The sequence below is a fragment of the Pseudomonas sp. 58 R 12 genome, assembly GCF_900005865.1.
Taxonomy (GTDB): domain Bacteria; phylum Pseudomonadota; class Gammaproteobacteria; order Pseudomonadales; family Pseudomonadaceae; genus Aquipseudomonas; species Aquipseudomonas tritici.
On record NZ_CVTP01000015.1, the window covers coordinates 1 to 57032 of the forward strand.

A 57032-nucleotide genomic window follows, 5' to 3' on the forward strand; every position below is an offset into this window, starting at 1 on the left:
GGAATTTAATCTTGACGATGACCTACTCTCACATGGGGAAACCCCACACTACCATCGGCGATGCATCGTTTCACTACTGAGTTCGGGATGGGATCAGGTGGTTCCAATGCTCTATGGTCGTCAAGAAATTCGGGTACTGAGTCGTGGCCAGATGGCCTCGCTTCAGCAAATTGGGTATGTGACAGCTTTCGGTGTTTTCGTGAGATCGAACTTTCGGTTCTATCGTCTTCACACACCGCAATCTGATGCTCGTTAGAGTAGTCAAATTGCTTGGGTGTTATATGGTCAAGCCTCACGGGCAATTAGTATTGGTTAGCTCAACGCCTCACAGCGCTTACACACCCAACCTATCAACGTCGTAGTCTTCGACGGCCCTTCAGGGGACTCAAGGTCCCAGTGAGATCTCATCTTGAGGCTAGTTTCCCGCTTAGATGCTTTCAGCGGTTATCTATTCCGAACATAGCTACCCGGCAATGCCACTGGCGTGACAACCGGAACACCAGAGGTTCGTCCACTCCGGTCCTCTCGTACTAGGAGCAGCCCCTCTCAAATCTCAAACGTCCACGGCAGATAGGGACCGAACTGTCTCACGACGTTCTAAACCCAGCTCGCGTACCACTTTAAATGGCGAACAGCCATACCCTTGGGACCGGCTTCAGCCCCAGGATGTGATGAGCCGACATCGAGGTGCCAAACACCGCCGTCGATATGAACTCTTGGGCGGTATCAGCCTGTTATCCCCGGAGTACCTTTTATCCGTTGAGCGATGGCCCTTCCATACAGAACCACCGGATCACTAAGACCTACTTTCGTACCTGCTCGACGTGTCTGTCTCGCAGTCAAGCGCGCTTTTGCCTTTATACTCTACGACCGATTTCCGACCGGTCTGAGCGCACCTTCGTACTCCTCCGTTACTCTTTAGGAGGAGACCGCCCCAGTCAAACTACCCACCATACACTGTCCTCGATCCGGATAACGGACCTGAGTTAGAACCTCAAAGTTGCCAGGGTGGTATTTCAAGGTTGGCTCCACGCAGACTGGCGTCCACGCTTCAAAGCCTCCCACCTATCCTACACAAGCAAATTCAAAGTCCAGTGCAAAGCTATAGTAAAGGTTCACGGGGTCTTTCCGTCTAGCCGCGGATACACTGCATCTTCACAGCGATTTCAATTTCACTGAGTCTCGGGTGGAGACAGCGCCGCCATCGTTACGCCATTCGTGCAGGTCGGAACTTACCCGACAAGGAATTTCGCTACCTTAGGACCGTTATAGTTACGGCCGCCGTTTACCGGGGCTTCGATCAAGAGCTTCGCGTTAGCTAACCCCATCAATTAACCTTCCGGCACCGGGCAGGCGTCACACCCTATACGTCCACTTTCGTGTTTGCAGAGTGCTGTGTTTTTAATAAACAGTCGCAGCGGCCTGGTATCTTCGACCGGCATGAGCTTACGGAGCAAGTCCTTCACCCTCACCGGCGCACCTTCTCCCGAAGTTACGGTGCCATTTTGCCTAGTTCCTTCACCCGAGTTCTCTCAAGCGCCTTGGTATTCTCTACCCAACCACCTGTGTCGGTTTGGGGTACGGTTCCTGGTTACCTGAAGCTTAGAAGCTTTTCTTGGAAGCATGGCATCAACCACTTCGCTAACTAAAAGTTAGCTCGTCATCAGCTCTCGGCCTTAAGATCCCGGATTTACCTAAGATCTCAGCCTACCACCTTAAACTTGGACAACCAACGCCAAGCTGGCCTAGCCTTCTCCGTCCCTCCATCGCAATAACCAGAAGTACAGGAATATTAACCTGTTTTCCATCGACTACGCTTTTCAGCCTCGCCTTAGGGACCGACTAACCCTGCGTCGATTAACGTTGCGCAGGAAACCTTGGTCTTTCGGCGTGGGTGTTTTTCACACCCATTGTCGTTACTCATGTCAGCATTCGCACTTCTGATACCTCCAGCAAGCTTCTCAACTCACCTTCACAGGCTTACAGAACGCTCCTCTACCGCATCACTTACGTGATACCCGTAGCTTCGGTGTATGGTTTGAGCCCCGTTACATCTTCCGCGCAGGCCGACTCGACTAGTGAGCTATTACGCTTTCTTTAAAGGGTGGCTGCTTCTAAGCCAACCTCCTAGCTGTCTAAGCCTTCCCACATCGTTTCCCACTTAACCATAACTTTGGGACCTTAGCTGACGGTCTGGGTTGTTTCCCTTTTCACGACGGACGTTAGCACCCGCCGTGTGTCTCCCATGCTCGGCACTTGTAGGTATTCGGAGTTTGCATCGGTTTGGTAAGTCGGGATGACCCCCTAGCCGAAACAGTGCTCTACCCCCTACAGTGATACATGAGGCGCTACCTAAATAGCTTTCGAGGAGAACCAGCTATCTCCGAGCTTGATTAGCCTTTCACTCCGATCCACAGGTCATCCGCTAACTTTTCAACGGTAGTCGGTTCGGTCCTCCAGTTAGTGTTACCCAACCTTCAACCTGCCCATGGATAGATCGCCCGGTTTCGGGTCTATTCCCAGCGACTAGACGCCCTATTAAGACTCGCTTTCGCTACGCCTCCCCTATTCGGTTAAGCTCGCCACTGAAAATAAGTCGCTGACCCATTATACAAAAGGTACGCAGTCACCCAACAAAGTGGGCTCCCACTGCTTGTACGCATACGGTTTCAGGATCTATTTCACTCCCCTCTCCGGGGTTCTTTTCGCCTTTCCCTCACGGTACTAGTTCACTATCGGTCAGTCAGTAGTATTTAGCCTTGGAGGATGGTCCCCCCATATTCAGACAAAGTTTCTCGTGCTCCGTCCTACTCGATTTCATGACTAAGAGATTTTCGCGTACAGGGCTATCACCCACTATGGCCGCACTTTCCAGAGCGTTCCGCTAATCTCAAAGCCACTTAAGGGCTAGTCCCCGTTCGCTCGCCACTACTAAGGGAATCTCGGTTGATTTCTTTTCCTCAGGGTACTTAGATGTTTCAGTTCCCCTGGTTCGCTCCATACACCTATGTATTCAGTGTAAGGTAACCATCTTATGATGGCTGGGTTCCCCCATTCAGACATCTCCGGATCAAAGTCTGTTTGCCGACTCCCCGAAGCTTTTCGCAGGCTACCACGTCTTTCATCGCCTCTGACTGCCAAGGCATCCACCGTATGCGCTTCTTCACTTGACCATATAACCCCAAGCAATCTGGTTATACTGTGAAGACAACATTCGCCGAAAATTCGATAATACTCAAAACTGAGTAACTCACAAATTTTACCTTAGCCTGATCCGTTACCAGTGAAAGTAACGTTCAGTCTATCTTTCTATCACATACCCAAATTTTTAAAGAACGATCTAATCAAAGACTAGAAATCAACATTCACCATCATAACGATGGAATGCTCATTTCTAAGCTTTCATAACGTAGAAGCAGTAGTGGTGGAGCCAAACGGGATCGAACCGTTGACCTCCTGCGTGCAAGGCAGGCGCTCTCCCAGCTGAGCTATGGCCCCGTATTTCTACAGGCGTTTCCCACACAAAATTGGTGGGTCTGGGCAGATTCGAACTGCCGACCTCACCCTTATCAGGGGTGCGCTCTAACCAACTGAGCTACAGACCCAATTTCGGGCTGCTTCTTATCGTCTTCTTCAATGAATCAAGCAATTCGTGTGGGAACTTATGGAGCAGCTGATGTCGTCGATTAAGGAGGTGATCCAGCCGCAGGTTCCCCTACGGCTACCTTGTTACGACTTCACCCCAGTCATGAATCACACCGTGGTAACCGTCCTCCCGAAGGTTAGACTAGCTACTTCTGGTGCAACCCACTCCCATGGTGTGACGGGCGGTGTGTACAAGGCCCGGGAACGTATTCACCGCGACATTCTGATTCGCGATTACTAGCGATTCCGACTTCACGCAGTCGAGTTGCAGACTGCGATCCGGACTACGATCGGTTTTCTGGGATTAGCTCCACCTCGCGGCTTGGCAACCCTCTGTACCGACCATTGTAGCACGTGTGTAGCCCAGGCCGTAAGGGCCATGATGACTTGACGTCATCCCCACCTTCCTCCGGTTTGTCACCGGCAGTCTCCTTAGAGTGCCCACCATTATGTGCTGGTAACTAAGGACAAGGGTTGCGCTCGTTACGGGACTTAACCCAACATCTCACGACACGAGCTGACGACAGCCATGCAGCACCTGTCTCAATGTTCCCGAAGGCACCAATCTATCTCTAGAAAGTTCATTGGATGTCAAGGCCTGGTAAGGTTCTTCGCGTTGCTTCGAATTAAACCACATGCTCCACCGCTTGTGCGGGCCCCCGTCAATTCATTTGAGTTTTAACCTTGCGGCCGTACTCCCCAGGCGGTCAACTTAATGCGTTAGCTGCGCCACTAAAAGCTCAAGGCTTCCAACGGCTAGTTGACATCGTTTACGGCGTGGACTACCAGGGTATCTAATCCTGTTTGCTCCCCACGCTTTCGCACCTCAGTGTCAGTATTAGTCCAGGTGGTCGCCTTCGCCACTGGTGTTCCTTCCTATATCTACGCATTTCACCGCTACACAGGAAATTCCACCACCCTCTACCATACTCTAGTCAGTCAGTTTTGAATGCAGTTCCCAGGTTGAGCCCGGGGATTTCACATCCAACTTAACAAACCACCTACGCGCGCTTTACGCCCAGTAATTCCGATTAACGCTTGCACCCTCTGTATTACCGCGGCTGCTGGCACAGAGTTAGCCGGTGCTTATTCTGTCGGTAACGTCAAAACAATCACGTATTAGGTAACTGCCCTTCCTCCCAACTTAAAGTGCTTTACAATCCGAAGACCTTCTTCACACACGCGGCATGGCTGGATCAGGCTTTCGCCCATTGTCCAATATTCCCCACTGCTGCCTCCCGTAGGAGTCTGGACCGTGTCTCAGTTCCAGTGTGACTGATCATCCTCTCAGACCAGTTACGGATCGTCGCCTTGGTGAGCCATTACCTCACCAACTAGCTAATCCGACCTAGGCTCATCTGATAGCGCAAGGCCCGAAGGTCCCCTGCTTTCTCCCGTAGGACGTATGCGGTATTAGCGTCCGTTTCCGAACGTTATCCCCCACTACCAGGCAGATTCCTAGGCATTACTCACCCGTCCGCCGCTCTCAAGAGAAGCAAGCTTCTCTCTACCGCTCGACTTGCATGTGTTAGGCCTGCCGCCAGCGTTCAATCTGAGCCATGATCAAACTCTTCAGTTCAAACATCTTTGGGTTTTTAAGAAACCCTAAACTTGGCTCAGCAATCGTTGGTTACATCTTTGATTTCTCGCGGAGTAACTTGTGATGCTGATAATCTTGTTGACTATCAGTCTGACTCCACAAGCACCCACACGAATTGCTTGATTCAGTTGTTAAAGAGCGGTTGGTTAAGATCTTTCGTCTCAACCGAGGCGCGCATTCTACAGCAGCCTCATTTGCTGTCAAGTGATTATTTTCAGAAGTTTTCGAAGAATTCTTCAACAACTTCAACCACTTGCGCTTCCGATCTCTCGTTAGCGGGAGGCGAATTCTACAGCGTTAAACGCTGCTGTCAACACCTCTTTTTCTCCGCTTTCGACCGAGAGGATCGAAACGTTAATAGAGCCAAACAACGCTGCTCTACCAACTCCTTCTGGGCTTCGATCAACTGAAGCAACTCGCTGTCGAATCTCGCATAACTCTTTGTTTACCAAGGAGTTTTCCGTTTCGACTGCGCCGGAAGTGGGGCGAATTATAGACTTCCAGAATCTGCCGTCAACCCTTAATTTGGTTTTTCTATCAAAGTGGCTGAAAACCTCAAAACTCGCACTCTGTAAGTTGCCTACTAGGATAATTGAGCAATATATTGCTCAACCCCCGACAGTTAAGCATCATAGCGCCGACGCTTCTCTTAATATGACCTCGGACGTACACCCAATGAATACCTCCCCGCGCAGCCTGGGCTCGACATTGTTCCCTGTCGGCCTGTTGCTGATCGCCATGGCTTCCATCCAATCCGGCGCCTCGCTGGCCAAGAGCATGTTCCCTCTCATCGGCGCACAAGGCACTACGACCCTGCGTCTGATTTTCGCCAGTGTGATCATGCTGCTTCTATTGCGTCCTTGGCGCGCCAAACTGACAGCCAAATCCCTGCGCACGGTGATCGTCTATGGAATGGCACTCGGCGGCATGAACTTCCTCTTCTATATGTCCTTGCGCAGCGTGCCCCTGGGTATTGCCGTTGCCCTGGAATTCACCGGGCCGCTTGCCGTGGCGATCTACGCCTCGCGTCGAGCGGTAGACTTTCTGTGGATAGCCCTCGCGATCACCGGCCTGCTCCTGTTAATCCCAATGGGTGAGGCCAGCAGCGGCATCGACTTGGTAGGCGCAGGCTACGCCCTGGGCGCTGGGGTCTGCTGGGCGCTCTACATTCTGTATGGCCAGAAAGCCGGCAATGACAACGGCGTACAAACCGCCGCCCTCGGCGTGATGATTGCCGCATTGTTTGTCGCGCCGATCGGCATCGTCCATGCAGGCAGCGCGTTACTGACTCCCGCGCTGATCCCGGTCGCCATCGGTGTCGCTATCCTGTCCACCGCCCTGCCCTACACCTTGGAAATGGTCGCACTGACGCGCCTCCCCGCCCGCACCTTCGGCACCCTCATGAGCATCGAACCGGCGTTTGGCGCGCTCTCTGGCCTGTTCTTCCTGCACGAGCACCTGTCCTTGGCGCAGTGGCTGGCAATTACTTGCATCATTCTGGCCTCCGTAGGTGCCACGGTAACGATGCGCAGCGAGTCAAAGCCGTTGGTTCCAGCGGATTGAAATCTGTTTGAATGTAGCTCTGGCATTTGGCGCGCATTTAGGCCATGTTTAAGCCGTAAACGAATGTCTTTCATGGAGAATTTCGACAAGGACAGCGCGAACGCGACACCCGAGAGCGAGTAGAGCAAGCTTCACTCTTTGCGAGGCGGCTATTAAGGATAGGAATGAAGCGAATTTTGATACTGTTAATGGTCATAGCCATTGCTGGCTGCGCCGCGACCACCAAGACAGAAGTAAAACGTGGCAAAAAAGGGCTGCATATCAACTGTTCCGGCCTGTCTTCTTCCTGGGACCAGTGCTACACCAGTGCTACCAACGCCTGCGGCGCCAAGGGCTACCGGGTAATCGCAAAGTCCGGTGACAATTCCGAGGAGCCAGGGGACTACCCCTTCGGCCTCAACCCTGCCGGCTACACCAGCCGCAGCATGATCGTCATCTGTAAGTAATCGCTTGAGCAGTCACCTCCTGGCTGCTCACATCTAGTTTCCGACACAAACCCGGCCCTTTGCACATCTGCGACTAGACTCCTGCTCGACATTCGAGCCAAGGGAGTTCCCATGACGCACAATAAGAAAATCGTCTTGGTAGTAGGCGCCGGTGATGCAACCGGCGGCGCCATTGCCAAACGCTTCGCCCGCGAAGGCTACGTCGCCTGCGTGACCCGCCGCAGCGCCGACAAACTACAGCCGTTAGTTGACAGCATCCAATTGACGGGCGGCGAAGCCCATGGCTTTGCCTGCGATGCGCGCAAAGAAGAAGACGTCATCGCGCTGATCGAACACATCGAAACCGAAGTGGGCCCTATAGAGGCCTTCGTGTTCAACATCGGCGCCAACGTGCCCTGCAGCATCCTGGAAGAAACCGCGCGCAAGTATTTCAAAATCTGGGAGATGGCTTGCTTCTCCGGTTTCCTGAATGCCCGCGAAGTGGCCAAGCGCATGGTCACACGCAATCGAGGCACCATTCTGTTCACGGGTGCCACCGCTGGACTGCGCGGTGCGGCGGGTTTTGCCGCATTCGCCGGCGCCAAGCACGGCATCCGGGCGCTGGCGCAGAGCATGGCGCGGGAATTGGGGCCCAGGAACATCCACGTTGCTCATATCGTGGTCGATGGCGCCATCGACACCGACTTCATTCGCGACAATTTCCCGCAGAAGTACGCGCTCAAGGACCAGGACGGCATCCTCAACCCCGAGCATATCGCAGAGAACTATTGGTACCTGCACAGCCAGCCACGTGACGCCTGGACATTTGAACTGGACCTGCGCCCCTGGAATGAACCCTGGTAAGCATGCCCCATAACAATAAGCAGCGAGCATCGACCATGAGTAAAACCCTGGAATTCTTCTTTGATCTCGGTAGCCCTGCCACCTACCTGGCCTACACCCAGCTACCGGCGTTGTGCGCGGCAACCGGCACGCAGTTGGTTTATCAGCCCATGCTCCTGGGCGGTGTTTTCAAGGCTACCGGCAACGCCTCTCCAATCACCGTTCCCGCAAAAGGTCGCTATATGTTTGATGACCTGGCGCGCTATGCACGTCGCTACAACGTACCGCTCAAGTTCAACCCGCACTTCCCCATCAACACGCTGATGTTGATGCGTGCAGTCACCGGCATCCAATTGCACCAACCTGAACGATTCGACGACTTTGTGGATTGCCTGTTCCGTGCCCTGTGGGTAGAGGGCCGTCACCTGGGAGACCCCGAGGTCGTGGCTGCCGTGCTTGCCGAGCACGGTTTCGATCCAGAAAAGGTCCTGGCCCTTGCCAATGACGACGCTGTAAAGGCGGCCCTCAAGGACAACACCGAACAGGCCGTTAAGCGCGGCGTGTTCGGTGCACCCAGCATGTTTGTAGGCAGCCAGCTGTTCTTCGGTCAGGACCGTTTGGAGTTTGTGCGCGAAGCCCTGAGTTAGCTGTCGACACTATAGCCGGCGCCCTGATCAAGGCGCCGGAACGGCAAGCGATCAGATAGCCGCCGTACGCACCCGCAGCCATTCAAGCGCCGCGCCACTGAGCAATGGGCTTAGGCGCTCACGCACTTGGGCGTGGTAAGCATTGAACCACTCTCGCTCGTCCGCCGTCAGCAGCGACGGTTCCAGACAGCGCGTGTCGATCGGGCACAAGGTCAGGGTTTCAAACTTGAGGAATTCACCGAACTCGGTCTTGCCCGCTTCGCGGTTCAACACTAGGTTCTCGATACGCACGCCCCAACGTCCCGGACGGTAAGTGCCCGGCTCAATGGAGGTGATCATCCCCGGCTGCATCGCCGTTTGCGGGGCAGTGGCAGCCTGGTAGGCAATCACTTGCGGACCTTCATGCACGTTGAGGAAATAGCCTACACCGTGCCCGGTACCGTGGCCGTAGTCCACGCCTTCGGCCCAGATCGGCGCGCGGGCAATCGCGTCCAGCAGCGGTGACAAGATGCCTTTTGGGAAATGCGCACGGGACAACGCAATCACACCTTTGAGCACACGGGTGCAGTCACGTTTCTGCTCTTCGCTCGGCGTACCGATAGGCACCATCCGGGTGATATCCGTGGTGCCACCCAGGTACTGGCCACCCGAATCAATCAGCAACAAGCCATCGCCTTCGATCAGCGCGTGCTCCTCTTCAGTGGCGTGGTAATGCGGCATCGCACCGTTGGCATTGTACGCGGCAATGGTGTTGAAACTCAGCGACACATAACCCGGGCGACGGGTGCGCGCAGCGGTCAGGTGTTCGTCGATGGTCAGTTCGGTAATGCGCTCACGACCCAGCGCACTGTCCAGCCAGGCGAAAAACTCGCACAAGGCCGCGCCGTCCTGCTCCATGGCTTGGCGGATGTGCTCCGCGTCGGCCAGGCTCTTGCGGGATTTGGCCAATGTGGTCGGGTTGAGTCCTTCGACCAGCTTGACACCGGCATCAAGGTTTTCCAGCAAGCCGGCGGTGACGCGCGCTGGGTCGACCTGCAAACTGGCGCCCGCCGGCACCGCGCGCAACGCCTCTGCCACTTCGCTGTAATCGCGCAGTGTCACGCCATCCAGCTCCAGCACTGCCCGCAACTCGGCATCGACTTTGCTCAATGCCACAAACAGCGTGGCCTGCTGTTGATTGATCAACGCAAAGGACACAAACACCGGATTGAACGAAACATCACCGCCGCGCAAATTGAACAGCCAAGCAATGTCATCCAGGGTGGCGATGAAGTGCCAGTCGGCGCCCTTCTCTTTTAAGCTGGCGCGCAGTGCCGCGAGTTTTTCGCCACGGCTGACGGTGGCTTGCGGTGGCAGGTGTTGATAGATCGGTTGGTCCGGCAGCGCCGGGCGGTCTTTCCAGACCTCACTCAGCAGGTCGATATCAGTACGCAGCTGTGCACCGCGCTCCGCCAATTTTCCGCCCAGGGTACGTGCCGAGGCCACAGCCATCACCGCACCATCCACCGCCACCACACCACCTTCCGGCGTTTGCTCGGCCAACCACTCCAGCGGGCCAGGTTGGCCCGGTTGCAGCTTCACCAATTCGATGCCGCTGCCCTTGAGTTCCTTGGTGGCCTGCTCCCAGTAACGGCTGTCGGCCCACACACCGGCGAAATCCGCGGTGACAATCAGCGTTCCCACCGAGCCATGAAACCCCGACAACCATTGCCGCCCCTGCCAGTAACCCGGCAGGTACTCGGACAAGTGTGGGTCGGCCGACGGCACCAGCAAGGCATGAATGCCCTCGCGGCTCATCAGTTCACGGGTATGCGCCAGGCGCTGGGTAACCGTTCCATGGGTCAAAGGCTGCGTACTCATTGTGTCTCCTGCTAACCACGAATAATTATTATGTGTTGCGATAGATGAATCAGACCGCCCAGAACGCCGGCGCACTGGCCAGGGAAGCCTTGATCAATTGCACCGCCTGGTCGATATCCTGCTCGGTGGTAAACCGGCCCAGGCTCAAGCGAATGGTACGGCCAGCACTGCGAGCATCATGGCCCAGCGCCAGCAACACATGGGACGGTGCATTGCTCGCCGAATTGCAGGCCGAGGTCGCGGAAAACGCGATCCCCGCACTCAGCGCAGCGGAGTTGAATTCGCCTTCACTGAACGTGAGGCTCAGGGTGTGGGGAATACGTTGTGTAGCGCTACCATTCAGGCGCACGCCCGCCACCGATGCCAACTGATCCAGCAGGCGCTGGCGCAAGGCGACGATCACTGCTTTTTCCTCAGCAAAAGACGCCGCCGCCAGGGCGAACGCAGTGCCCATGCCGGCGATCTGGTGGGTTGCCAGGGTGCCGGAGCGCAGGCCGCCTTCGTGCCCACCGCCGTGAATCTGCGCCAAGACTTTCTGCTGCGCCCGCGGCCCAACATATAAAGCGCCGATACCTTTGGGGCCATACAGCTTGTGGGCGGAAAACGACATCAGGTCCACCGGCCACTGCGCAAGGTCGATCGCCACCTTACCCGCGCCTTGCGCCGCATCCACATGCAACAGCGCGCCATGCTCACGCACGCGAGCGCCGATGGCCGGGATATCGTTGAGGGTGCCCAGTTCGTTATTCACCAGCATCAGCGACACGAGGAAGGTGTCTTCGCGCAACGCTTCGCTGACCGCGTCGACACTGATCAACCCATCCGCGTCCGGCACCAGATAGGTCACCGCCACGCCGGCTTCCTGCAGCTGCCGTGCGGTATCCAGCGTAGCCTTGTGTTCGATCTGGCTGGTGATGATATGCCCACCCGCCACACCCCGCGCCTGGGCCACGCCCTTGATCGCCAGGTTGTTGGACTCAGTGGCGCCAGAGGTCCAGACGATTTGCTCGGGATTGGCACCGACCAGTTCGGCCACTTGGCGACGCGCCTGCTCAACCGTTTGCCGGGCCGCTTGGCCGAACGCATGGGAACTGGACGCAGGGTTACCGAAGTTGGCATTGAAGCCCAGGCACTCGACCATCACCTGGATAACCCGCTCATCTACCGGGGTAGTGGCGGCGTAGTCGAAATACAACGGACGTTTATTCATGACGTTAAAAACTCGCAGAGCAGGTTCCCGAGAGCAGCGTCTCAGGGGCACCGACCGGAACAGAGGTCGTCAGGTTTAACCGATCGGATGCCATTAAAGAAGGACCACTTTATGAAAATGTGCGTAGGAACGCTCCTGAAACTCAGCTTAACAGGCTGAAGTCGCGCCATGGCAAACAAAAAGCCCGAGGTTCCTTAAAGGAAGCCTCGGGCTTTTTGCCGCTGAGCGCAGGCTCAACTGGGACGACCATGCAGGGTCACGCTGCGTTCGGCGTTCATTTCACCCTGGCGATCAAAACCGAAAGGTTTCTGTGGTTGGCCGGTCAGTGCCGCGCGCTGTTGTTGATACTCATCAAACGACAACCCACGACGGCTTAACGCTTCCAGGGACAACTGTCTGGTTTCTTCCGCTGTGTAAGGGCGCAATTCAGGCGAAGGATGGGTCGCACATCCGGCAAGGACAGAGCTGACAATCAATAAGGAAACAGCGAAGAATCGGTTCATGGCGGTAGCCCTGCAGAAGAGGTTTCGAGTCAATGAACACAGGCTACTCCCGCCCTCGCACGGTGAAAAATCACCTCCCGTGATAGTTGCTATCAACCGCCAAGGCACCTCCGATAGCGGCGCCTTCATATTTCTTTATGATCTATAAATATGGAAATACGTTCATTTACGGAATAAACCTAACCCTCTATAAATGTTGCTACGCCCCAACGGCACTGTTGCCCACGCAACTGTTGCCCTGGCAACAGCCGTTCAACAAATCACCAGTCAGACAACAGCAGCATTTTTCAGCAGTGAGCCTGCAACCCCCGCCAATCAAGGCCTGCACCCGTTGGTACAGCTCTTGCTCAACCGGTTGTACTCCACCTGCGACGAACCACTGTTGAAAAAGGAACTGTTCATGACCCGTCCCCTGAATGTCGTTGCCCTCTCCGGCGGAACCTGGCGCCCGTCTCGTACCCTCGTGCTGACCCAAGCCATACTGGCTGAACTGACCACCTTGCTGCCGATCCAGACCACCCTGATCGAACTGGGCGACATTGCGCGTCCGTTGGGCGGTGCGCTGTCACGTGATGAACTGCCGGCTGAGGTCGAATCCCAATTGCTGACCATCGAACAAGCCGACCTGTTGATTGTCGCCGCGCCGGTCTATCGCGGTTCGTACCCAGGCTTGCTCAAGCACCTGTTTGATCTGGTCGGCCTTAACGCATTGATCGACACACCCGTATTGCTGGCTGCCACGGGCGGTAGCGAACGCCATGCGCTGGTACTCGATCACCAACTGCGCCCGCTGTTCAGCTTCTTCCAGGCACTGACCCTGCCGATTGGCGTGTACGCCACCGAAGCCGACTTCACCGACTATCAAATCACCAGTGAATTATTAAAAGCCCGTATTCAACTGGCGGCAGAACGCGCTGCGCCTTTGTTCGCTGCGCATTCCTCCTCTCTGCTGAAAATCGCTTAAGGATTTGTCATGGATGTTTTCTGGTTCCTGCCCACCCACGGCGACGGTCATTACCTGGGCACTACCCAAGGTGCGCGGCCCGTCACCCTCAATTACCTGAAACAAGTCGCCCAGGCGGCTGACAGCCTCGGCTACCACGGCGTGCTGATTCCTACCGGACGCTCGTGCGAAGACTCCTGGGTCATCGCCTCGGCGCTGGTGCCGCTGACCGAACGCCTGCGCTACCTGGTGGCGATTCGTCCGGGGATTATCTCGCCGACCGTTTCGGCGCGCATGGCAGCGACCCTTGATCGTCTGTCCAACGGCCGCTTGCTGATCAACGTGGTGACCGGCGGCGACCCTGACGAAAACCGTGGCGACGGCAGTTTCCTCGATCACAGCGAACGTTACGAAGTCTCCGACGAATTCCTACAGATCTGGCGCCGCGTATTGCAGGGCGAGTCGGTAGATTTTGAAGGCAAACACCTGCGGGTCCAGAACGCCAAAGCGCTTTACCCTCCCGTGCAGAAGCCTTATCCGCCGCTGTATTTCGGTGGTTCTTCCGACGCCGCCCACGATCTCGCCGCCAAGCAGGTCGATGTGTACCTGACCTGGGGCGAACCGCCTGCCGCCGTCGCCGAAAAACTCGCGGATGTGCGTGAACGTGCCGCGCGCCACGGGCGCGCTGTGAAGTTCGGCATACGCCTGCATGTGATCGTGCGCGAGACCGAAGAGGACGCCTGGAAAGCCGCCGACAAGTTGATCGAGCACATCAGCGACGAAACCATCGCCACCGCGCAAAAGTCCTTCGCACGCTTTGACTCCGAGGGCCAGCGCCGCATGGCCGCCCTGCACGACGGGCGCCGCGACAATCTGGAAATCGCCCCCAACCTGTGGGCAGGCGTCGGCCTGGTGCGCGGCGGTGCCGGTACCGCGCTGGTCGGCAACCCGCAACAAGTGGCCGAGCGCATCAAGGAATACGCGGATTTGGGCATCGAGAGCTTCATATTCTCCGGCTACCCGCATCTGGAAGAAGCCTATCGCTTTGCTGAACGGGTGTTTCCATTGCTGCCGGAACCCTATGCCAGCCTGGCCGGACGTGGCATCACCAACCTCACTGGCCCGTTCGGCGAAATGATTGCCAACGATGTATTGCCAACGACTAACAAGACCTGAGGACGTTTACATCTGCTGAAGGTAGAGCCTGGTTTTCTGTGGGAGCCGGGCTTGCCCGCGATACAGGCGACGCGATCTGCCAGTAGGACCGCAGTGATGCAATCGCAGGCAAGCCAGCTCCCACATTTGACGTTCATCACCCATCAGATAGCGCTTGGCCTTTGACCTAATTGAGGAACACCGCGTGACAGCCAAACCCCACAGCGTCCTGCCCTCACCGCTGCAGACCGCCAAACTGCTGGCCGCCGAGTTCGCTCTCACCGCCGTCGAACGTGACGAGCGTGCTGGCACACCCAAGGCCGAACGCGACGCCTTGCGCCAGAGCGGCCTGCTGGCCCTGAGCATTCCCACCCAATACGGCGGCCTCGGCGCACGCTGGAGCGACACCCTTGGAATCGTCCGCGAGTTCGCCAAGGTCGACAGCTCCATCGCCCATGTCTTTGGCTTTCACCACCTGATGCTCGCCACGGTGCGGCTGTTTTCGCGCCCGGAGCAATGGCAACCCTGGTTCGAACAGACCGCACGCAAAAACTGGTTCTGGGGCAACGCCCTCAACCCGCTGGACACGCGCACGGTGGTCAAGGACTTTGGCGGCTGGCGCGAGTTCTCCGGCAAAAAGAGCTTCTGCTCCGGCGCCAGCGACTCGGAAATGCTGATTGCCTCAGCGGTGGATGAGACCGCCGGCGGCACGCTGTTGATCGCTGCCATTCCCAGTGGTCGCAGCGGCATCACGTTGCACAACGACTGGAACAATATCGGCCAGCGCCAGACCGACAGCGGCAGCGCCAGCTTCGAACGGGTGCGCGTCGAGGAATCGGAACTGCTGCTCGATCCCGGCCCATTGAGTACGCCCTTCGCCTGCCTGCGCCCGTTGATCGCCCAACTGACGTTCACGCACATGTTTCTCGGCATTGCCGAGGGCGCCTTTGAAGAGGCGCGCAACTACACGCTTACCGAAACCCGTTCGTGGCATAAATCCAGCGCCGAAGATGTTCGCCAAGACCCTTACGTGCTGCATCACTACGGCGAGTTCTGGGTGGCGCTGGAAGGCGTGCGTCTTCTAGTCGAACGCGCCGCCGACTTGCTCGATCGAGCCTGGGCCAAGGGGCCGAACCTCAGCGAACACGAGCGCGGCCAATTGGCGATTGCCATCGCCACCGCCAAAGTGGCCGCGACCCGCCAGGGCCTGGAGCTATGCAGCCGCCTGTTCGAAGTCACCGGCGCGCGCTCCACCCATGCTTCGCTGCGCCTGGACCGTCACTGGCGCAACTTGCGCACGCAGACCCTGCACGACCCGGTGGACTACAAGCTCCATGAACTGGGGGATTGGGCGTTGAACCAATCCCTGCCAATTCCGACGTTCTATTCCTAAGAGAGGTGCCCATGCAGCTTTTGACCTTACCGCCCTCGCCCGCCCTTGCGACGTCGATCCGCGCCACGGCACAGGTCTTCGAAGACCCGAAATCCCAGGCGCTGCTCGACCATATCCAGCAAGTGGCGCCCAGCGAAGCCAGCGTGCTGATCATCGGCGAGACCGGCACCGGTAAAGAGCTGGTGGCGCGCCATATCCATAACCTCAGTGCGCGGCGTAACCGGCCGTTCGTGGCGGTGAACTGCGGGGCGTTCTCCGAATCTTTGGTGGAAGCCGAACTGTTCGGCCATGAAAAAGGCGCCTTTACCGGCGCCCTCAGTGCCAAGGCCGGCTGGTTTGAAGAGGCCGACGGCGGCACCTTGTTCCTCGATGAGATCGGCGATTTGCCGATGGCGATCCAGGTCAAGCTGCTGCGCGTCCTACAAGAGCGCGAGGTGGTTCGCCTGGGTTCGCGCAAGAGCATTCCGATTGATGTGCGGGTGCTTGCCGCGACCAACGTGCAACTGGAAAAAGCCATCAACGCCGGGCATTTCCGCGAAGACCTCTACTACCGTCTCGATGTGGTCAGCCTGGAACTCAGCCCGCTGCGCGACCGCCCTGGCGATATCCTGCCGCTGACCCGGCACTTCATCGAAGCCTACAGCCAACGCCTTGGCTATGGCCCGATCACCATCAGCCGCGAAGCCGAGCACAAACTCAAAAGCTACAGCTGGCCGGGCAATATCCGCGAGCTGGAAAACGTGATTCACCACACCCTGTTGATCTGCCGCAACGGTCTGATTGAACGCGACGATTTGCGCCTGTCGAACATGCGCATCGAGCGCCAGGACGACAGCCAACACGGCACCGACAACAGCGCCGAAGCGTTGCTGGCGCGCGCCTTCCAGAAACTGTTCGAGGAACAGGCCGGGGCCCTGCATGAAAAGGTTGAAGACGCCCTGCTCCGCGCCGCTTACCGCTTCAGCCATTACAACCAGGTGCACACCGCCAATCTGTTGGGCCTGAGCCGCAACGTTACGCGCACCCGCTTGATCAAGATCGGCGAGCTGGCGGTCAACAAGCGCCGCCCTGGCGAGAACGTGCAGGGCGAGCGCATGCTGCACTTATCCATTTAGGCGGCAGTGCAACGCGTTGTCATGGCTGCGCTCAATACTGCGCAGCACCTGGAACGAACCAAAGGTCACGGCGGTCGCCTGGTGGGCGCGAATCAGCGTCCAGAAATCTTCCTCACCGTGCTCAAAGCACTTAAAGGCCGCCTCGCCGTCTTCGCGCGTGCGCCATTGCAGGTAATTCAACACCCGCCGCCCGTCATCGCTGACCTGCACACTTGCGTTGATAAAACCGCCATGGCCCTGCGCCAGACGCTCACTCTGGGTGCTCAAGGCCGCCACCAGGGCGAGTTGTTGCTGGGGCTCGATCTGAAACTCGATCACCTGAGTGAAACTGCGATTCTTCTCTGTTACCTGCATGAACACTCCCCTTCCTCTGTAGGCAGAATCTTGTGATTCGATGCCACGCAGGGTAAAACCTCTAGTTAAGTCAAGGTCAAGCGCTGTTTGGGGGTTTTTGCATGATTACAAAAGAACTCACTGTCGGCCAATTGGCAGCACGCAGCGGTGTGGCCGTCACGGCCCTGCACTTCTACGAGGCCAAGGGGCTGATCAAGAGCAATCGCAACGCGGGCAACCAACGCCGTTATCCACGGGATGTATTACGCCGCGTGGTGGTGATCAAGATCGCCCAGCGCCTGGGGATTCCGCTGGCAACCATTGGTGACGCGTTGCAAACGTTGCCGGATGGACGCACGCCCAACGCTCAGGATTGGGAGCGGTTGTCGGCGCTGTGGCGGGAGGACCTGGACGAGCGCATCAATAAGCTGATGCTGCTGCGGGACAAGCTCAGTGGTTGTATTGGCTGTGGGTGCCTGTCGATGGAAGCGTGTCCGTTGCGTAATCAGGATGATCAGTTGGGTGAGCGTGGGCCTGGAGCTCAATTACTTGAGCCAACACCCGAAACCTGACCTGCCCCCCCAATCACTGTGGGTGCAGGTGTTCGAACGCGCTGAATGTGAACCTGAAACATTTTCTTTCATATCTGGGTTAGGGATTTCTCATTCTCATCCGTCTTAACTTAGATACAGCCTGTCGCGTCAGCAAAAGCTACGACTGGCCTTTTCTGGGCCTTCACTGCCCCCCTCCGATCAAGACCCTCATTCACATGTCGAAGAAGTCACGCTCCAAACTCTGGTTTCTCGTGCATAGCTGGCTGGCGTTGCCCATCTGGTTCTTTGTACTGATCGTCTGCGTCACCGGCACCCTGGCGGTGGTCAGCCAGGAGATCGTCTGGCTGGCCAACCCGGACATCCGTGCGAGCAAGCCGTCCGACGAGGCCGAGCCACTGAGTTACAACCAGGTGATCGCCGCGATCAAGCGCGATGAACCTCAGGTATTCGTCCAGTCGATCAGCCGCCCTGATGAATCGCATTTCGCCCTCAGCGTCGACCTCAGCTACCCCGACGGGCGTTCCGTGGAGGTTTACGTCAACCCGTACACCGGAGCGATCCAGGGCATCAGCCCGTCCTTCAACTTCCAGCAATTCACACGGGCCCTGCACGGCTGGTGGCTGGTGCCGTTTACCAATGGCTACAGCTGGGGCTGGTATTTGGTGTCGGCGCTCGGCATCCCGCTGCTGGCGTCGCTGGTCACCGGACTGGTGGTGTACAAGAAGTTCTGGAAGGGTTTCCTGCGCCCGACCCTGCGTGTACGCCATGGCGCTCGGATCTTCTGGGGTGATTTCCACCGCTTGAGCGGTATCTGGTCAATCTGGTTTATCGCAGTGATTTCTATCACCGGCATCTGGTTCTTGATCCGGGCGATCCTGGGCGACAACCAGATTTCGATTTCCACCGAACCCGTCATCCCAGTGATTGCCCGGGAGAAAGTGCCGATGTCGGCACCCGGCGTGCCAGCGCCGATGATCCCGGTAGACGAGGCGATCAAGATCGCCACCCAGCGTATTCCTGGCCTGGAGCCGAGTTTCATCAGCCTGCCGCTCAATGCCTACAGCCACCTGCAGATTGGCGGGCGAGGCTGGTACCCACTGATGTTCCAGACCGCGCAAATCAACCCGTATGACGGCGAAGTCGCTGCGGCGCACTTGCTGTCCGACCGTTCAAAGCTGGAGTTCGTGACCGAATCCATGCGCCCGCTGCACACCGGCGACTTTGGCGGGCTGTGGATCAAACTGATCTGGGCATTCTTCGGCCTGGTCATGAGCATGATGGTGTTGAGCGGCCTGCTGATCTGGACCAAGCGCACCGCTTTGGCCACCCTCAATGCGCTCAAGCGCGAAGCCAAGACCCAGCGCAAGCCTGTTTCCATTCCGGCCAGGCAGGCTGAAACCTCGGAGGCTCGATCATGAGCAAGGTCGCTACCGCAAAGCCTTCGCCGCTGCGGGCCTTCTGGCTGAAATGGCGCTTCCACATCAATGTGCTGTTGTTGCTTGTGCCGCTGGGCTTCATGCCCAAGTACTTCGCCGATGCAGCGCTGTTTCGCGGCGACACTGGCATCGGCGAGCGTGTGGCCGGTGAAGTGCAGGTCGGGCCCTGGAGCCTGACCCTCGCCGAATTCCGTAATGAAGGACCGCGCCCAGACCCGGCCGGCCCGATGAAGTTTTTCAACGCTGCCCTGTGCGCCACCTGCGCCGACCAGGTGAAGGCCACCTACCTGCGTATCGGTAAGCCACGCAGCCTGCGGGCCGCTGGGGTGATCTTCTTCGGTACGCCGTACCGCATGGGCGCTGCCCTGCCGATCCCGGAACGCACACCAGCCGACGCCGAGCTGTGGGTCACCATGGAAGGCTGGGACGGCGCTATGCACCAAGGTTCCATCCCGTTGAGCCAGGCCTCGCCTGCCACCATTGCCTGGCTGAACAAGCAAGGAGTTAAACCATGACTTTGATGCGCCTGACCCGCGCCTGTGCCGTCCTGTTGGCTTGCGCCGGTTTCAGTACCGTCGCCCTGGCCCACAACCCAATGTGCGAGTGCAAGGAAATTCCCGGCGAACAGATCCAGTGCAAAGGCGGTTTCTCTGACGGTAGCGGCGCGCCCGGCGTGACCCTGGACGTGATCGGCTATGACGAAACCATCCTGGTGCCCGGCAAGCTTGGCGAAGACTCGACCCTGACCTTCAAGAAGCCGTCCGCCGAGTTCTATGTGCTGTTTGATGCAGGCCCGGGCCACGTGGTGGAAATCGACCAAGCGGATATCCAGCCGCAATGAGTACCACACAGGTTGTACGCCCCGCCGGGGCCGGTCACGAAACCCTCTACGTGCTGCTGTTGTGCCTGATCATCCTTGCGGTGGCCGGCACGGTGGTGGCCTTGCACGGTGAAACCCAGGAAGTCGCGGCCGTGCCCAGCCACCAGTTGGACGCCCGTCGCGACCTGAGCGCCGCCGAGCAAGGCATCTACGCCGACCTGCGGGTGACCCTGGATGAGATCCAGCTGTTGCAGCAGGAGCAAAGTGCACTGCCCACCCCGGCGCAACTGGCCGAAGAGGGCTTCGCGCCGTTTGCCCAGGACGCCAGCTCGGTCAGCCGTGGCGATCATCGCTGGCAGTTGCTGGAACCCTCGGCCTACCTGGGCTTGAGCCAAGTGCCCGGCACCAGCGGCTCGCTGCTCATGCGCGTGCACGGTGCCGAACCGGATATCTGGCTCAATCGCCAAGCCAACCTCGCCGCCCCTTCCGACCTCACTGACCAGGCGCTGATCGCAGCCGGCTGGCAGCAGGTGGTCGCGCAATTCGATGCCGGCGTCACCCGCCAGCACCGTCACTGAACGAGAAGACCGATTGCCCATGTCTATTTCATCTCCCCTGTTGCGTCTGTTGCTGGTTGGTCTGCTCAGCCTGATGCTCGCTCCCCTGGCCAATGCACTCTCCAACCCAGAGCCGGCTAAACGCCTGCGTATCGGCATCACGCTTCACCCTTATTACAGCTACGTGGCCAATATCGTCGGCGACAAGGCCGAGGTGGTGCCGCTGATTCCGGCCGGCTTCAACCCGCATGCCTACGAGCCCCGCGCCGAGGACATCAAGCGCATCGGCACCCTGGACGTGATCGTGCTCAACGGCGTCGGCCATGATGATTTCGCCGATCGCATGATCGCCACCAGCGAGCGCCCGGACATTCCGGTGATCGAAGCCAACGCCAATGTGCCGCTGCTGGCCGCCACCGGCAATGCCGCGCGCGGTGCGGGCAAGGTGGTCAACCCGCACACCTTCCTGTCGATCAGCGCATCGATTGCCCAGGTCAACAACATTGCCCGCGAACTGGGCAAGCTCGACCCGGACAACGCCAAGACCTACACCCAGAACGCCCGCGCCTACGGCAAGCGCCTGCGCCAGATGCGCGCCGATGCCCTGGCCAAGTTGACCAGCGCGCCCAACCCGGACCTGCGCGTGGCCACCGTGCACGCGGCCTACGACTACCTGCTGCGCGAATTCGGCCTGGAAGTCACCGCCGTGGTCGAACCGGCCCACGGCATTGAGCCAAGCCCCAGCCAGTTGAAGAAAACCATTGATGAACTACGCGCACTGGACGTGAAGGTAATCTTCTCGGAGATGGACTTCCCGTCCACCTACGTCGACACCATCCAGCGTGAGTCCGGGGTCAAGCTGTACCCGCTGTCGCACATTTCCTACGGCGAATACAGCGCTGAAAAGTACGAAGTGGAAATGACCGGCAACCTCAACACCGTGGTCCGCGCAATTCAGGAGTCCGGGTCATGACCGCGGCGCAGCAACTGAATGCGCTTAGCGTCGGCCCGACGCTGGCGTTCGACAAGGTGTCGCTGACCCTGGGTCGTACCGTGATCCTTGATGACGTGAGCTTCCAGGTACAACCGGGCAGCATCCACGCGCTGGTCGGCCCCAACGGCGGTGGCAAAAGCTCGCTGATCAAGACCTTGCTGGGGCAAACGCCGCATCAGGGGCGGTTGAGCCTGCACTGGCCGACCACTCCCGGCACCATCGGATATGTGCCCCAGGCCCTGGAGTTCGACCGCGGATTGCCGATGACCGTTGATGATTTCATGGCCGCCATGTGCCAGCGGCGCCCTGCGTTTCTTGGCCTGTCCAAACATTACGCCGGCGCGATAGGTGATGCGCTCGAGCGCGTTGGCATGCAGGACAAACGCAAGCGGCGCATGGGCGCCCTGTCCGGCGGTGAACGCCAGCGCGTGTTGTTGGCACAGGGATTGATCCCGGCGCCGCAACTGCTGGTGCTGGATGAACCGATGTCGGCGCTCGACGAAGCCGGAATCCAGGTGTTCGAACGCCTGCTGAGTGACTGGCGCCTGGCAGGGATCACCGTGCTATGGATCGAGCATGACCTGGAAGCCGTGGGCCGCCTGGCCGACCGCGTCACAGGCCTGAACCGCCGCGTGCTGTTCGACGTCACGCCGAAAGAGGCGCTGACCCCGGATCGCCTGCTGACCCTGTTCTCCACCCACCCTCGGAGCCCGGCGCAATGAGTTATGAAGCCTTTCGCTTGATGGTCCAGGGCTGGGCCTCTTCCGGTTATCTGCCGGAGGCGCTGGCCTATGGGTTTGTGGTCAACGCGCTGCTCGCCGGTCTGCTGATCGGCCCGGTGCTGGGTGGTTTGGGCACGCTGGTGGTGGTCAAGCGCTTTGCGTTTTTCTCCGAAGCGGTCGGCCATGCCGCGCTGACCGGCGTGGCCGTGGGTATTCTGCTGGGCGAACCCTACACCGGGCCCTATGGCAGCCTGTTCGGCTACTGCCTGCTGTTCGGCATCCTGCTCAACTACCTGCGCAACCGCACCGGCCTGGCGCCGGATACCTTGATCGGTGTGTTCCTGTCGGTGTCACTGGCATTGGGCGCGAGCCTGTTGCTGATCCTCGCCGGCAAGATCAACGTGCATATTCTGGAGAACGTGCTGTTTGGCTCGGTGCTGACGGTCAATGGCAATGACCTGCTGGTGCTGGCGATTGTCGGCTCGTTGGTGATGGCCCTGGCCTTGCCGCTGTACAACCGCATCATGCTGGCCAGCTTTAACCCGCAACTGGCGGCAGTGCGCGGGGTGGCGGTGAAGACCCTGGATTACTTGTTTGTGATTCTGGTGACACTGATCACCGTCGCGGCGGTCAAGGTCATCGGCGCGATCCTGGTAGGCGCGCTGTTGGTGATTCCGGCCGCAGCGGCGCGCCTGTTGAGCCAGTCGCTCAAGGGGTTCTTCTGGGTCTCGGTGGTGATTGCCACCGTCAGCACACTGTGCGGGATCCTGCTGCCGATCATCTTCGACCTGCCGATCCCATCCGGCGCCGCGATCATTCTGGTTGCCGGTATCGCCTTCGCCCTGGCCGCCATCGCGCGCGGTACAGTGCCCAGCCTCAAAGGGAATCTTGGATAATGCGCCCTGTCTTTCGTCCATTGGCCCTGGCCATCGCTTGTTTGATCAGCACTTCGGCACTGGCTGTCGATGGTGCAGAACCCAAGACCCTCAAAATCCATCCCGGCCTGGGTCACGCCGCACTGAGCAAGGCCAAGTCTGTAAAACCGGTGAAGGTCCTGGCCTCGCTGCCGATCACCTACGGCCTGGCCGAGGTGTTGCTCAAAGGCACCGATGTGCAGTTGGAGCGCGCCGCCCCGGCCAACCTGCCCGGTTCGCGGCAGGTGTCCTACTTCACCGGTCGTGGCGCGCCGGCATTGAGCGCGTTGGCGCTGGACGCCGACGCCACTATTGGCCTGCGCTCGCTGTGGGCCGACGACCCGCTGTACCCGGTGGCGCGACGCAGCAATATCCGCATCGTCGAAGTCGACGCCGCACGCCCGGTGGACGGCGGCTTGCCGGGCATCGCCGTGCAGCCGGGCGTCACCGATGGCTTGAACAGCCAGCCATGGCAGTCGAGTAACAATATGGGACGCATGGCCGATGTATTGGCCGCGGACCTGAGCCGCCTGAGCCCCGACGCCAAGCCGAAGATCGACGCCAACCTTGCCGCCCTCAAGCAGCGCCTGCTCAAACTGAGCGCCGCCAGCGAAGCGCGGCTGGCCAAGGCGGATAATCTCAGCGTGGTCAGCCTGAGCGACCACTTCGCGTATCTGGTCAGCAGTTTGAACCTGGAAGTGCTCAGCACCGATGCACGGCCTGACGCGGATTGGACGCCTGAGGCGTTGCAGAAACTCAGCGCAGAGTTGAAGGACAACGATGTGGCGGTGGTGCTGCATCATCGTCAGCCGAGTGAAGCGGTGAAGGCCGCTGTGACGGCGGGGGAAGCGAAATTGTTGGTACTGAATGTCGACGGTGCGGAGCCGGTGACGGAGTTGGAGACCAATGTGGATCAGGTGATCAAGGCACTCACGCCATAGGTGAGCGATCCATCATGTCGAGCTTGGTTCAAATGTGGGAGCTGGCTTGCCTGCGATGCAGGCGCCTCGGTACACCAGACAGGTCAAGTTGATGCTATCGCAGCTCCCACACTTAGATCGCTGTGCGTCAGTTGAATCAGTCCCCGCCTGAATGTCACACCACATCCACGCCGACATGGATGGCATCATGCCGCCAGAACTCCAGGTCGCAATCGATCAGCCTCTGGTGCTGGTCATAATTGACCCGGGCTATCCGCAAGCCCGGGCTGCCCACCGACACACGCAACGCAGCGGCAGCCTCTACCGGCAATGACGTCGGCACAATCTCGAAACGCACCCGCCCATAGTGCAAGTCGTACTTGCGCGCATACAGCTCGGTCATCGACTGGTTCAGGTCGCAGTCCAGAATGCCCGGAAAATACTGCGGGTTCAGGTAGTGCTCCACATACAACACCAAACGCCCATCAATCCGCCGGCCCCGGCAGATCTGGATCACGCGGGACAACGCCGGCAACTGCAACCACGCACACACCGCCGCCGACGCCGGTTGCAGCCGTGCAGAGATCACTTCAGTGGAAGCCACCCGCCCCTGGTCACCGACCATGGCGTGAAAGTGGCTGCGCTGCATCAGGTTGTAGGCCAGCCGTGGCGGCGAGACAAACCAGCCGCGACGTTCCTCGCGATAGATCTGCCCTTGGGCCTCCAGTTGTAACAAGGCTTCCCGCACGGTAATCCGAGTGGTACCAAACAACTCGCTGAGCTTGCGTTCGGCGGGCAGTTTGCTTGCAGGCGGCAGCAGGCCGTGGTCGATCTGCTCTTGCAGCGCCAGGCCGATGGATGTCACCGCCTTGATTGCCTCATCACGCATCAACGTTACCTATCTGGACTAGACCAGCACCGATCAGGTGCACAAACCGCTCCGTAATTGGGCTTGCGCTGCTGCGTGCCAGCCTAGGCATTACAGATGACCGACAGATGACAGTCCGCGTCGATCCCGCACAGCACACCCTGCAATACATCGGCCAAGTCCAACCGCAGCGGGCACTTGGGCATGGTCTACGCTAAGCCTGCGCGCTGCGACATCGGCGCTTTGAAAACGACATCGACATGAAACTGTCATCCATCGCGTCTAGATTGGCTCAGGTATTGCTCTGACCTAGACCAACAACACCGTAGAAAAAACCGCCGCGTTGAAAACGCCCAAAGGAGCTTCGGATGAAACAGCTTTTCCTGGCATCACTGTTAGGCTCGACCATTGCCATGTGCACCGCCGCCATGGCCGCTGATACCGATCTAAAAACTCTGGAAGCCGCCGCGAAAGCGGAAGGCGCCGTCAACAGCGTCGGCATGCCCGATGACTGGGCCAACTGGAAAGGCACCTGGGAAGACCTGGCCAAGACCTACGGCCTCAAGCACATCGACACCGACATGAGCTCGGCCCAGGAAATCGCCAAGTTCAAAGCCGAAAAAGACAACGCCAGTGCCGATATCGGCGACGTGGGCGCAGCCTTCGGCCCGATTGCGGTGAAGCAGGAAGTCACCCAGCCGTACAAACCGTCGACCTGGGCCCAGATTCCGGATTGGGCGAAAGATAAAGACGGTCACTGGGCATTGGCCTACACCGGCACCATCGCGTTTATCGTCAACAAAAAGCTGCTGCACGGTTCCGAGGTGCCTACCAGCTGGGCTGACCTGCAGACCGGCAAATACAAGGTCTCCGTCGGTGACGTGAGCACCGCGGCCCAAGCCTCCAACGCCGTACTCGCCGCCGCCATTGCCAACAAAGGCGACGAGAAGAACATCGCGCCAGGCCTGCAATTCTTCACCAAGATTGCCCAGCAAGGTCGTCTCGGCCTCTCTAACCCGACCATTGCCACCATGGAAAAAGGCGAAGTCGAAGTGGGTATCGTCTGGGACTTCAACGGCCTGAGCTATAAGGCCAAGATGGCCAACCCGGATGACTATGTAGTGCTGATCCCATCGGACGGTTCGGTTAAATCCGGCTACACCACCATCATCAACAAATACGCCAAGCACCCGAACGCCGCCAAGCTGACTCGCGAATACATCTTCAGCGATGCCGGCCAGCTCAACCTGGCGAAAGGCAACGCACGTCCGATCCGCGCTGAAACCGACCTGAAACTGCCGGCCGATATCGCCAAGAACCTGATCCCGGGCGAGCAGTACACCAAGGCCAACCCGCAGCCGATCAAGGATGCCGATGCCTGGGAGGCGACTTCCAAGAAGCTGCCTCAGTTGTGGAACGAGCAGGTCATCGTAGAGATGAAGTAATCAGGCTCCCGGCCTGAAATGCAGTCAGTGTGGGAGCTGGCTTGCCTGCGATAGCGGTCTGACATTCAACCTCTGTGTCGACTCATGCACCGCCATCGCAGGCAAGCCAGCTCCCACAATTTGACCCGGTTGTGTCAGAGAAATTGAGTCAAGCCTACTGTTGCGGAGCGCCAGCCCCCATGAAGCACAATGTCATCCTTGTGGTGCTCGACGGCCTGAACTTCGAGGTTGCCCGGCACGCCATGGGGCACTTGCAGGCCTATGTCGGCGCAGGACGCGCAGCCCTCTACAAGCTGGAATGTGAACTGCCCGCCCTGTCCCGCCCGCTGTATGAATGCATCCTCACCGGCGTGCCTCCGATCCAGAGCGGTATCGTCCACAACAACGTCTCGCGCCTGTCCAACCAGCGCAGCATTTTTCATTACGCCACCGACGCAGGCCTTACCACTGCGGCGGCGGCCTACCACTGGGTCAGCGAGTTATATAACCGCACGCCCTTTATCGCCGCCCGCGACCGTCATACCGACGACAAGGCGCTGGCGATACAACACGGGCATTTCTACTGGAATGACCACTACCCGGATTCCCACTTGTTCGCCGACGCCGAAAGCCTGCGCCTCAAACACACGCCGAATTTTTTGGTGGTTCATCCGATGAACATCGACGACGCCGGCCACAAGCACGGCCTCGACACCGCGCAATACCGCAACAGCGCACGCTCGGCCGACATCATCCTGGCTGATTACCTGCAAGCCTGGCTCGACGCTGGCTACCAGGTCCTGGTGACCGCCGACCACGGCATGAACAACGACCGCTCCCATAACGGCCTGTTGCCCGAAGAACGCGAAGTACCACTGTTTGTGCTCGGCGATGCGTTCAGCCTGGACACCACTGCCACGCCGAAACAAACAGACCTCTGCGGCACCGTCTGCGAACTGCTCGGCGTGCCCCACGACAAACCTGTATGCCGGGAGCTGTTGAAATGACCCGTGGCAAATGGCTGGCACTGCTGTGCCTGGTGCCTTTCGCACTGTTCTTTATCGTGTTCGAGATTGCCCCGCTCGTCTGGGTACTGATCAACAGCCTGCAGACTGAAGAAGCCGGCTGGGGCCTGGAAAACTTCGTACGCATCTTCAGCTCGAAGTTCTACCTGCAAGCCATTCAGTTCAGCCTGGAGATCAGCGTCTACTCCAGCATCTTCGGCATCATCATCGCCACGCTGGGCAGCTACTCGTTGCGCCGGGTGGATTCGCCGCTGCGCAATTTCGTCACCGCCTTCGCCAACATGACCAGCAACTTCGCCGGCGTGCCACTGGCGTTCGCGTTCATCATCCTGCTGGGCTTCAACGGCAGCATCACCATCATGCTCAAGCAGGCGGGGATCATTCAGGACTTCAACCTGTATTCCAAAACCGGGTTGATCATCCTCTATACCTACTTCCAGATTCCGCTCGGCGTGTTGCTGCTGTACCCGGCCTTCGACGCGCTGCGCGAAGACTGGCGTGAGTCGGCCGCCTTGCTCGGCGCGAATGGCTGGCAGTTCTGGCGGCATATCGGCCTGCCGGTGCTCACCCCTGCCCTGCTCGGTACGTTCGTGATTCTGCTGGCGAATGCCTTGGGCGCCTACGCCACGGTTTACGCATTGACTACCGGCAACTTCAACGTGCTGCCGATCCGCATCGCGGGTCTGGTGTCCGGCGATGTGTCCCTCGACCCGAACATGGCCAGCGCCCTGGCCGTGGTGCTGGTGGCGCTGATGACCGTGGTCACCGTGGTCCATCAACTGCTGCTCAAGAGGAGCTACCATGTCTCGCGCTGAAGCCGGCCCGGCCTCCCTCTACCATCGGGTAGTGGTGTGGTTGTTATTTGCGATCCTGGTGTTGCCGCTGGTGGGCACCTTTGTCTACTCCATTGCCAGCAGTTGGTCGGCAACCATTCTGCCCGCCGGTTTTACCGTGAAATGGTACGTGCAGCTGTGGAGCGACCCGCGCTTCTTGATGGCCTTCGGGCAATCGCTGCTGGTGTGCGTGGGGGCGCTGATCCTGTCGGTGGTGTTGATTCTGCCGCTGCTGTTCGTGGTGCATTACCACTTCCCCAAGCTGGATGCGCTGATGAACATCCTCATCCTGCTGCCCTTTGCGGTGCCGCCGGTGGTGTCGTCGGTGGGCTTGCTGCAACTTTATGGCTCCGGGCCACTGGCCATGGTCGGTACGCCGTGGATCCTGATCGGCTGCTACTTCACCGTAGCCCTGCCGTTCATGTACCGGGCGATCACCAACAACTTGCAAGCCATCAACCTGCGCGACCTGATGGACGCTTCACAATTACTCGGCGCCAGCACCTGGCAGGCCGCGATCTTTGTGGTGCTGCCGAATTTGCGCAAAGGCCTGATGGTCGCGCTGTTGCTGTCGTTTTCGTTCCTGTTCGGTGAGTTCGTGTTTGCCAACATCCTGGTGGGCACCCGCTACGAAACCCTGCAGGTGTACCTGAACAATATGCGCAACAGCAGCGGCCACTTCACCAGTGCCGTTGTGATTTCCTATTTCTTCTTTGTGCTGGTGCTGACCTGGGCCGCCAACATCTTGAACAAGGACAAAAGCCAATGAGCTTCGTCAGCGTCCAACACCTGCAAAAAAGCTACGCCGGCACCCCGGTGTTCAGTGATATCAACTGCGAGATCGCCAAGGGTGAGTTCGTCACCCTGCTCGGCCCGTCCGGTTGCGGCAAGTCCACCCTACTGCGCTGCATCGCCGGGCTGACCTCTGTGGACAGTGGGAAAATTCTGCTGGATGGGCAGGACATCGTCCCGCTGAGCCCGCAGAAACGAAACATCGGCATGGTGTTCCAGAGCTATGCGTTGTTCCCCAACATGACCGTGGAACAAAACGTCGCCTTCGGCCTGCGCATGCAAAAGGTCAACGCCGACGACAGCCACAAGCGCGTGCAGGAAGTGCTGCAACTGGTGGAACTCAAGGACCTCGCCGGCCGCTATCCGCACCAGATGTCCGGCGGCCAGTGCCAGCGCGTGGCGCTCGCGCGTTCCCTGGTTACCCGCCCGCGCCTGCTGCTGCTGGATGAGCCGCTGTCGGCGCTGGACGCACGGATTCGCAAGCACCTGCGCGAACAGATCCGCCAGATCCAGCGCGAGCTGGGGTTGACCACCATCTTCGTGACCCATGACCAGGAAGAAGCCCTGACCATGTCCGACCGCATCTTCCTGATGAACCAGGGCAAGATCGTGCAGAGCGGCGATGCCGAAACCCTCTACACAGCCCCCGTCGACGTGTTCGCCGCAGGTTTCATCGGCAACTACAACCTGCTGGACGCCGACAAGGCCGCGCAACTGCTGCAACGCCCTTTCAATAGCCGCATCGCGATTCGCCCGGAGGCCATCGAACTCAGCCGCACCGGCGAGCTGGATGCCCTGGTGCGCAGCCATAGCCTGCTGGGCAACGTGATTCGCTACCGCATCGAAGCACGAGGTGTGGAATTGGTGGTGGACGTACTCAACCGCTCGGCCGACGATCTGCACCCTGACGGGCAACGCCTGGCACTTACCATCGACCCAAGCGCCCTGTGTGAAGTAGCCTGATGCAACGTTTTATTGAGAGAGCATGACCGATGGCATTGGTAATTTTTGATCTGGACGACACGTTGATCCATGGCGACTGCGCCACCCTGTGGAGCGAACAGATGGGCCGCCTGGGCTGGGTCGACCCTGAGTCGTTCATGCGCAAGAACAATGAACTGATGGACGCCTACAGCCAGGGCAAGTTGTTGATGGAAGACTTCATGGACTTCAGCCTGGAGCCGATGATCGGCCGCACGCCGGAGGAAATCGAGCATCTGGTCGAGCCATGGGTCGAGGACGTGATCGAACCGTTGATCTACAGCGACGCCACCAAGACCATCGCCCGCCACCGTGCGAACGGCGACCGGATTCTGGTGATCTCCGCATCGGGCACGCATCTGGTCACGCCGATTGCGGCGCGGATCGGCATTGATCAAGTGCTGGGCATCAACCTTGAAGTCAGCCATGGCGTGTACAGCGGGCGGACGATGGGTGTGCTGACGTATCGCGAAGGCAAGATCACGCGGTTGATGGAGTGGCTTGAGCAGGAAGGCGAATCGCTGGAAGGCGCGTACTTCTATTCGGACTCGCGCAATGATTTGCCGTTGCTGCTGAAGGTGGATCATCCGCAGGTGGTGAATCCGGATCCGGTGTTGCGCGAGCATGCCGAAAGGGCTGGCTGGCCGATCCATCACTGGGTCTGAAACCGACTTCAATGCGATCAAATGTGGGAGCGGGCTTGCTCGCGAATGCGGTGTCTCTGTAAAGAATGTTTCATCTGACACACCGCATTCGCGAGCAAGCCCGCTCCCACAGTTTGAATTTGATTCCAATTCGAGATTGAAATCAGGCCAGGCTCTCGTCAATCACCACCACCAACTTCCCGGAAATCTGATTGGTCGCCAACTCGGCAAACGCCGCCTCGGCATCCCCGATCGGGAAGGTCTTGGCCAGTTGCGGGCTCAGCCGCCCTTCAACAAACAACGGCCAAACATGCTGGCTCAAATCACTGAGCAGGTCCGCCTTGAACTGATCACTGCGGCTTCGCAGGGTCGAGCCCAACAGTTGAATACGCTTGCCGAGCACCTGCGCCAAGTCCAACTGCGCGTCGCGCCCGCCCATCAAACCGATCAACACCCAGCGCCCATCCAGGGCCAGCAGCTTGAGGTCCAGCGCCGCATAGTTGCCGCCCACCGGGTCGAGAATCACATCGAACGGCCCGAAATCCCGTAGCCCTTCGATCCCGTCGGTCCGCACCACGCCGCCCTGGGCGCCGAGTTCCTCACAATAGGCCAGGCGCTCCGCCGAGCCGACACTGACCCAGCACGGGCTGCCAAATGCCTTGCACAACTGGATCGCCGCGGAACCCACGCCGCTGGCGCCTGCGTGCAACAGCACTTTTTCACCGGGTTTGAGGCTCGCCAGTTGGAACAGATTGAGCCACGCCGTGCTGTACACCTCAGGCAACGCGGCCGCTTCGATCAGCGACAGGCCTTCCGGTACCGGCAATACGTGGCGTGCATCCACCACCACTTCTTCGGCCATGCCGCCACCGGCGAGCAACGCGCAGACGCGGTCGCCGACTTGCCAGGATGAACCCGCCCCCACTTCGCTGATCACCCCGGAACACTCCAGGCCCAGCACGTGGCTGGCGCCCGGCGGGGATGGATAAAGCCCCGCACGCTGTAATAAATCGGCGCGATTGAGGCCCGCTGCCGCCACACGAATGCGAACTTGCCCTACATCGCAGGTAGGACTGGGTTCTTCCAACCACTCCACATGACCGTCAACGCCTTGCAATGCTTTCACAGTGCCTCCATAGTGAGTCTGGACTGAGCCCGTAGCTGTATCGCCGGGCTTTTTGCATTATGCGACCGGACCATATGGAACCGGCTCCCTCAAAGACGGCCTAATATGCGTTATCAATTGCCCCCGCGTCGAATCAGCATGAAGCATTTGTTCCCCAGCACCGCCCTCGCTCTTTTCATTGGTCTCGGCTTCGCGTCGATGTCGACCAATACGTTCGCAGCCAACAGCTGGGACAACCTTCAGCCGGATCGCGATGAGGTGATTGCCAGCCTTAACGTCGTCGAGTTGCTCAAGCGTCATCACTACAGCAAGCCGCCTCTGGACGACGCTCGCTCGGTGATCATCTATGACAGCTACCTCAAGCTGCTGGATCCGTCGCGCAGCTACTTCCTGGCCAGCGATATCGCTGAGTTCGACAAGTGGAAGACGCAGTTCGACGACCTCCTCAAGAGCGGCGACCTGCAGCCTGGCTTCACCATCTATAAGCGTTACCTGGACCGCGTCAAAGCGCGTCTGGACTTCGCCCTGGGTGAGTTGAACAAAGGCGTCGACAAGCTCGACTTCACCCAGAAGGAAACCCTTCTGGTGGACCGCAAGGACGCCCCTTGGCTGACCAGCACCGCTGCGCTTGACGACCTCTGGCGCAAACGCGTCAAGGACGAAGTGCTGCGTTTGAAGATCGCTGGCAAAGAACCCAAGGCGATTCAAGAGCTGTTGACCAAGCGCTACAAGAATCAATTGGCGCGTCTGGACCAGACCCGTGCCGAAGATATCTTCCAGGCCTACATCAACACCTTCGCGATGTCCTACGACCCGCACACCAATTATCTGTCGCCAGATAACGCGGAAAATTTCGATATCAACATGAGTCTGTCGCTGGAAGGCATCGGTGCCGTCCTGCAAAGCGACAATGACCAGGTGAAGATCGTGCGTCTGGTGCCGGCAGGTCCGGCAGACAAGACCAAGCAGGTCGCTCCGGCTGACAAGATCATCGGTGTAGCCCAGGCCGACAAAGAGATGGTCGATGTGGTCGGCTGGCGCCTCGACGAAGTGGTCAAGCTGATCCGTGGGCCAAAAGGCAGCGTGGTGCGCCTGGAAGTGATTCCGCACACCAATGCGCCGAACGACCAGACCAGCAAGATCGTGTCGATCACCCGTGAAGCGGTGAAGCTCGAAGACCAGGCCGTGCAGAAGAAAGTCCTCAACCTCAAGCAGGATGGCAAGGACTACAAGCTGGGCGTAATTGAAATCCCGGCCTTCTACCTGGACTTCAAGGCCTTCCGTGCTGGCGATCCGGACTACAAGTCCACCACCCGCGACGTTAAGAAAATCCTGACAGAGCTGCAGAAGGAAAAAGTCGACGGCGTGGTCATCGACCTGCGCAACAACGGCGGCGGCTCCCTGCAGGAAGCCACCGAGCTGACCAGCCTGTTTATCGACAAGGGCCCGACCGTGTTGGTACGCAACGCTGACGGCCGCGTCGACGTGCTCGAAGACGAGAACCCAGGCGCGTTCTACAAAGGCCCGATGGCGCTGCTGGTCAACCGCCTCTCGGCGTCGGCCTCGGAGATTTTCGCCGGCGCCATGCAGGACTACCACCGCGCCTTGATCATCGGCGGCCAGACCTTCGGCAAAGGCACCGTGCAGACCATCCAGCCGCTGAACCATGGCGAACTGAAGCTGACGCTGGCCAAGTTCTACCGGGTTTCCGGGCAGAGCACCCAGCACCAGGGCGTACTGCCGGACATCGATTTCCCGTCGATCATCGACACCAAGGAAATCGGCGAAAGCGCCCTGCCGGAAGCCATGCCGTGGGACACCATCCGCCCTGCGATCAAGCCGGCGTCGGATCCGTTCAAGCCATTCCTGACGCAGTTGAAGGCTGATCACGACACCCGCTCCGCCAAGGATGCCGAGTTCGTGTTTATCCGCGACAAGCTGGCCCTGGCCAAGAAGCTGATGGAAGAAAAAACCGTCAGCCTGAACGAAGTGGACCGTCGCGCGCAGCACTCCGACATCGAGAACAAGCAGCTTGTACTGGAAAATATCCGCCGCAAGGCCAAGGGTGAAGATCCACTCAAGGAGCTGAAGAAAGAAGACGAAGATGCGCTCCCGACCGAAGCTGATAAAACCAAGCCGGAAGATGACGCCTACCTGGCCGAGACTGGCAGGATCCTGCTGGACTACCTGAAGATCACCAAGCAGGTGGCCAAGCAGTAAACGATGGCAATTTAATGTGATCGCTCCTCGGAGTGTCATCATATAGACATCATTCTGTCGTGAAATGAAGGACCGCAGGTTTCCAGCCTGCGGTCCTTTTTTTTCGATTGAGATCGCCATGACCATGACCGAACAGCTGAATGCACTGGGCTCTATCCTGGCTCAAGGCAGTGTGCACAGCCTGTTCCAACCGATCATCAGCCTGTCCGAACGGCGCATCCTCGGCTACGAAGCCCTCAGTCGCGGCCCGTCCAACAGCCCGCTGCACTCCCCCGTCGCCCTCTTCTCGATCGCCAGCCAGGCCGGGCGCCTCAGCGAACTGGAGATCGCCTGCCGCGAAAGTGCGTGCCGGCGCTTCAGCGAGCAGAAGTTACCGGGCAAGCTGTTCCTCAACGTCTCGCCACAATCGCTGATGGAAACCGCGCACCAACCGGGACGCACCTTGCAACTGCTGCATGACTTCGGCATCCCACCGAGCCAAGTGGTGATCGAACTCACAGAGCAAACCCCCACCAACGATATCGACCTGTTGCAAACCGCCTTGCACCACTACCGCAACATGGGTTTCTCGATTGCCCTGGATGACTTGGGCGCTGGGTATTCCAGCCTGCGGCTGTGGTCGGAGTTGCGCCCGGATTACGTGAAGATCGACCGGCACTTCATCGACGGCATTCATCAGGATGCGCTCAAGCGTGAGTTTGTCGGTTCCATCCTGCAAATCGCCAGGGCTTCGCGCGCCCAGGTGATCGCCGAAGGCATCGAGCTGCCCGAGGAGCTGGCGGTGTTGACGGAGATGGGCGTCGACTTGGTCCAAGGCTACCTGCTCTGCCGCCCGCAGGAACAACCGCCGCAGGAAGCGCGGCTGATGCTACCCAAGCCCGACAGTGCCAACGTGGCACTGAACGATGAAGCCAGTGACCTCAGCGCCTTGCTCAGTGAACAGCCCGCGGTAGACCAAGACACCGCCACCGCCCAAGTGCTCGAAGCGTTTCGCCGTCAGGCCAACCTCAATTCCCTGGCCGTACTGGATGGGCGCGGGCACCCGATCGGCATCGTCCACCGGCATTCGCTGTCGGATGCGTTGCTCAAGCCGTTCGCCACCGACCTGTTTGCGCGCAAGCCCATCAGCCGCTTGATGAGTACCGACTTTCTGGCGGTGGAGCTGAGCCAGTCCCTGCAACAGGTCAGTCGCTTGCTCACCAGCCGCGCACGGCAACGCATCGAAGAAGATTTCATTATTACGCTCAATGGCGACTACCTGGGCTTGGGCCGAGTGATCGATGTACTCAAGCTGATCACCGAGCTGAAAATCCAGCAAGCGCGCTACGCCAACCCACTCACCCTATTACCGGGCAACGTGCCGATCCAGCAATGCCTCACGCGGTTGCTGCAACAACAGCGCGAGTCGGTGATCTGCTACGTGGATATCGACAGCTTCAAGCCGTTCAACGATATCTACGGCTACGGGCGCGGGGATGAGGTGTTGTTGTGCCTGGCGCAGTGCTTGAACGACCGCGTAGACCCTAGCCGCGACTTTGTCGGGCACATCGGTGGCGATGACTTTTTGTTGGTGCTGGGCCCGCAGGACTGGCGCAAGCGGCTTAATCAACTGCTGGATGACTTCCACACCCAATGCCGGCGCTTCTACCGCGCCGAACACCTCGACGCCGGCTGTTTCGTGGCACTGAACCGCCAGGGCGTGCGTCAGGAATTTGCGCTGCTGTCGCTGTCCATCGGTGTCGTGCATTTATATCCACAGGCCTGTGGACAACTCGATGCCAGTCAGTTGGCGGAGCTGGCGTCGCAAGCCAAGCATCACGCCAAGAATGTCGCCGGCTACAGCATCCATGTGATCGACAGCATGGACACCTTGTCCCCCGCGCTCTAGGCCTCGGCAGACTCCGGGTACTCGTATTCGAATACCCGCACCACTTCCGAGGCGTGCCAGGAAGCCGCAGCCACACCGTCGGATGGGCCGCTGAATCGCCCCAGGCGCTCCACACATTCAAAGAAACCTGTACGCGGCAGGCGGCTGGCGCCCTGGCTGATCACCAATGAGCTGCGCAACGGCTGCTCGGCCTTGGCGTCCAGCGCGGCCAGGTGTTCCAGGGCAGCGGCCAGGGTTTGCATGGCCGGCGTGGGGAACTGTAAACGCTCCAGCAACGCGCGGTAAGTCAGCAGATGGCGCTGGCGGCGCGCCTGGTCCAGTTCATTGAGTAACCCATCCCAGTGTTGACGACTGATACGTAGGCTCACGATTCATCCCTCCAACCTGCAACGCCCAATTCCCAGGCCAGGCTGCGACGGATCGCGGCATCCGGCTGGCGCTCACCACTTTCGATCAATCCAAGATACGAGGGGCTGATACCCACGGTGCGGGCCAGGGTCTCGATCGCCAGGCCCTTGGCTTCGCGCAGGCCACGCAGGTCTGCGAGCAGGCGCAGATCCTGCTCGGGAGCAGCTTGGGCAGTAGAAGAAGGAGGTGGCGAAGGTTGTTGCTGACCGGCAGCTTTTAGCAGCGCCTGGTACTGATCCCATGGCAACACCGCGTATTCGGGTTCGCCATTCCGTGAAATTATCTGAATATCCATGACTGCCCCGTAGGATAACAACACTTACTGAGTAAGCACTTTCCTTAGGAGTGTAATCCTAACAGCCACAAAGGTCGCAGGGGGATATGCCGCGTCATCCGTTTTTTTGCGGGTTTTCCTTGGCCAACAGGGCTGGCGTCGCGGGCAGACGCTCAACCACGGCGAGCTTTTCCGGACGCTGAGCGTCACGCCAGGCGCGAAAAGCGCTCAGTTCGCCGTCCAGGGTCTTCATGACCCATGCCAGCACGGCGATGTCGTCGAGCATGCCGAACATGGGAATAAAGTCCGGGATCGCGTCAATCGGGCTCAGGAAATACATCAGCCCTGCCACAACTGAAATCAGCGCCTTGGGACTGATTGCGCGGTACTCGCCACGCCAGTAGGCCAGGCACAGGGACTGTAGCAACTTGAAGTCATCCTTAAGCTTACCCAGGCGATTGCCCTGGCTGGAGCCTTTAGCGGCGACAGCGAACAGCAGCGTCGGTAAACGCCCACGCCCCAGCAGGCGTGCGGCCATGGGCAGGAAACGGGTGAAATTGAAGGGTGGTTTCATCTGTCACTCCAGTTCCAGGCAACATAAAAGGTTATCCACACAAATTGTGGATAACCTTGTGAACAGAGCCTTTTTTATCGGCTGAAAGCCACGATATACAAGGCTTTCAGTCAGATCGGGCGTTTTTTGCGCACATTAAAAAAACCCAAGATTTCATTGACTTGGTGTTGCTGTGCGGCTAGCCATACTCGGGTTTTATATCAGACTGTTGCCAGGTGTGGACGTTCGTTTGGATTTGCACAGCCTGTGGACATCGGCCCGTAGCTTGCCCCGCGCTGGGTGGCGAAGCCGCCCAAACCCCAGGCACCTCAGTTTAGACTGGAGAACTCAGTGCCTGATACGGGGCGGCTTCGCCACCCAGCGCGGGGCAAGCCCGCTCACTACAAGATCATGTAGATGCTGCGCCCGGAAACAACAACGCCCCGTCGAGACGGGGCGTTGTGTGTTCAGGCGCCTATTACTTCTTGGCGGCTGGTGCAGCAGGGGCTTCAGCCTTGGCTGGGTCCTTGATGGCCAGCAGTTCCAGGTCGAATACCAGCACGGAGTTGGCTGGAATCGCCGGGCTCGGGCTCTGGGCGCCGTAAGCCAGGTCGGACGGGATGTACAGCTCGACCTTCTCGCCAACGTGCATCAGTTGCAGGCCTTCGACCCAACCTGGGATCACGCCGCTGACCGGCAGGTCAATCGGGCTACCGCGATCCACGGAGCTGTCAAAGGTGGTGCCGTTGGTGAGCTTGCCGGTGTAGTGCACAGTCACCACGTCAGTCGGCTTAGGCTGGGCGCCATCGGCTTTCTTGATGATCTTGTACTGCAGACCGGAAGCGGTGGTGACGACGCCATCTTTCTTGGCGTTGTCTTCGAGGAATTTCTTGCCGGCGGTTGCCGACTCTTCGCTCATCTTGGTCATGCGTTCTTCAGCACGCTTTTGCAGTGCTGCAAACGCTTCAACCAGTTCGTCGTCCTTGAGCTTCTGCTCTTTTTTGCCGACGGCATCTTCGATGCCTTGGGCTACTGCTTTGGAATCCAGGTCATCCATGCCTTCCTGGGCAAGGCTCTTGCCCATGTTCAGGCCGATGCCGTAGGAAGCTTTCTGCGCCGGGGTTTTCAGCTCTACGCTGGTCTGCGAATCACAACCCGCAAGTACCAGGCTAACCAGGGCCACCGCCGCCGCCAACCGATGCTGTTTCATGCTATTTCCTTGTTCATGCGCCAAAAGGGCATTCGAATAAAGTCGCGAGCTTATCAGGCGGCCACGACCAATGGCTACCGGCATGTGAGCAGGAAACTTCTGATAAGTTCACGTGTTTAAAAGCATTTTCATTCATGATGGGGCCCCGCGAAGGATCGTGGGACCGCCTACTACCAAGCTCATGGCCACTTGCCGCACTTGTGGCGTAGTGGCATAACAACACGACTCTTCGACAAGACCGAGACAAGGATAGCCATCTTGCGCATTTTTTCCCGTGTATTACTGCTGATATTCACCCTTCTGGTCCTATTACTGGCCGTGGTGCTCTATTACACCGTCAACCCCAAGCTGCCGGAATACGTGCCCGTGGAGCAGGTGCACTATCAGGACCAATGGAGTGCCGCCGACCGCCAGACTTATTACTTCACGCCCCAGGGCACTCAAGTAAAAGGCCTGCACTACGACTGGTTCACCGCCCTGGAACTGCCGTTTTCCGAGCGACGTTTTGCCACGCCGGATTACCTGGCGCGCTTCGGTTTCCTGGTCGATCCCAAACAGGTGCCCACCGCGCAAAACCCCGGCAATCTGCCGGTAGGTTTCGCCCGACACAAGAACGCCGGCAGCAACGTCGAGTACCTGGATATCACCTGTGCCGCCTGCCACACCGGCGAGTTGCACTTCAAAAACCAGGCGCTGCGTGTCGACGGCGGTTCCGCCCAGCACGTGTTGCCTTCCAGCGTGCCAACCTTGCGCGGCGGCAGTTTCGGTCAGGCCCTGGTCGCCAGCCTTGCGGCTACCTACTACAACCCATGGAAGTTCGAGCGCTTCGCCCGCCAAGTGCTGGGAGATCGCTATGACGCTGAGCACAAACAACTGCGCGAGGACTTCAAGCAGTCCCTGAACAAGTTTCTCAAAGTGGCCTGGAACGACACTCACCGTGGTCTCTACCCCACCGAAGAAGGCCCCGGCCGCACGGACGCCTTTGGCCGTATCGCCAACGCCAGCTTTGGCGACGCGATTTCCCCGGACAATTATCGCGTTGCCAACGCCCCGGTGGACTACCCGCAATTGTGGGATATCTGGACCTTCGACTGGGTGCAATGGAACGGCTCGGCCCAGCAACCCATGGCGCGCAATATCGGTGAAGCCCTGGGCGTAGGCGCGACGCTGGGCTTTTTCGACGCCGCCGGCCAGCCGCTCCAGGGCGATGCGCGCTACCCGTCCAGCGTCCGCGTGCGCGACCTCAACCTGATCGAAGAAACCCTGCAACGCCTCAAGCCACCGACCTGGCCCGAGGACCTGTTCGGCGCCGTCGACAAACCCCTCGCTGCTCAAGGCCGCACACTGTTCGCCGAGAACTGCGCCGGCTGCCATGTGCCCAGCGTCACCCAGGAAAACGGGCGCCCGGTGCAGCAGCTTAAAATGCTGCCCGTGGACTACATCGGTACCGACCCCGGCACCGCCAGCAACATTGCCGACCAACGCTACGACCTCAGCGCCCTGCAGTGGGACCCCGCGGAACTGGCCACGCTCAACGTCGAACTGCACCCCACGCCGACCGAGCCACTGGACCTGAAAAAAATGTCCGTGGCCAAGGGGCTGGCTTACGTCACTGCCTTCGTCGAAGAGCATGCTTACCGCGCCGCCGGCGTGACCCCGGCCGAGCGCCCGCGCCTGGACGGTTACGGCCTGCCCATCGGCGTACGCGAGTTGCGCGCCTACAAGGCGCGGCCACTGGCTGGCGTCTGGGCGACGCCGCCGTTCCTGCATAACGGTTCGGTGCCGACGATCTACCAGTTGCTCTCGCCCCAGGACGAGCGCAGCACCACATTCTATAAAGGCACTTTCGACTACGACCCGCGCCATCTCGGCTTTGAAACCGGTGCGTTCAAGAATGCCTTTGTGTTCGATACCAAAATCACCGGCAACCACAACAGCGGCCACGAGTTTCGTGCCGGCAGTCGTGGCAATGGCGTGATCGGCCGTGGCCTGCTACCGCAGGAACGCTGGGCGCTGCTGGAATACCTCAAAGTGCTGGGCGGCCCGCTGGAGCAACAACTGCCATGATGATTCGATCCCCCTACGACCGACCTTCCCTGCTCGGCCGCCTCTGGCTGCGCATCGGCGCATTTCTCGGCAAAACCTTGCTGTGGCTGGTGGGCCTCGGCCTGCTCGGTTGGCTGGCGGCGACTGCCTGGTACGCCTGGCAACACAGCGGCCCGATGTCACCGGATGAGCAAATCCCAGCGGGCGAAGCGGCGATGACCCAAGGCATCATCCAGACGGCGGTGCGCATCGTCGACCAGCACCGCGAGGGCACGCGCTACCTGCGTGATGCTCACGCCAAGGCCCACGGTTGCGTGAAAGCCGAAGTCAGTGTGCTCGCCGATCTCGACCCGGCGTTGCGACAGGGCGTGTTCGCCGAACCGGGCAAGACCTGGCAGGCGATGATGCGGTTGTCCAATGGCAACGCTTACCCGCAGTTCGACAGCATCCGTGATGCCCGCGGCATGGCGCTCAAGTTACTGGATGTGCCGGGCAAGCAGCTGCTGGCCGACCAGCAGACCCGCACGGAACAAGACTTCGTGATGTTCAGCCACCCGAACTTCTTTGTCAGCGATGTGGCGGAGTACGCGCAGAACATCGGCGCGCAGGCGGACGGCAAGAAGGTGCTGGCGTTCTTCCCCAAGGCCGACCCGCGCAGCTGGCAAGTGCGTCACTTGTTCATCGCCCTGGCGACCCTCGCACCCGCACCGGCCAGCCCGACGCAGACTACGTACTTTTCAGTTTCACCCTACAAGTTCGGCACGGCCAACGCCAAATTCCGCGTCGCGCCCGACCCGCAAAACTGCCCGGAATATCAACTGCCGAAACAAAACCAGGACCTGCCGAATTTCCTGCGCGGCGCCTTGAGCCAGCAGTTGTCCACCGACCGCGTGCCTGCGTGTTTCGTGCTGCAGATCCAGCGCCAGAACCCGCAGAAATTCATGCCGATCGAAGACACCAGCATCGAATGGAAAGAAAGCGACGCGCCGTATGAAACCGTGGCGAAGGTGCATATCCCGGCGCAGGATTTCGACACGCCCGAGCAGAACCTGGCGTGCGACAACCAATCCTTCAACCCCTGGTTTGGCGTAGCGGAGCACCGCCCCATCGGCGGTATCAACCGTTTGCGCAAAGCCGTGTATGAAGCGGTCAGCGATTACCGCCACAGCCGCAACGCGCCATAAAGAATGCGTAACAATGGACCCGACGGCGTAAGGATTGCGTCGGGTCTATTGAGCCATTTCCACCCCGCCTCTACCGTGAGTACCTACCCCATCACCCGTAGGAAATCACCGTGGAAGGCTCAACCCTCGGCATGATCGTACTCACCCTGATCGCCGTGTTCGGCACCGCGTCTTTTTGCTTCGAACACCTGGCGACGCGCCAGATCAAAAAGAAAAAAACCGGTCAGCACTGACCTTCAGCCAGCGAGCCCAGCCTCTTCGGTACGGGCCCGCAACCACTGACGAAAACTGCGCACCGCCGCGGGTGGATTGCGATGATGCGGCTGCATCAGGTGCAAGCGGCCGCGACTGTGCATGCTGTGGGGCAAGGCCGTTTGCAGGCGCCCGGAGTCGAGGTCGCTTTCCAGCAAGCGCTTCCACCCCAGGGCGACGCCGTGGCCCATCACCGCCGATTGCATCAACAGTTGATAGCTGTTGGTGCGCAAGGCATGGCGCGGCGAGTAGTAATCGGCACCCGCATCCGCAAACCAGTCGGCCCACGTCAGCCAGTCGTGGTGATGGTCTTCCACGATCAGCAAGGTGTGCGCGTGCAACAGATGATGCAGGTCGCGAATCGGGCCGTGGCGCTCAAGGTAACCGGGGCTGCACACGGTGATGACCTGTTCGCTGTCGAACACCGGCGACAGCTCAAGGCCGTGGGGCGCGGCCATTTCATCCAAGTGATAGAACAAACCCAGGTCATATTCGCTGACATCCAGATGGCTGGGGCTTTCGCTGCACAGGACGCGGATATCCAGGTCCGGATGGTCTCGCTGGAACTGCGGCAACAGACCGGCCAGCCAGATAGAGCTGATGGTGGGCGTACTGGCCAGGGTCAACTGGCGATCGGCACCGCGCCTGCGCAACTCGGCGGACTCGCGGTCAAGCTCGCGCAACAGGCGTTGGACAGTACGAAAATAACGCACCCCGGCGGGTGTCAGGCTCAAGCCCTGGGCCAGCCGATAAAACAGCGGGCGGGCCAGGTCTTCTTCGAGGCGTTTGACCTGGCGGCTGACCGCGCTCTGGGTCAAGTTCAATTCATGGGCCGCCTGGGTAAAGCTCAAATGGCGGGCCGCCGCTTCGAAGGTCTGCAAGCAATTGAGGGGAGGAAGATCGACGTTTCGGCGCGACATGAGCAAGTCCATTGGCAATGACGGGCCCAGGTTACCCCAGGCCCGCAGAGATCACGTTGGCAAGCATCCTGCCAGTTGCCTGCTCAGAGTGCGACCCTGGCCACGCGTTTACTCCATTGCCGACGGTGTTCCAACTGGCCGTTTTCCCAGGCGGTCTGCTCCGCTTCGATGTAGAACCACTCGGCGTCGGCGTGCACGCTCAATTGGCTTTCCACCTCCACGGCCCACTGGTCGCGGCCGACTCGGTAGTGCCATTCGATATCGGCCCGCGTCGACAGCGGATCCCAGGGCAAAGTGCGGTATTGCTCGGTGCAACGCTGGTCCACCGACAGGCCGTGGTCGGTAAAACGCACCGAACCCAAGTCATCTTCGATTTTCACGCAGACTTCGCCACTGCCCACGTCTTCGATCAAGGTGCGTTTCGGCGCAGCGGCGCGTAGGACTTCCATCGCCACCGGCGTAGCCGACTGCGGCGCTTCGAACGGGCAGTCCACCGCCTCGCCTTTGAATATCGGCAGTTGCAGGCTTTGCAGGCTCGGCAGCAACGTCAGAGTGGTCAACTCACGGCTCGGCCACAGTAACGGGAAACTCGCGGTACTCAGGGCAAGACGCAAACGGTAGCCGACGGGCAGGCGCATGCCGATGTGGTCGAGGGTTAACTGCACGTCCATGGGTTCACCGGGGACTACAGGTGTTACCTGGGAAAAATCCTCACGCAGTGTGAGATTGAGTACACCGTAACTGATCTGCGTGACTTGCCCGTCCGGCGCTATCGCATTCAGCCGGGCGACCAATTGACCACAGGCGGTGTCACTTGCCAGGCGCAACTTAAGACGTGCATCGCCGAGCAACGCCAGCGGCTCGGTCAGCAGCGGGGAGTCGAAGCACAGCGAGTTGGCGTCATCACGACGTTGATCCGTCGGTCCATCGGGGCCAAACCAAATGGCGCAGTATTCGCCTTGGTGCAGGCCGGTGGTCAGCGGCGAGCAGATGCTGCGCGGCGCCGCCAACGGCAGTGAGCCTGCACTCAGGCCCTGTTCGCCGAGGCTGAAATCCGCCCATTGCACCTGCGGATCCGGCCAGCCGGAGGTCTGCACCCAGATCCCCGGCCGCTCGGCATAACTGCCCTTCGGCGGCAGAATATCCTGTAGGTAAAAAGTGCAAGATGCGTCATCCATCACCCCGTTTTTGATGCCCTTGAGCCAATGATCCCACCAGCGCTTGGCCTCTTGCAGGAAGCCGATGGCCGGGTTGGGCACGGCGAAATGCGGGTACTTGTGTATCCAAGGACCGATCATGGCTTTCTTCGGGCCCGGTAGGTTTTGCATCAGGCGCGAAACGGTGTTGCGGTAGGCATCGCCCCAGCCCCCCACTGCATACACGGCCGCCTTGATCTTCGAATAGTCCTCGCACACCGAGCCATGGCGCCAATAGTCATCGCGGGTCTGGTGTTGCAGCCAGGTTTCCGCCAGCAACGGCATGGCGTCCAGGCGTTGGTGCCAGAGGTGTTTCCAGTCGTCGCCCACCAGCAAAGGATCCGGCACCGCCGCGCTGAAGTTGAGCATGGTGGCGGCCCAGCCGAAGTTCTCCATCAACAGATTGCCACCCTTGTAATGGATGTCGTCGGCAAAGCGATCATCGGTGGAGCACAGGGTAATGATCGCCTTCAACGCCTCGGGCTGGCGCGCCGCGACTTGCAGCCCGTTGAAGCCGCCCCAGGAGATGCCCATCATGCCGACATTACCGTCGCACCAGGGTTGCTGGCACAGCCAGTCGATCACTTCGAGGGCGTCTTCCTGTTCCTGCAGCAGGTATTCATCGGCCATCAAACCTTGGGATTCACCGTTGCCCCGCATGTCCACCCGCACACACACATAGCCCTGCCCCGCCATCCACGGGTGGGTCAGCGCATCGCGTACGGCGGTGCCGTCGCGTTTGCGGTACGGCAGGTATTCCAGGATCGCCGGGAAGGTTTGCAGGCCGGCGACTTCCGGCAACCAGAGGCGGGCGGCCAGTTGGGTACCGTCCTTCAAGGGGATCAGGCAGTGCTCGATTTCGCGCACGGTGTAAGCAAATTCAGTGACGATTTCCATCAGTAACTCCTACAGCGGTTCAATCGATCAGCGGGCGAAATCCGGCACCGGGCTGGCGCCACGCGATTGCGTTTCGGGGGTCCGCTGAAGGCGTTTCACATCCAGCAACGCGGGATTTTTCAGCCAGAAAATCAGCGAGGTACTGGCCAATAACACCAGGATCATCCCGGGCAAACCGCCGAGATTGGAGAGCATCTTCACCCCGTCGATGCCCACAAACGCGACCATGACCCACGACACCGTGCCGATAATCAGGCCCCAGACGATCTTCAGCAGCGGGTTGCCGTCGAGATCGGAATCCGCGGTCACGCCCTTGCTGCACAGGTTGGCGATCACATCGGTGCTGGAGTCCGCCGCCGTGACAAACGAGATGAACGCTACGAACAGCAGGAACGCGATCATCAGGCCGCTGGCCGGCAATTGCTGGAACATCTGGTACAGCACGTGCTCCACGCCCTGCTCGTTCAGCACACGGTTGAGGCTGCCGTCACCGAGGGCATCGAAGTACAGGCTGGTGCCGGAGAAAATGCAGATCCATATCGCCGTGAACAACGCCGGGTAGAGCATGTTGATATGGATGAATTCGCGCACGGTATAGCCACGGCCAATCTTGCCAAGGAACAGCGCGCTCACCGGCGCCCAGGCAAACCACACCGACCAGTAGAACACCGTCCAGCTGTGCGGCCAGGTGTCGCCACTCGCGGCGCCAGTGAACAGGCTGCGGCTGAAGAAGGTGTCGAGGTACACGCCGAGGGACTCGACGCCGAGGCTGAACATGTACAAGGTCGGCCCACACAGCAGCACAAACAATCCCAGCGCCAGCATGATCCAGGTGTTGAACGAGGACAGCATCACAATGCCTTTCTGCAGGCCGCTAGCGGCCGAGGCGACAAAGGTGATGACGATGATCGCAATGATGATGGCTAGGCGGAACGGCGTGGTTTCACCGCCGATATATTGGGCCAGGCCACCGGCCAGGGTCAGCGCGCCAGTGCCCAGGGATGAGGCCATGCCCGCCACCAGGGCGAACATCGCCAGGGTGTCGATCAGCCCGGCGTAGCGCTTGACCCGCGCTGCGCCCAGCAGCGGCTCGAGCATGGCGCCAATGGAGAAGTTGCTGCGACGGTTATAGAACACCAGCGCAAACACCAGCGAGGGCACCAGGTAAATGGCGTAGGGGGTGATGGTCCAGTGCAGGAACATCGTCGACATGGCAAAGCTCTTCGCCGCCGAACTGCCCGCCTCGATCGGCAGGCTGGTGGGTGGGCCATACAGGTGGTAGAGCGGTTCGGCGGTGGTCCAGAACAGCACGCCCACGGCCAGCGTGGTGCACAGCGCCACCATGAACCAGCGCCATTTGCTCAGCAATGGCTGGGCGTCTTCGCCGCCGATACGCACCTTGCCCAACGCGGAGAAGTAGACGATCGCCGTCAGCACCACCATGGCAAACGAGCCGGCACTGAACAGCCATGAGAAGTTTTTCAGGATTAGGTTATTGAGCTGTTTGCTGATCGCCAGGAAGGCATTCAGGTCGACGTAGCTGGCGATCACCGCCGCCAGCAGGATCAGGAACGTTGGCCAGAACACCAACGGACGCAGTGGATATTTCATAGAGAGCCATTCCCCTTGCAGACTATTTTTATCTTAGAGAGCGGGCACTGCAGCATCCTGCTGCCGTGACTCGCCTGGAAGTCTTCGCGTGGCTATAGATAACCGTTTAAGCGGTCAGGGACGCAATCAACCAATGTGCATGGGGGTATTCCCCCACGTCATGTCGCACCAGCACAGTTCAGGGCGAACATGCAGTGCACAATGGCAAGGCGCATTGAGGATAAATCGCAGACGAAAAAAAGCCCGCTCAATGAGCGGGCTTCTTGTGGTGACCTGGCGTTCAGCGTTCCAGGTAACCGAATATGGCGCAGCGGACGGGACTCGAACCCGCGACCCCCGGCGTGACAGGCCGGTATTCTAACCGACTGAACTACCGCTGCGCGTAACACTTGAAGCGAATGGTGGGTGATGACGGGATCGAACCGCCGACATTCTGCTTGTAAGGCAGACGCTCTCCCAGCTGAGCTAATCACCCTTCACTTTCGGTGTGGGCGGCATCATACACCAAAAATTCGCAATGTCTTGATTTGAATGCACTTTATTTTGGATTTTTTCCAGAGCCCGGCAAAACCCCGTAAAAACGGGCTTCTGCTCGCGCAAATGCGAGTCTATTGCGTTTACCGGGTGCTTAGCCGCACAATTAAAAACTATTCTCAATAACGCCTGAGCCACGCTTATGTCTGTGGGTGAACCGCCATTCCAAAGGGAAATTACCCAGCTCTACAGCGAGCATCATGGCTGGCTGCTCACCTGGCTGCGGCGCAAGCTCGGCTGCCACCAGAATGCCGCTGACCTGGCGCAGGACACGTTTGCACGCATCCTGAACGCGCGCGAATCCGTAGCCGGCATTCGCGAACCCCGGGCCTACTTGAGCACGACGGCCAGACGCCTGATCATCGACCAGGCACGGCGCAGGCAGATTGAACAGGCTTACCTGCAGGAATTGGCCCTCACCGTGGACGCGCTCGAAGGGTTTCAATCGCCCGAGCAAATCCACACCACGCTTGAAGCCCTCGAACAGATCGCCTTTATCCTGGAGGGCATGCACGTCTATTCGCGCCAGGCATTTGTGCTGTATTACCTTGAGGAAATGACCCAACAACAGATCGCCCGACAGCTCAAGTTGTCGGAACGCACCGTGCGCAAGTACCTGATCCAGGCGCTCATGCACTGCGGCCACAGCATGGATACCTGATTGAGCATGTCGGACCAACAGATCGAAGAACAAGCCGCCGAATGGCTGCTGCGCCTGCATGAGGGCGAACTGAGCGAAGCCCAGCGCCTGGCATTTGAAGGTTGGAAACAGCAAGGTCCGCACTACGCCGAGGCCGCGGCCCGCATGGAAGCCGTCATCGCCCGCATGCAGGCCTTGCGGGGTAAAAAAGCACCGGCGCGGGCAGCGTTGAACGCAGCCTTTACCCAGCCAAAAAGCCGCAGCCGCAAGAACGCCCTGCGTGCGCTGGCAGTGGCGTGCAGCCTGGCGATTCCGGCGGCAGCATTACTGGTGAGCCCTTATCCCCAGCAGTGGATGGCCGACGTGCGCAACGGGCCCGGCCAATGGCAAACCCTGCAACTGGCGGATGGCTCCACGCTGACCCTCAACGGCATCAGCGCGGCAAACCTGCATTTCGATGGCAAGCAGCGTCGCATCGAACTGCTGCAAGGCGAAATCCTCGTGGAAGTCGCTCACGACCGCGCGCGGCCGTTTGTCGTACAGACGCCACAAGGCACACTGCGTGCACTGGGCACGCGGTTTGTGGTCAAGCGCGAGGGCGATGTCACCCTACTCAGCATGCTCGAATCCCGTGTGGCCGCACAAAGCGCCAACGGCCAGCAGACGCTGGAAGTCGACGCCGGTTCGCAGGCCCTGATGCAATCGAATACCGTACGCCTGGCCGGCACCATCGACCCGTCGAGCATCAACGAAGCCTGGCGTCGACACCAATTGGTGGTGGAGAACCGGCCTTTGCCGGAGGTGCTGGATGAAATCGCTCGGCATCGCGCCGGTCGCGTGCAATTTGATCGCGACGCCCTGCAAAGCCTTCGAGTGTCTGCCGTGATCCCGCTGGATGACAGCGACCACGCCTTGCAATTACTCGCGCAAACCCTGCCGATCGAGGTGCAGACTTTTACGCCATGGCTGATCGTGGTAAGCCCGCAAACACCACCCAATAAATAATTATTCGCATTTGCTTCCGGTTTTTTCGAGGCTGCCCGTCAAGGAAGGTAATTCGACACATAAAGGACTGCCTTCACCATGCACACCCCTTCCTACCCGCGCGGACGCTTTCGGCTACTGAAAAGCGCGCCGTTGTCCCTGGCCCTGCTCACTGCCTGCGCGCTGAACATCAGCCTGGCCCAGGCCGATGCCACCAGCGTCGCCGCCCAGACTTACGAGATTCCGGCCGGGCCCTTGGGCAGTTCGCTCAACCGCTTTGCCCAGCAAGCGGGTGTGGCCATCGTGTTCCAGTCCAGCGAACTGGAAGGCCTCAAAAGCCCAGGTTTGAAAGGCAGCTACGGCATACAGGATGGGTTCGACAGCTTGCTGCAGGGCAGCGGCTACCGCGCGGTAAAGGGTGATCAGGTCTACGCACTCCAGCCCTCCCCCCTCGCCGGCAACGGCACCATGGAGCTGAGCCCGACCGCCGTCACCGCCAACCAGTTAGGCAACGTCACCGAAGGCACTGGTTCCTACACGCCCGGCACGATCGCGACCTCCACTCGCCTGGTGTTGACTCCCAAGGAAACCCCGCAGTCAGTGAGCGTGGTCACCCGCCAGCACATGGACGATTTCGGCCTGAACAGCGTCGACGACGTGATGCGCCACACCCCAGGCATTACCGTTTCGGCCTTCGACACCGAGCGTACCAACTACTACGCCCGCGGCTTTTCGATCAATAACTTCCAGTACGACGGTATTCCCTCGACGGCGCGTAACGTCGCCTATTCGGCGGGCAACACCCTGAGCGACATGGCGATCTACGACCGCGTCGAAGTGCTCAAGGGCGCCACCGGCCTGCTCACCGGCGCGGGCTCACTGGGCGCGACGATCAACCTGGTGCGCAAGAAACCTACAGCGGACTTCCAGGGCCACGCGACCCTCGGTGCCGGTTCCTGGGACAATTACCGCAGCGAGCTGGACGTGAGTGGCCCGATGACCGAAAGCGGCAACGTGCGTGGCAGGGCCGTCGCGGCCTACCAGGACAAGCATTCGTTCATGGATCACTACTCGCGCCAGAGCCCGACCTACTACGGCATCATGGAGTTCGACCTGTCACCCGATACCCTGCTGACCGTCGGCGGCGATTACCAGGACACTCTGCCAAAAGGCTCCTCATGGTCGGGGAGCTTTCCGCTGATCAACTCCAACGGCGACCGCAACAGCGTCAAGCGCTCGTTCAACAACGCTGCCGATTGGAGCAGTTGGGAGCAATACACCCGCACCGTATTTGCCATGCTCGAACACGACCTGGGCAATGGATGGGTAAGCAAGCTGCAACTGGACCACAAGATCAACGGCTATCACGCCTTGATGGGCTCGATCCAGGGCGACCAGCCGCAGCCGGACGGCACCGCGCAACTCACCTCGGGCAAATACACCGGGGAAACCGTCAGCGATTCCGCCGACCTGTACGTGAGCGGCCCCTTCAGCCTGGGCGGGCGCGAACATGAACTGGTGCTCGGCGGTTCTATCAGCGCCTCGGAATGGAAAGGCAAAGGCTACTGGAACCTCTCCCCAAATATCGTCGACTTCAATAACTGGCGCGGCCACGCCACGATACCGGACTGGGGCAAGGCGCAATCACTGACCGATGACACCGTGCGCCAGACGGGCGCCTATGTGACCACGCGGCTGAACCTCGCCGACGACCTCAAGCTGCTGCTGGGCGGGCGCGTGGTCAACTACCAGGTCACGGGCTATAACCCCAACTACCGCGAGTCCGGACGATTCGTGCCGTACATCGGCGCCGTGTACGACCTCAACGACACGTACGCGGTCTACGCCAGCTACACCGATATCTTCATGCCGCAAGAGAATTACAACCGCGATCGCGACAACAAACTGCTTGAGCCGGATGAAGGCCAGAACTGGGAACTGGGCGTAAAAGCCGACTTCCTTGAAGGTCGCGTGAACGCCAGCGCGGCCTACTTTGAAATCCATGAATCCAACCGCGCGCTCTCGGATGACGAGTACAACAACCAGACGCCGATCCCGAACAACTACGCCTACAAAAGCAGCAAGGCCGTCACCAAAGGTTATGAGCTGGAGATGTCCGGCGAGATTGCCCCCGGCTGGCAACTCCAGGCCGGCTACACCCACAAGGTCGTGCGCGACGACAAGGACGTGAAGATCTCCACCTTCGAGCCCGAAGATCAGGTCAAGCTGTTCACCACCTACAAGCTCAAGGGCAACCTCGACAAGTTGACGGTAGGCGGTGGCGTGCGCTGGCAAAGCGTGGGCTGGCAGGACATCTATAACTCTCCCCATGGCGGCTATGAAGCGTTCTCCCAGGACGCCTATTGGCTGGTCGACCTGATGACCAAATATCAGGTCAGCAAAAACCTGTCGGCGACGCTGAACGTCAACAACCTCTTCGACAAGTCTTACTACACCAACATCGGCTTCTATAACTCCGCCGCTTATGGTGAGCCACGCAATTTCATGGTGACCACACGCTGGGATTTCTGATCCCCCAATAAAAAACGCCGCCGATCATCGGAAATGATCGGCGGCGTTTTTTTGTTTTTGCAAAGCCCAGACAGCAAAAAGCCCGCTCAATGAGCGGGCTTCCTGTGGTACCTGGCGTTCAGCGTTCCAGATAACCGAATATGGCGCAGCGGACGGGACTCGAACCCGCGACCCCCGGCGTGACAGGCCGGTATTCTAACCGACTGAACTACCGCTGCGCGTAACACTTGAAGCGAATGGTGGGTGATGACGGGATCGAACCGCCGACATTCTGCTTGTAAGGCAGACGCTCTCCCAGCTGAGCTAATCACCCTTCGTTTCGGTGTGGCGCGCATTCTACGGAGCGGCCCCAGGTCTGGCAAGCACTTTCTTAAATCTTTTTTTTGATAGCTTCCAATGGCTTAGGCAGGGTTGGCCTGGGACGTTATCAAGAGAATAATGCCCCCCTTTGTATAAAGGAGAGACTCGCCCCATGTGGTTCAAGAACCTGCTTATCTATCGCCTGACCCAAGATCTGCCTGTTGATGCCGAGGCGTTGGAAGCGGCCATGGCCACCAAACTGGCGCGCCCTTGTGCCAGCCAGGAGTTGACCACTTACGGTTTCGTCGCGCCTTTTGGTAAAGGTGAAGAGGCTCCCCTGGTTCACGTCAGCGGTGATTTCCTGCTGATCGCCGCGCGCAAGGAAGAACGCATCCTGCCGGGCAGCGTGGTGCGGGATGCACTCAAGGAGAAAGTCGAAGAGATCGAGGCCGAGCAAATGCGCAAGGTCTACAAAAAGGAACGCGACCAGATCAAGGATGAAATCATCCAGGCCTTCCTGCCGCGTGCCTTTATTCGGCGTTCGTCGACGTTCGCCGCCATCGCGCCAAAACAGGGCCTGATCCTGGTCAACTCGGCCAGCCCCAAGCGCGCCGAAGACTTGTTGTCCACACTGCGTGAAGTGATCGGCACCCTGCCGGTTCGCCCACTCACCGTGAAAACAGCACCGACCGCGATCATGACCGACTGGGTCACCACCCAAAAGCCGGCAGATGACTTCTTCGTGCTCGACGAGTGCGAACTGCGCGACACCCACGAAGACGGCGGCATTGTGCGCTGCAAGCGCCAGGACCTGACCGGCGAAGAGATCCAACTGCACCTGACCACCGGCAAAGTCGTGACCCAACTGTCGCTGGCCTGGCAGGACAAGCTGTCCTTCATGCTCGACGACAAGATGACCGTCAAGCGCCTGAAGTTCGAAGACCTGCTGCAAGACCAGGCGGAACAGGACGGCGGTGAAGAAGCCCTGGGCCAACTGGATGCGAGTTTTACCCTGATGATGCTGACGTTTGGTGACTTCATCCCCGCGCTGGTCGAAGCACTCGGCGGTGAAGAGACCCCACAGGGCATCTAAAAGCTCATTAGATCTTATGTGGGCACGGTCAGTGTGGGAGCCGGGCTTGCCCGCGATGCAGGCACCTCGGTCTTCAGTTAAATCGAGTTGATGCTATCGCAGGCAAGCCAGCTCCCACATCTGATCGAGTTGCCACCTCCAGCACTCTAATAACAAGGACATCCCCATGCGCGCACTCGCCGCCTTGAGCCGCTTCGTCGGCAATACCTTCGCCTATTGGGTGTTGATTTTCGCCGTCGTCGCCTTCCTCGAACCCGGCTGGTTCATCGGCCTGAAAAGCGCCATCGTCCCGTTGCTGGGCCTGGTGATGTTCGGCATGGGGTTGACCCTCAAGATTGATGACTTCGCCGAAGTCGCCCGCCATCCGTGGCGCGTGGCATTGGGCGTGGTCGCACACTTTGTCATCATGCCGGGCGTGGCCTGGTTGCTGTGCCAGGCCTTCCACCTGCCGCCGGAAATTGCCGTTGGCGTGATCCTGGTCGGTTGCTGCCCAAGCGGCACCTCCTCCAACGTGATGACCTGGCTGGCCCGCGGCGACTTGGCGCTGTCGGTGGCCATCGCCGCCGTCACCACCCTCCTCGCCCCGCTGCTTACGCCGGCGTTGATCTGGCTGCTGGCGTCGGCCTGGCTGCCGGTATCGTTCATGGAGTTGTTCTGGTCGATCCTGCAAGTTGTGCTGCTGCCGATCGTGCTCGGCGTACTGGCGCAACGCGTGCTCGGTGATCGGGTGCGCCACGCGGTGGATGTGTTGCCACTGGTGTCGGTGGTGAGCATCGTGATCATCGTCGCGGCGGTGGTTGCCGCCAGCCAGGCGAAGATTGCCGAGTCGGGCCTGTGGATCATGGCCGTGGTGATGCTGCACAACAGCTTCGGTTACTTGCTGGGCTACTTCACCGGCCGCGTGTTCAAGTTGCCATTGGCGCAGCGCAAGTCGCTGGCGCTGGAAGTGGGCATGCAGAACTCCGGGCTGGGTGCCGCATTGGCCAGCGCGCACTTCTCGCCCTTGGCGGCGGTGCCGAGTGCGTTGTTCAGCGTCTGGCACAATATTTCCGGGGCGTTGCTCTCGACTTACTTCCGCCGCATGAACGAGAAGGAAGACCGTCGCGCCCTGGAGAACACCCCGCAAACTTGATCAGTCGATCACTTTTGGGCACTCTTACGAGCTTCGCGGGGACGACCCCGCGACGCTTTCAAGCGCCTAATCCGGGGACGACCCCACCTAGCGTTAGGAGGTCATCATGTCCTGGATCATTCTGTTTTTTGCGGGTCTGTTTGAAGTGGGCTGGGCCGTCGGCCTGAAGTACACCGACGGTTTCAGCAAGCCGCTGCCCACGGCCCTGACGATTGCCGCCATGGCCGTAAGCCTTGGCCTGCTGGGGCTGGCGATGAAGGAGCTGCCGCTGGGCACGGCCTATGCCATCTGGACCGGAGTCGGTGCCGTGGGCACCGTGATCGCCGGGATTATCCTGTTTGGGGAATCCATGGCGCTGTTCCGGTTGGCCAGTGTGGCGTTGATCATTTGCGGGCTTATTGGGCTCAAGATCAGCACCTGATCCATTACCGCTGTCGAACCGCCGCTCCCACACCAGACCGCGTTCGCTTGAACAATGCGGTCCAATGTGGGAGCTGGCTTGCCTGCGAAGAGGCCATTAATCCAGCCCGAAACTACCTGACACTCCCCCGCAACACCCCCACCCGTTCCTGCAACTGCGCAGGCGTCGCGGCCTCTACCGTCACCGGCTCACCCGCCACCAACACCACCCGCGACCAGATCCGATGAAACAACCCTTTGTTCGGATCGCGGCTGAAAAAACTCCCCCACAACCCCTGCAACGCCATCGGAATCACCGGCACCTGCGTCTCCTCCAGGATGCGCGCCACACCACCGCGAAACTCGTTCATCTCGCCATCGGCGGTCAACTTGCCCTCCGGGAAGATGCACACCAACTCCCCTTCCTTCAGATACTGCGCAATCCGTGTGAAAGCCTTTTCATAGATTTGGATGTCTTCGTGACGCCCCGCAATGGGAATCGCCCCGGCCGTGCGGAAGATAAAGTTCAGCACCGGCAAACGGTAGATCTTGTAGTACATGACAAAGCGAATCGGCCGACGCACCGCGCCGCCGATCAACAGCGCATCGACAAATGAAACGTGGTTGCACACCAGCAGCGCCGCGCCTTCGTCCGGGATCGCTTCCAGGTTGCGATGCTCCACGCGGTACATGGAATGGCTGAGCAGCCAGATCATGAAACGCATGGTGAACTCGGGGACGATCTTGAAGATGTAGGTGTTGACCGCGATGTTGAGCAGCGACACCACCAGGAACAATTCGGGAATCGACAGCTTGGCCACGCTCAGCAGCAGGATCGACACAATCGCCGAGACCACCATGAACAGTGCGTTAAGAATGTTGTTGGCAGCGATGACCCGCGCACGCTCGTTCTCGGCGGTGCGCGACTGGATCAATGCGTACAGCGGCACGATATAGAAGCCGCCGAACACGCCCAGGCCGAGGATATCGAACAACACCCACCAGGCTTGGCCGTAACTGAGCACGGCGAGCCAATCGTTGGCCTGCACGTTCTGCGGGAAACCGCCGGAGTGCCACCACAGCAACAGGCCGAACACGGTCAGGCCGAATGAGCCGAACGGCACCAGGCCGATTTCCACCTTACGTCCGGAGAGTTTTTCGCAGAGCATCGAACCGAGGGCGATACCCACAGAGAACACCGTGAGGATCAGCGTCACCACGGTTTCGTCGCCGTACAACCATTCCTTGGCGTAGGCCGGAATCTGCGTCAGGTAGATCGCGCCAACAAACCAGAACCACGAGTTACCCACGATGGAGCGCGAAACGGCCGGTGTCTGCCCCAGGCCCAGGCGCAAGGTGGCCCAGGATTCACTGAAAATGTTCCAGTTCAGGCGCAACCCCGGGGTCGACGCCGCCGCCCTCGGAATACTGCGGCTGGCCAAGTAACCCAATACCGCCACACCGACGATCGCCACGGCGACCACCGGCGCGTAATAGGTGGACGACATCATGATCCCGGCACCAATGGTACCGGCCAGGATCGCCAGGAACGTGCCCATTTCCACTAGGCCGTTGCCGCCGACCAGCTCATCGTCGTGCAGCGCCTGGGGCATGATCGAGTACTTCACCGGGCCGAACAGCGCCGAGTGGGTGCCCATCGCAAACAGTGCCAGCAGCATCAGTTCCAGGTGGTTGGTCAGGAAGCCCGTCGCGCCCACAGCCATGATCACAATCTCGCCGATCTTGATTGCGCGGATCAATGCGTCCTTGTTGAACTTCTCGCCAAACTGCCCGGCCAGCGCCGAAAACAGGAAGAACGGCAGGATGAACAGCAAGGCACAGAGGTTGACCCAGATGGACCGGTCACCGTCGATGGTGAGCTTGTAGAGAATGGCCAGGATCAGCGATTGCTTGAAGATGTTGTCGTTGAACGCACCCAGCAACTGGGTGATGAAAAACGGCAGGAAACGCCGTGTGCGCAGCAAGGTGAATTGCGAGGGGTGGCTCATCGTCCGTGTTCCTGCGTGGCCTGTTATCGATTCAGGCCACGACTTTACCTAATCCGGCTTACTTATTCGCTAGTCCTGCAATGCATGGCGAAACAAAAAGCTCACCTTTATAGGCGCCCTGCACCGTGCGTTTAGCGACGATCAGCCACATCAGCGCCAACGCCACCACCAACAGACAGCCGAATACACTGAAGAAACCCAGGTGCAGCAGGCCCGCCAACTTCAGTGTGGCCAAGGCGTACACCCCCAAGGGGAAAGTGAAGCCCCACCACCCCAGGTTGAACGGGATACCGGCGCGCAGGTAACGCAGGGTAATCAGTACGGCGATCAGCATCCACCAAAGGCCAAAGCCCCACAGTGTAATGCCCGCTACCAGCCCGAGGCCGTCAGCCATTTCACCGACACCCGGCAAGCCATTGGCCGCGAAGATCGCCGGCGCATCTCCCCCCAGCAACAGCATGCCCAACGCACCAGTGCCGATGGGGCCTAGCGCCAGCCAGCTCGACGCGGCCATATTGGCGTGGGGCAGTTTATGCAGGGCCATGCGCAGCATCAGGATGGTCAGGATGCTGAACGCCACCGGCAGGGAAAACGCCCACAGCACGTAGCTGGTCACCAGCATCACCAGTTGCGAATGGGCGTCCGCCAGGTGCGGTGCCAGCAGGCCACCGCTGGCGGCGGCGACTTCGGCGGCAACCACGGGCAGCAGCCAAACGGCGGTCATCTGGTCGATGCTGTGTTCCTGGCGGGTGAACATCATGAACGGGATAAGCACGCCGCAGGCCAAGGCCATCGCGACATCCAGCCACCACAGCGCTTCAGCCAGCGGGATCACTTCGCTGCCCCAACGCGGCAGGCCGAACAGCAGCAAGCCATTGAGAATGGTCGCGAGCCCCATGGGGATA

Annotated in this window: 49 protein-coding genes, 6 tRNA genes and 3 rRNA genes (1 of these 58 running past the window's edge); 34 read left to right on the top strand and 24 right to left on the bottom strand. The window is 59.4% G+C overall.

What is annotated here, in order from left to right:
* Nucleotides 1-9: 9 nt before the first annotated feature.
* The 5 genes from rrf to BFP95_RS08380 all read right to left on the bottom strand — a co-directional run bounded on the left by rrf (nt 10) and on the right by BFP95_RS08380 (nt 5224).
* Nucleotides 10-125 (bottom strand): 5S ribosomal RNA (gene rrf, locus BFP95_RS08360).
* A 156-nt stretch (nt 126-281) separates the two neighbouring features.
* Nucleotides 282-3173, bottom strand: a 23S ribosomal RNA gene (locus tag BFP95_RS08365).
* 249 nt (nt 3174-3422) lie between these two features.
* A tRNA-Ala gene (locus tag BFP95_RS08370) sits at nt 3423-3498 on the bottom strand.
* 30 nt (nt 3499-3528) lie between these two features.
* Nucleotides 3529-3605: transfer RNA gene (locus tag BFP95_RS08375), tRNA-Ile, on the bottom strand.
* An 82-nt stretch (nt 3606-3687) separates the two neighbouring features.
* Nucleotides 3688-5224: ribosomal RNA gene (locus BFP95_RS08380) — 16S ribosomal RNA — on the bottom strand.
* Together the 16S, 23S and 5S rRNA genes with 2 tRNA genes alongside form the textbook arrangement of a ribosomal RNA operon.
* Nucleotides 5225-5920: 696 nt before the next feature.
* Between BFP95_RS08380 and rhtA the strand changes: the two genes are divergently transcribed.
* From rhtA to BFP95_RS08400, 4 genes are all read left to right on the top strand, one after another.
* Nucleotides 5921-6808 (top strand): threonine/homoserine exporter RhtA, encoded by an 888-nt coding sequence (gene rhtA / locus BFP95_RS08385; protein WP_065909839.1) that lies wholly within the window; start codon nt 5921-5923, stop codon nt 6806-6808.
* A gap of 164 nt (nt 6809-6972) precedes the next feature.
* Nucleotides 6973-7254: a hypothetical protein gene (locus BFP95_RS08390; protein WP_065909840.1), complete on the top strand. Its 282-nt coding sequence runs from the start codon at nt 6973-6975 to the stop codon at nt 7252-7254.
* Between the two features lie 111 nt (nt 7255-7365).
* Entirely contained in the window at nt 7366-8097 is a 732-nt protein-coding gene (locus tag BFP95_RS08395) for an SDR family oxidoreductase (RefSeq protein ID WP_065872594.1), read from the top strand.
* A gap of 35 nt (nt 8098-8132) precedes the next feature.
* The gene (locus BFP95_RS08400) at nt 8133-8723 is read left to right on the top strand and encodes a 2-hydroxychromene-2-carboxylate isomerase (protein ID WP_065891421.1); all 591 of its coding nucleotides are present in this window, start codon (nt 8133-8135) and stop codon (nt 8721-8723) included.
* Between the two features lie 51 nt (nt 8724-8774).
* On the opposite strand, the gene BFP95_RS08405 is transcribed toward BFP95_RS08400, so the two are convergent.
* From BFP95_RS08405 to BFP95_RS08415, 3 genes are all read right to left on the bottom strand, one after another.
* On the bottom strand, nt 8775-10583 hold the full coding sequence (locus BFP95_RS08405; protein ID WP_065872595.1) for an aminopeptidase P family protein: 1809 nt from the start codon (nt 10581-10583) through the stop codon (nt 8775-8777).
* Between the two features lie 49 nt (nt 10584-10632).
* Nucleotides 10633-11793 (bottom strand): cysteine desulfurase family protein, encoded by a 1161-nt coding sequence (locus tag BFP95_RS08410; protein ID WP_065872596.1) that lies wholly within the window; start codon nt 11791-11793, stop codon nt 10633-10635.
* Nucleotides 11794-12026: 233 nt separating this feature from the next.
* A complete protein-coding gene (locus tag BFP95_RS08415) occupies nt 12027-12296 on the bottom strand; it encodes a hypothetical protein (protein ID WP_065872597.1) in 270 nt (89 codons plus the stop codon).
* Between the two features lie 400 nt (nt 12297-12696).
* Here BFP95_RS08415 and msuE point away from each other — a divergent pair, with 400 nt between their 5' ends.
* The 4 genes from msuE (at nt 12697) to BFP95_RS08435 (ending at nt 16902) form a co-directional block, all read left to right on the top strand.
* Nucleotides 12697-13260, top strand: coding sequence for an FMN reductase (gene msuE / locus BFP95_RS08420; RefSeq protein ID WP_065872753.1), 564 nt, complete (start codon nt 12697-12699; stop codon nt 13258-13260).
* A gap of 9 nt (nt 13261-13269) precedes the next feature.
* On the top strand, nt 13270-14415 hold the full coding sequence (gene ssuD / locus BFP95_RS08425; protein WP_065872598.1) for an FMNH2-dependent alkanesulfonate monooxygenase: 1146 nt from the start codon (nt 13270-13272) through the stop codon (nt 14413-14415).
* Nucleotides 14416-14599: 184 nt separating this feature from the next.
* On the top strand, nt 14600-15787 hold the full coding sequence (locus BFP95_RS08430; protein ID WP_065872599.1) for an acyl-CoA dehydrogenase family protein: 1188 nt from the start codon (nt 14600-14602) through the stop codon (nt 15785-15787).
* Between the two features lie 11 nt (nt 15788-15798).
* Nucleotides 15799-16902: a sigma-54 interaction domain-containing protein gene (locus BFP95_RS08435; RefSeq protein ID WP_049709147.1), complete on the top strand. Its 1104-nt coding sequence runs from the start codon at nt 15799-15801 to the stop codon at nt 16900-16902.
* On the opposite strand, the gene BFP95_RS08440 is transcribed toward BFP95_RS08435, so the two are convergent.
* Complete coding sequence (locus tag BFP95_RS08440) at nt 16891-17256, bottom strand: antibiotic biosynthesis monooxygenase (protein WP_065872600.1); 366 nt, start codon at nt 17254-17256, stop codon at nt 16891-16893. The two genes, BFP95_RS08435 and BFP95_RS08440, sit on opposite strands and share 12 nt — an antisense overlap.
* Before the next feature lie 101 nt (nt 17257-17357).
* Between BFP95_RS08440 and soxR the strand changes: the two genes are divergently transcribed.
* The 9 genes from soxR to BFP95_RS08485 all read left to right on the top strand — a co-directional run bounded on the left by soxR (nt 17358) and on the right by BFP95_RS08485 (nt 24173).
* Nucleotides 17358-17807 (top strand): redox-sensitive transcriptional activator SoxR, encoded by a 450-nt coding sequence (gene soxR, locus BFP95_RS08445; protein ID WP_065882524.1) that lies wholly within the window; start codon nt 17358-17360, stop codon nt 17805-17807.
* A gap of 197 nt (nt 17808-18004) precedes the next feature.
* Nucleotides 18005-19207: a PepSY-associated TM helix domain-containing protein gene (locus tag BFP95_RS08450; RefSeq protein WP_065872602.1), complete on the top strand. Its 1203-nt coding sequence runs from the start codon at nt 18005-18007 to the stop codon at nt 19205-19207.
* A complete protein-coding gene (locus BFP95_RS08455) occupies nt 19204-19740 on the top strand; it encodes a thiamine pyrophosphate-binding protein (RefSeq protein ID WP_065872603.1) in 537 nt (178 codons plus the stop codon). Before BFP95_RS08450 ends, BFP95_RS08455 begins: the two co-directional genes overlap by 4 nt.
* Nucleotides 19737-20066 (top strand): hypothetical protein, encoded by a 330-nt coding sequence (locus BFP95_RS08460; RefSeq protein ID WP_065872604.1) that lies wholly within the window; start codon nt 19737-19739, stop codon nt 20064-20066. The genes BFP95_RS08455 and BFP95_RS08460 overlap by 4 nt, the downstream gene beginning before the upstream one ends.
* Nucleotides 20063-20623 carry a DUF6162 family protein gene (locus BFP95_RS08465; protein WP_049709154.1) on the top strand — a complete coding sequence of 187 codons (561 nt, stop codon included), beginning with the start codon at nt 20063-20065 and terminating at the stop codon, nt 20621-20623. The genes BFP95_RS08460 and BFP95_RS08465 overlap by 4 nt, the downstream gene beginning before the upstream one ends.
* 19 nt (nt 20624-20642) lie before the next feature.
* Nucleotides 20643-21575, top strand: coding sequence for a metal ABC transporter substrate-binding protein (locus BFP95_RS08470; protein ID WP_065909842.1), 933 nt, complete (start codon nt 20643-20645; stop codon nt 21573-21575).
* Entirely contained in the window at nt 21572-22318 is a 747-nt protein-coding gene (locus tag BFP95_RS08475; protein ID WP_065909844.1) for a metal ABC transporter ATP-binding protein, read from the top strand. The genes BFP95_RS08470 and BFP95_RS08475 overlap by 4 nt, the downstream gene beginning before the upstream one ends.
* Complete coding sequence (locus tag BFP95_RS08480; RefSeq protein ID WP_049709157.1) at nt 22315-23214, top strand: metal ABC transporter permease; 900 nt, start codon at nt 22315-22317, stop codon at nt 23212-23214. The genes BFP95_RS08475 and BFP95_RS08480 overlap by 4 nt, the downstream gene beginning before the upstream one ends.
* Nucleotides 23214-24173 (top strand): metal ABC transporter substrate-binding protein, encoded by a 960-nt coding sequence (locus tag BFP95_RS08485; RefSeq protein WP_065872608.1) that lies wholly within the window; start codon nt 23214-23216, stop codon nt 24171-24173. The genes BFP95_RS08480 and BFP95_RS08485 overlap by 1 nt, the downstream gene beginning before the upstream one ends.
* Nucleotides 24174-24327: 154 nt before the next feature.
* Here BFP95_RS08485 and BFP95_RS08490 read toward each other — a convergent pair whose 3' ends face one another.
* Nucleotides 24328-25041, bottom strand: a complete 714-nt coding sequence (locus BFP95_RS08490; protein WP_065872609.1) for a UTRA domain-containing protein — start codon at nt 25039-25041, stop codon at nt 24328-24330.
* A gap of 347 nt (nt 25042-25388) precedes the next feature.
* On the opposite strand from BFP95_RS08490, the gene BFP95_RS08495 reads away from it, so the two are divergent.
* The 6 genes from BFP95_RS08495 to BFP95_RS08520 all read left to right on the top strand — a co-directional run bounded on the left by BFP95_RS08495 (nt 25389) and on the right by BFP95_RS08520 (nt 30740).
* Nucleotides 25389-26465 (top strand): ABC transporter substrate-binding protein, encoded by a 1077-nt coding sequence (locus BFP95_RS08495; protein WP_049709160.1) that lies wholly within the window; start codon nt 25389-25391, stop codon nt 26463-26465.
* Nucleotides 26466-26644: 179 nt separating this feature from the next.
* On the top strand, nt 26645-27451 hold the full coding sequence (locus BFP95_RS08500; protein WP_065872610.1) for an alkaline phosphatase family protein: 807 nt from the start codon (nt 26645-26647) through the stop codon (nt 27449-27451).
* A complete protein-coding gene (locus BFP95_RS08505; protein WP_065872611.1) occupies nt 27448-28284 on the top strand; it encodes an ABC transporter permease in 837 nt (278 codons plus the stop codon). The genes BFP95_RS08500 and BFP95_RS08505 overlap by 4 nt, the downstream gene beginning before the upstream one ends.
* Entirely contained in the window at nt 28271-29071 is an 801-nt protein-coding gene (locus tag BFP95_RS08510) for an ABC transporter permease (protein ID WP_049709163.1), read from the top strand. The genes BFP95_RS08505 and BFP95_RS08510 overlap by 14 nt, the downstream gene beginning before the upstream one ends.
* Nucleotides 29068-30057 (top strand): ABC transporter ATP-binding protein, encoded by a 990-nt coding sequence (locus BFP95_RS08515; RefSeq protein WP_065872613.1) that lies wholly within the window; start codon nt 29068-29070, stop codon nt 30055-30057. Before BFP95_RS08510 ends, BFP95_RS08515 begins: the two co-directional genes overlap by 4 nt.
* Before the next feature lie 29 nt (nt 30058-30086).
* On the top strand, nt 30087-30740 hold the full coding sequence (locus tag BFP95_RS08520; protein ID WP_065872614.1) for an HAD family hydrolase: 654 nt from the start codon (nt 30087-30089) through the stop codon (nt 30738-30740).
* A 142-nt stretch (nt 30741-30882) separates the two neighbouring features.
* Here the strand turns inward: BFP95_RS08520 and BFP95_RS08525 are convergent, their stop codons facing one another.
* The gene (locus BFP95_RS08525) at nt 30883-31845 is read right to left on the bottom strand and encodes a zinc-binding dehydrogenase (protein WP_065909848.1); all 963 of its coding nucleotides are present in this window, start codon (nt 31843-31845) and stop codon (nt 30883-30885) included.
* Nucleotides 31846-31983: 138 nt separating this feature from the next.
* Here BFP95_RS08525 and BFP95_RS08530 point away from each other — a divergent pair, with 138 nt between their 5' ends.
* The gene (locus BFP95_RS08530; RefSeq protein ID WP_175403007.1) at nt 31984-34065 is read left to right on the top strand and encodes a carboxy terminal-processing peptidase; all 2082 of its coding nucleotides are present in this window, start codon (nt 31984-31986) and stop codon (nt 34063-34065) included.
* Between the two features lie 118 nt (nt 34066-34183).
* Nucleotides 34184-35953 (top strand): bifunctional diguanylate cyclase/phosphodiesterase, encoded by a 1770-nt coding sequence (locus tag BFP95_RS08535; protein WP_065872617.1) that lies wholly within the window; start codon nt 34184-34186, stop codon nt 35951-35953.
* Here BFP95_RS08535 and BFP95_RS08540 read toward each other — a convergent pair.
* The 4 genes from BFP95_RS08540 to BFP95_RS08555 form a co-directional block, all read right to left on the bottom strand.
* Complete coding sequence (locus tag BFP95_RS08540) at nt 35950-36321, bottom strand: hypothetical protein (RefSeq protein WP_005786715.1); 372 nt, start codon at nt 36319-36321, stop codon at nt 35950-35952. The two genes, BFP95_RS08535 and BFP95_RS08540, sit on opposite strands and share 4 nt — an antisense overlap.
* The gene (locus BFP95_RS08545) at nt 36318-36656 is read right to left on the bottom strand and encodes a helix-turn-helix domain-containing protein (RefSeq protein ID WP_065872618.1); all 339 of its coding nucleotides are present in this window, start codon (nt 36654-36656) and stop codon (nt 36318-36320) included. Before BFP95_RS08545 ends, BFP95_RS08540 begins: the two co-directional genes overlap by 4 nt.
* 94 nt (nt 36657-36750) lie before the next feature.
* Nucleotides 36751-37209, bottom strand: coding sequence for a YkvA family protein (locus BFP95_RS08550; RefSeq protein ID WP_065872619.1), 459 nt, complete (start codon nt 37207-37209; stop codon nt 36751-36753).
* Between the two features lie 457 nt (nt 37210-37666).
* Nucleotides 37667-38398 carry an FKBP-type peptidyl-prolyl cis-trans isomerase gene (locus BFP95_RS08555; protein ID WP_049709171.1) on the bottom strand — a complete coding sequence of 244 codons (732 nt, stop codon included), beginning with the start codon at nt 38396-38398 and terminating at the stop codon, nt 37667-37669.
* A gap of 258 nt (nt 38399-38656) precedes the next feature.
* On the opposite strand from BFP95_RS08555, the gene BFP95_RS08560 reads away from it, so the two are divergent.
* The 3 genes from BFP95_RS08560 (at nt 38657) to BFP95_RS30015 (ending at nt 41861) form a co-directional block, all read left to right on the top strand.
* Nucleotides 38657-40465, top strand: coding sequence for a di-heme-cytochrome C peroxidase (locus BFP95_RS08560; protein ID WP_065872620.1), 1809 nt, complete (start codon nt 38657-38659; stop codon nt 40463-40465).
* Nucleotides 40462-41628 (top strand): catalase family protein, encoded by a 1167-nt coding sequence (locus tag BFP95_RS08565; protein WP_065882512.1) that lies wholly within the window; start codon nt 40462-40464, stop codon nt 41626-41628. The genes BFP95_RS08560 and BFP95_RS08565 overlap by 4 nt, the downstream gene beginning before the upstream one ends.
* Before the next feature lie 110 nt (nt 41629-41738).
* The gene (locus BFP95_RS30015; protein ID WP_256530446.1) at nt 41739-41861 is read left to right on the top strand and encodes a hypothetical protein; all 123 of its coding nucleotides are present in this window, start codon (nt 41739-41741) and stop codon (nt 41859-41861) included.
* A 3-nt stretch (nt 41862-41864) separates the two neighbouring features.
* Here the strand turns inward: BFP95_RS30015 and BFP95_RS08570 are convergent, their stop codons facing one another.
* From BFP95_RS08570 to BFP95_RS08590, 5 genes are all read right to left on the bottom strand, one after another.
* Nucleotides 41865-42800 carry a LysR substrate-binding domain-containing protein gene (locus tag BFP95_RS08570; protein ID WP_065872622.1) on the bottom strand — a complete coding sequence of 312 codons (936 nt, stop codon included), beginning with the start codon at nt 42798-42800 and terminating at the stop codon, nt 41865-41867.
* An 83-nt stretch (nt 42801-42883) separates the two neighbouring features.
* The gene (locus BFP95_RS08575) at nt 42884-44893 is read right to left on the bottom strand and encodes a CocE/NonD family hydrolase (protein ID WP_065882510.1); all 2010 of its coding nucleotides are present in this window, start codon (nt 44891-44893) and stop codon (nt 42884-42886) included.
* 27 nt (nt 44894-44920) lie between these two features.
* Complete coding sequence (locus tag BFP95_RS08580) at nt 44921-46504, bottom strand: BCCT family transporter (RefSeq protein WP_065882508.1); 1584 nt, start codon at nt 46502-46504, stop codon at nt 44921-44923.
* 303 nt (nt 46505-46807) lie between these two features.
* Nucleotides 46808-46884 (bottom strand) — tRNA-Asp (locus BFP95_RS08585).
* A 19-nt stretch (nt 46885-46903) separates the two neighbouring features.
* Nucleotides 46904-46979: transfer RNA gene (locus BFP95_RS08590), tRNA-Val, on the bottom strand.
* A 201-nt stretch (nt 46980-47180) separates the two neighbouring features.
* On the opposite strand from BFP95_RS08590, the gene BFP95_RS08595 reads away from it, so the two are divergent.
* From BFP95_RS08595 to BFP95_RS08605, 3 genes are all read left to right on the top strand, one after another.
* Nucleotides 47181-47699: a sigma-70 family RNA polymerase sigma factor gene (locus BFP95_RS08595; protein WP_065872625.1), complete on the top strand. Its 519-nt coding sequence runs from the start codon at nt 47181-47183 to the stop codon at nt 47697-47699.
* Nucleotides 47700-47705: 6 nt separating this feature from the next.
* Nucleotides 47706-48683: a FecR family protein gene (locus BFP95_RS08600; protein WP_065909909.1), complete on the top strand. Its 978-nt coding sequence runs from the start codon at nt 47706-47708 to the stop codon at nt 48681-48683.
* Between the two features lie 78 nt (nt 48684-48761).
* A complete protein-coding gene (locus BFP95_RS08605) occupies nt 48762-51194 on the top strand; it encodes a TonB-dependent siderophore receptor (protein WP_065909850.1) in 2433 nt (810 codons plus the stop codon).
* Nucleotides 51195-51335: 141 nt separating this feature from the next.
* Here BFP95_RS08605 and BFP95_RS08610 read toward each other — a convergent pair.
* Both BFP95_RS08610 and BFP95_RS08615 read right to left on the bottom strand, forming a co-directional pair.
* Nucleotides 51336-51412: transfer RNA gene (locus BFP95_RS08610), tRNA-Asp, on the bottom strand.
* Between the two features lie 19 nt (nt 51413-51431).
* Nucleotides 51432-51507 (bottom strand) — tRNA-Val (locus BFP95_RS08615).
* 159 nt (nt 51508-51666) lie between these two features.
* Here BFP95_RS08615 and rdgC point away from each other — a divergent pair.
* The 3 genes from rdgC to sugE all read left to right on the top strand — a co-directional run bounded on the left by rdgC (nt 51667) and on the right by sugE (nt 54140).
* Nucleotides 51667-52587, top strand: a complete 921-nt coding sequence (gene rdgC, locus BFP95_RS08620; RefSeq protein ID WP_065872627.1) for a recombination-associated protein RdgC — start codon at nt 51667-51669, stop codon at nt 52585-52587.
* A gap of 166 nt (nt 52588-52753) precedes the next feature.
* On the top strand, nt 52754-53719 hold the full coding sequence (locus BFP95_RS08625) for a bile acid:sodium symporter family protein (protein ID WP_065909852.1): 966 nt from the start codon (nt 52754-52756) through the stop codon (nt 53717-53719).
* Between the two features lie 106 nt (nt 53720-53825).
* A complete protein-coding gene (gene sugE, locus BFP95_RS08630; RefSeq protein ID WP_010211634.1) occupies nt 53826-54140 on the top strand; it encodes a quaternary ammonium compound efflux SMR transporter SugE in 315 nt (104 codons plus the stop codon).
* Between the two features lie 112 nt (nt 54141-54252).
* Here sugE and BFP95_RS08635 read toward each other — a convergent pair whose 3' ends face one another.
* Nucleotides 54253-56127, bottom strand: coding sequence for an MFS transporter (locus BFP95_RS08635; protein WP_065909854.1), 1875 nt, complete (start codon nt 56125-56127; stop codon nt 54253-54255).
* A gap of 58 nt (nt 56128-56185) precedes the next feature.
* Nucleotides 56186-57032, bottom strand: partial view of a TDT family transporter gene (locus tag BFP95_RS08640; RefSeq protein ID WP_065891408.1) — the 3' portion only. 302 nt of this gene lie beyond the right edge of the window; 847 of the gene's 1149 nt are visible here — the last part of the coding sequence; its start codon lies off the right edge, out of view; its stop codon occupies nt 56186-56188.

What these genes read in the sequence shown, in the direction of transcription:
- rhtA (WP_065909839.1), top strand. Translation starts at nt 5,921, where the DNA reads ATGAATACCTCCCCGCGCAGCCTGGGCTCGACATTGTTCCCTGTCGGC.
- BFP95_RS08390 (WP_065909840.1), top strand. Translation starts at nt 6,973, where the DNA reads ATGAAGCGAATTTTGATACTGTTAATGGTCATAGCCATTGCTGGCTGC.
- BFP95_RS08395 (WP_065872594.1), top strand. Translation starts at nt 7,366, where the DNA reads ATGACGCACAATAAGAAAATCGTCTTGGTAGTAGGCGCCGGTGATGCA.
- BFP95_RS08400 (WP_065891421.1), top strand. Translation starts at nt 8,133, where the DNA reads ATGAGTAAAACCCTGGAATTCTTCTTTGATCTCGGTAGCCCTGCCACC.
- BFP95_RS08405 (WP_065872595.1), bottom strand. Translation starts at nt 10,583, where the DNA reads ATGAGTACGCAGCCTTTGACCCATGGAACGGTTACCCAGCGCCTGGCG.
- BFP95_RS08410 (WP_065872596.1), bottom strand. Translation starts at nt 11,793, where the DNA reads ATGAATAAACGTCCGTTGTATTTCGACTACGCCGCCACTACCCCGGTA.
- BFP95_RS08415 (WP_065872597.1), bottom strand. Translation starts at nt 12,296, where the DNA reads ATGAACCGATTCTTCGCTGTTTCCTTATTGATTGTCAGCTCTGTCCTT.
- msuE (WP_065872753.1), top strand. Translation starts at nt 12,697, where the DNA reads ATGACCCGTCCCCTGAATGTCGTTGCCCTCTCCGGCGGAACCTGGCGC.
- ssuD (WP_065872598.1), top strand. Translation starts at nt 13,270, where the DNA reads ATGGATGTTTTCTGGTTCCTGCCCACCCACGGCGACGGTCATTACCTG.
- BFP95_RS08435 (WP_049709147.1), top strand. Translation starts at nt 15,799, where the DNA reads ATGCAGCTTTTGACCTTACCGCCCTCGCCCGCCCTTGCGACGTCGATC.
- BFP95_RS08440 (WP_065872600.1), bottom strand. Translation starts at nt 17,256, where the DNA reads ATGCAGGTAACAGAGAAGAATCGCAGTTTCACTCAGGTGATCGAGTTT.
- soxR (WP_065882524.1), top strand. Translation starts at nt 17,358, where the DNA reads ATGATTACAAAAGAACTCACTGTCGGCCAATTGGCAGCACGCAGCGGT.
- BFP95_RS08450 (WP_065872602.1), top strand. Translation starts at nt 18,005, where the DNA reads ATGTCGAAGAAGTCACGCTCCAAACTCTGGTTTCTCGTGCATAGCTGG.
- BFP95_RS08455 (WP_065872603.1), top strand. Translation starts at nt 19,204, where the DNA reads ATGAGCAAGGTCGCTACCGCAAAGCCTTCGCCGCTGCGGGCCTTCTGG.
- BFP95_RS08460 (WP_065872604.1), top strand. Translation starts at nt 19,737, where the DNA reads ATGACTTTGATGCGCCTGACCCGCGCCTGTGCCGTCCTGTTGGCTTGC.
- BFP95_RS08465 (WP_049709154.1), top strand. Translation starts at nt 20,063, where the DNA reads ATGAGTACCACACAGGTTGTACGCCCCGCCGGGGCCGGTCACGAAACC.
- BFP95_RS08470 (WP_065909842.1), top strand. Translation starts at nt 20,643, where the DNA reads ATGTCTATTTCATCTCCCCTGTTGCGTCTGTTGCTGGTTGGTCTGCTC.
- BFP95_RS08475 (WP_065909844.1), top strand. Translation starts at nt 21,572, where the DNA reads ATGACCGCGGCGCAGCAACTGAATGCGCTTAGCGTCGGCCCGACGCTG.
- BFP95_RS08480 (WP_049709157.1), top strand. Translation starts at nt 22,315, where the DNA reads ATGAGTTATGAAGCCTTTCGCTTGATGGTCCAGGGCTGGGCCTCTTCC.
- BFP95_RS08485 (WP_065872608.1), top strand. Translation starts at nt 23,214, where the DNA reads ATGCGCCCTGTCTTTCGTCCATTGGCCCTGGCCATCGCTTGTTTGATC.
- BFP95_RS08490 (WP_065872609.1), bottom strand. Translation starts at nt 25,041, where the DNA reads ATGCGTGATGAGGCAATCAAGGCGGTGACATCCATCGGCCTGGCGCTG.
- BFP95_RS08495 (WP_049709160.1), top strand. Translation starts at nt 25,389, where the DNA reads ATGAAACAGCTTTTCCTGGCATCACTGTTAGGCTCGACCATTGCCATG.
- BFP95_RS08500 (WP_065872610.1), top strand. Translation starts at nt 26,645, where the DNA reads ATGAAGCACAATGTCATCCTTGTGGTGCTCGACGGCCTGAACTTCGAG.
- BFP95_RS08505 (WP_065872611.1), top strand. Translation starts at nt 27,448, where the DNA reads ATGACCCGTGGCAAATGGCTGGCACTGCTGTGCCTGGTGCCTTTCGCA.
- BFP95_RS08510 (WP_049709163.1), top strand. Translation starts at nt 28,271, where the DNA reads ATGTCTCGCGCTGAAGCCGGCCCGGCCTCCCTCTACCATCGGGTAGTG.
- BFP95_RS08515 (WP_065872613.1), top strand. Translation starts at nt 29,068, where the DNA reads ATGAGCTTCGTCAGCGTCCAACACCTGCAAAAAAGCTACGCCGGCACC.
- BFP95_RS08520 (WP_065872614.1), top strand. Translation starts at nt 30,087, where the DNA reads ATGGCATTGGTAATTTTTGATCTGGACGACACGTTGATCCATGGCGAC.
- BFP95_RS08530 (WP_175403007.1), top strand. Translation starts at nt 31,984, where the DNA reads ATGAAGCATTTGTTCCCCAGCACCGCCCTCGCTCTTTTCATTGGTCTC.
- BFP95_RS08535 (WP_065872617.1), top strand. Translation starts at nt 34,184, where the DNA reads ATGACCATGACCGAACAGCTGAATGCACTGGGCTCTATCCTGGCTCAA.
- BFP95_RS08545 (WP_065872618.1), bottom strand. Translation starts at nt 36,656, where the DNA reads ATGGATATTCAGATAATTTCACGGAATGGCGAACCCGAATACGCGGTG.
- BFP95_RS08550 (WP_065872619.1), bottom strand. Translation starts at nt 37,209, where the DNA reads ATGAAACCACCCTTCAATTTCACCCGTTTCCTGCCCATGGCCGCACGC.
- BFP95_RS08555 (WP_049709171.1), bottom strand. Translation starts at nt 38,398, where the DNA reads ATGAAACAGCATCGGTTGGCGGCGGCGGTGGCCCTGGTTAGCCTGGTA.
- BFP95_RS08565 (WP_065882512.1), top strand. Translation starts at nt 40,462, where the DNA reads ATGATGATTCGATCCCCCTACGACCGACCTTCCCTGCTCGGCCGCCTC.
- BFP95_RS08570 (WP_065872622.1), bottom strand. Translation starts at nt 42,800, where the DNA reads ATGTCGCGCCGAAACGTCGATCTTCCTCCCCTCAATTGCTTGCAGACC.
- BFP95_RS08575 (WP_065882510.1), bottom strand. Translation starts at nt 44,893, where the DNA reads ATGGAAATCGTCACTGAATTTGCTTACACCGTGCGCGAAATCGAGCAC.
- BFP95_RS08580 (WP_065882508.1), bottom strand. Translation starts at nt 46,504, where the DNA reads ATGAAATATCCACTGCGTCCGTTGGTGTTCTGGCCAACGTTCCTGATC.
- BFP95_RS08595 (WP_065872625.1), top strand. Translation starts at nt 47,181, where the DNA reads ATGTCTGTGGGTGAACCGCCATTCCAAAGGGAAATTACCCAGCTCTAC.
- BFP95_RS08600 (WP_065909909.1), top strand. Translation starts at nt 47,706, where the DNA reads ATGTCGGACCAACAGATCGAAGAACAAGCCGCCGAATGGCTGCTGCGC.
- BFP95_RS08605 (WP_065909850.1), top strand. Translation starts at nt 48,762, where the DNA reads ATGCACACCCCTTCCTACCCGCGCGGACGCTTTCGGCTACTGAAAAGC.
- rdgC (WP_065872627.1), top strand. Translation starts at nt 51,667, where the DNA reads ATGTGGTTCAAGAACCTGCTTATCTATCGCCTGACCCAAGATCTGCCT.
- BFP95_RS08625 (WP_065909852.1), top strand. Translation starts at nt 52,754, where the DNA reads ATGCGCGCACTCGCCGCCTTGAGCCGCTTCGTCGGCAATACCTTCGCC.
- sugE (WP_010211634.1), top strand. Translation starts at nt 53,826, where the DNA reads ATGTCCTGGATCATTCTGTTTTTTGCGGGTCTGTTTGAAGTGGGCTGG.
- BFP95_RS08635 (WP_065909854.1), bottom strand. Translation starts at nt 56,127, where the DNA reads ATGAGCCACCCCTCGCAATTCACCTTGCTGCGCACACGGCGTTTCCTG.